The 56553-nt window shown below is 57.1% G+C and carries 57 protein-coding genes, 1 tRNA gene and 1 other RNA gene (2 of these 59 running past the window's edge); 26 read left to right on the plus strand and 33 right to left on the minus strand.

The annotated features are described in order from the left end of the window. Positions 1-662, minus strand: the 5' portion of a protein-coding gene (locus OWK27_RS14605; RefSeq protein WP_148418590.1) for an acetyl-CoA C-acetyltransferase. The gene continues 517 nt to the left of window position 1, outside the view; 662 of the gene's 1179 nt are visible here — the first part of the coding sequence; it begins with the start codon at positions 660-662; the stop codon falls past the left edge of the window. 92 nt (positions 663-754) lie between these two features. Then, a complete protein-coding gene (locus tag OWK27_RS14610; RefSeq protein ID WP_148418589.1) occupies positions 755-1621 on the minus strand; it encodes a LysR family transcriptional regulator in 867 nt (288 codons plus the stop codon). Between the two features lie 101 nt (positions 1622-1722). Here OWK27_RS14610 and OWK27_RS14615 point away from each other — a divergent pair, with 101 nt between their 5' ends. Both OWK27_RS14615 and OWK27_RS14620 read left to right on the plus strand, forming a co-directional pair. Continuing rightward, a complete protein-coding gene (locus OWK27_RS14615; protein ID WP_242170894.1) occupies positions 1723-2184 on the plus strand; it encodes a multidrug/biocide efflux PACE transporter in 462 nt (153 codons plus the stop codon). A gap of 119 nt (positions 2185-2303) precedes the next feature. After that, a complete protein-coding gene (locus OWK27_RS14620; protein WP_267590654.1) occupies positions 2304-3533 on the plus strand; it encodes an amino acid permease in 1230 nt (409 codons plus the stop codon). Positions 3534-3566: 33 nt separating this feature from the next. Here OWK27_RS14620 and OWK27_RS14625 read toward each other — a convergent pair whose 3' ends face one another. Both OWK27_RS14625 and yjdI read right to left on the minus strand, forming a co-directional pair. Further along, positions 3567-3839 (minus strand): GNAT family N-acetyltransferase, encoded by a 273-nt coding sequence (locus OWK27_RS14625; protein WP_006811846.1) that lies wholly within the window; start codon positions 3837-3839, stop codon positions 3567-3569. 10 nt (positions 3840-3849) lie between these two features. Then, positions 3850-4080 carry a 4Fe-4S mono-cluster protein YjdI gene (gene yjdI / locus OWK27_RS14630; protein ID WP_267590655.1) on the minus strand — a complete coding sequence of 77 codons (231 nt, stop codon included), beginning with the start codon at positions 4078-4080 and terminating at the stop codon, positions 3850-3852. A gap of 453 nt (positions 4081-4533) precedes the next feature. Here yjdI and OWK27_RS14635 point away from each other — a divergent pair, with 453 nt between their 5' ends. The 7 genes from OWK27_RS14635 to OWK27_RS14665 all read left to right on the plus strand — a co-directional run bounded on the left by OWK27_RS14635 (position 4534) and on the right by OWK27_RS14665 (position 10887). Then, entirely contained in the window at positions 4534-4722 is a 189-nt protein-coding gene (locus OWK27_RS14635; protein WP_022651794.1) for a general stress protein, read from the plus strand. Positions 4723-4812: 90 nt separating this feature from the next. After that, entirely contained in the window at positions 4813-5310 is a 498-nt protein-coding gene (locus OWK27_RS14640) for a ferritin-like domain-containing protein (RefSeq protein WP_063451964.1), read from the plus strand. 63 nt (positions 5311-5373) lie between these two features. Continuing rightward, complete coding sequence (locus OWK27_RS14645; protein WP_148418581.1) at positions 5374-5880, plus strand: ferritin-like domain-containing protein; 507 nt, start codon at positions 5374-5376, stop codon at positions 5878-5880. 17 nt (positions 5881-5897) lie between these two features. Then, positions 5898-6770, plus strand: a complete 873-nt coding sequence (locus OWK27_RS14650) for a manganese catalase family protein (protein ID WP_148418579.1) — start codon at positions 5898-5900, stop codon at positions 6768-6770. Between the two features lie 69 nt (positions 6771-6839). After that, on the plus strand, positions 6840-8243 hold the full coding sequence (locus OWK27_RS14655) for a cytochrome ubiquinol oxidase subunit I (protein WP_148418577.1): 1404 nt from the start codon (positions 6840-6842) through the stop codon (positions 8241-8243). Then, positions 8243-9253 (plus strand): cytochrome d ubiquinol oxidase subunit II, encoded by a 1011-nt coding sequence (cydB, locus tag OWK27_RS14660; protein WP_148418575.1) that lies wholly within the window; start codon positions 8243-8245, stop codon positions 9251-9253. The genes OWK27_RS14655 and cydB overlap by 1 nt, the downstream gene beginning before the upstream one ends. Positions 9254-9261: 8 nt before the next feature. After that, positions 9262-10887 carry an alpha-amylase family protein gene (locus OWK27_RS14665; RefSeq protein WP_193354921.1) on the plus strand — a complete coding sequence of 542 codons (1626 nt, stop codon included), beginning with the start codon at positions 9262-9264 and terminating at the stop codon, positions 10885-10887. Here the strand turns inward: OWK27_RS14665 and OWK27_RS14670 are convergent, their stop codons facing one another. From OWK27_RS14670 to OWK27_RS14685, 4 genes are read right to left on the minus strand one after another with little or no spacing between them, the layout of a single operon-like run. Further along, positions 10888-11874 carry an SDR family oxidoreductase gene (locus OWK27_RS14670; RefSeq protein ID WP_267590656.1) on the minus strand — a complete coding sequence of 329 codons (987 nt, stop codon included), beginning with the start codon at positions 11872-11874 and terminating at the stop codon, positions 10888-10890. Between the two features lie 16 nt (positions 11875-11890). Beyond that, positions 11891-12409, minus strand: coding sequence for a 2-oxo-tetronate isomerase (locus tag OWK27_RS14675; RefSeq protein ID WP_148418572.1), 519 nt, complete (start codon positions 12407-12409; stop codon positions 11891-11893). 11 nt (positions 12410-12420) lie between these two features. After that, positions 12421-12867, minus strand: a complete 447-nt coding sequence (locus tag OWK27_RS14680) for a DUF421 domain-containing protein (protein WP_267590657.1) — start codon at positions 12865-12867, stop codon at positions 12421-12423. A gap of 9 nt (positions 12868-12876) precedes the next feature. Further along, positions 12877-13380 (minus strand): hypothetical protein, encoded by a 504-nt coding sequence (locus tag OWK27_RS14685; protein WP_252004228.1) that lies wholly within the window; start codon positions 13378-13380, stop codon positions 12877-12879. Between the two features lie 139 nt (positions 13381-13519). On the opposite strand from OWK27_RS14685, the gene OWK27_RS14690 reads away from it, so the two are divergent. Beyond that, positions 13520-13909, plus strand: a complete 390-nt coding sequence (locus OWK27_RS14690) for a YdeI family stress tolerance OB fold protein (protein WP_148418569.1) — start codon at positions 13520-13522, stop codon at positions 13907-13909. Positions 13910-13970: 61 nt separating this feature from the next. Further along, the gene (locus OWK27_RS14695; RefSeq protein WP_267590658.1) at positions 13971-14855 is read left to right on the plus strand and encodes an SDR family oxidoreductase; all 885 of its coding nucleotides are present in this window, start codon (positions 13971-13973) and stop codon (positions 14853-14855) included. Between the two features lie 33 nt (positions 14856-14888). On the opposite strand, the gene OWK27_RS14700 is transcribed toward OWK27_RS14695, so the two are convergent. After that, entirely contained in the window at positions 14889-16871 is a 1983-nt protein-coding gene (locus tag OWK27_RS14700; protein WP_267590659.1) for an alkyl/aryl-sulfatase, read from the minus strand. Positions 16872-17040: 169 nt separating this feature from the next. Here OWK27_RS14700 and OWK27_RS14705 point away from each other — a divergent pair, with 169 nt between their 5' ends. Beyond that, entirely contained in the window at positions 17041-17439 is a 399-nt protein-coding gene (locus OWK27_RS14705) for a hypothetical protein (RefSeq protein ID WP_324291170.1), read from the plus strand. Between the two features lie 58 nt (positions 17440-17497). On the opposite strand, the gene OWK27_RS14710 is transcribed toward OWK27_RS14705, so the two are convergent. From OWK27_RS14710 to OWK27_RS14730, 5 genes are all read right to left on the minus strand, one after another. Beyond that, complete coding sequence (locus tag OWK27_RS14710) at positions 17498-18109, minus strand: outer membrane beta-barrel protein (RefSeq protein WP_148418566.1); 612 nt, start codon at positions 18107-18109, stop codon at positions 17498-17500. Between the two features lie 100 nt (positions 18110-18209). Next, complete coding sequence (locus tag OWK27_RS14715) at positions 18210-18839, minus strand: winged helix-turn-helix transcriptional regulator (protein ID WP_267590661.1); 630 nt, start codon at positions 18837-18839, stop codon at positions 18210-18212. 63 nt (positions 18840-18902) lie between these two features. After that, a complete protein-coding gene (locus tag OWK27_RS14720) occupies positions 18903-20078 on the minus strand; it encodes an OmpP1/FadL family transporter (RefSeq protein ID WP_267590662.1) in 1176 nt (391 codons plus the stop codon). Positions 20079-20275: 197 nt separating this feature from the next. Continuing rightward, entirely contained in the window at positions 20276-20626 is a 351-nt protein-coding gene (locus OWK27_RS14725; RefSeq protein WP_242170816.1) for a hypothetical protein, read from the minus strand. A gap of 19 nt (positions 20627-20645) precedes the next feature. Further along, a complete protein-coding gene (locus OWK27_RS14730) occupies positions 20646-21263 on the minus strand; it encodes a helix-turn-helix domain-containing protein (protein WP_242170788.1) in 618 nt (205 codons plus the stop codon). Between the two features lie 334 nt (positions 21264-21597). On the opposite strand from OWK27_RS14730, the gene OWK27_RS14735 reads away from it, so the two are divergent. Both OWK27_RS14735 and OWK27_RS14740 read left to right on the plus strand, forming a co-directional pair. Continuing rightward, positions 21598-25977, plus strand: coding sequence for an autotransporter outer membrane beta-barrel domain-containing protein (locus tag OWK27_RS14735; protein ID WP_267590663.1), 4380 nt, complete (start codon positions 21598-21600; stop codon positions 25975-25977). Between the two features lie 180 nt (positions 25978-26157). Then, entirely contained in the window at positions 26158-26802 is a 645-nt protein-coding gene (locus tag OWK27_RS14740) for a LysE family translocator (RefSeq protein ID WP_242170767.1), read from the plus strand. A gap of 162 nt (positions 26803-26964) precedes the next feature. Here the strand turns inward: OWK27_RS14740 and OWK27_RS14745 are convergent. Together OWK27_RS14745 and actS are read right to left on the minus strand one after the other, a co-directional pair. Then, positions 26965-27038 (minus strand) — tRNA-Gly (locus OWK27_RS14745). A gap of 80 nt (positions 27039-27118) precedes the next feature. Next, a complete protein-coding gene (gene actS / locus OWK27_RS14750) occupies positions 27119-27859 on the minus strand; it encodes an amidase activator ActS (protein WP_242170764.1) in 741 nt (246 codons plus the stop codon). 163 nt (positions 27860-28022) lie between these two features. Between actS and idi the strand changes: the two genes are divergently transcribed. Continuing rightward, positions 28023-28565 carry an isopentenyl-diphosphate Delta-isomerase gene (gene idi, locus OWK27_RS14755; protein WP_148418559.1) on the plus strand — a complete coding sequence of 181 codons (543 nt, stop codon included), beginning with the start codon at positions 28023-28025 and terminating at the stop codon, positions 28563-28565. Positions 28566-28612: 47 nt separating this feature from the next. On the opposite strand, the gene lysS is transcribed toward idi, so the two are convergent. The 5 genes from lysS to xerD form a co-directional block, all read right to left on the minus strand. Then, positions 28613-30130 (minus strand): lysine--tRNA ligase, encoded by a 1518-nt coding sequence (lysS, locus tag OWK27_RS14760; protein ID WP_176609543.1) that lies wholly within the window; start codon positions 30128-30130, stop codon positions 28613-28615. 9 nt (positions 30131-30139) lie between these two features. Continuing rightward, positions 30140-31238, minus strand: a protein-coding gene (gene prfB / locus OWK27_RS14765; RefSeq protein ID WP_096147815.1) for a peptide chain release factor 2 whose coding sequence is annotated in 2 segments (ribosomal slippage) — positions 30140-31162 and positions 31164-31238 — 1098 coding nt in all. Because the reading frame shifts where the segments join, the coding sequence is not laid out codon by codon here. 90 nt (positions 31239-31328) lie between these two features. Further along, entirely contained in the window at positions 31329-33062 is a 1734-nt protein-coding gene (gene recJ, locus OWK27_RS14770; RefSeq protein ID WP_267590664.1) for a single-stranded-DNA-specific exonuclease RecJ, read from the minus strand. A 5-nt stretch (positions 33063-33067) separates the two neighbouring features. Next, entirely contained in the window at positions 33068-33781 is a 714-nt protein-coding gene (dsbC, locus tag OWK27_RS14775) for a bifunctional protein-disulfide isomerase/oxidoreductase DsbC (protein ID WP_252004217.1), read from the minus strand. Between the two features lie 28 nt (positions 33782-33809). Further along, the gene (gene xerD, locus OWK27_RS14780) at positions 33810-34706 is read right to left on the minus strand and encodes a site-specific tyrosine recombinase XerD (protein WP_003863442.1); all 897 of its coding nucleotides are present in this window, start codon (positions 34704-34706) and stop codon (positions 33810-33812) included. A gap of 101 nt (positions 34707-34807) precedes the next feature. Here xerD and fldB point away from each other — a divergent pair, with 101 nt between their 5' ends. Beyond that, entirely contained in the window at positions 34808-35329 is a 522-nt protein-coding gene (gene fldB, locus OWK27_RS14785) for a flavodoxin FldB (RefSeq protein ID WP_148418555.1), read from the plus strand. 5 nt (positions 35330-35334) lie between these two features. Here fldB and OWK27_RS14790 read toward each other — a convergent pair whose 3' ends face one another. Both OWK27_RS14790 and sdhE read right to left on the minus strand, forming a co-directional pair. After that, a complete protein-coding gene (locus OWK27_RS14790) occupies positions 35335-35745 on the minus strand; it encodes a protein YgfX (protein ID WP_148418554.1) in 411 nt (136 codons plus the stop codon). Further along, positions 35726-35992, minus strand: coding sequence for an FAD assembly factor SdhE (sdhE, locus tag OWK27_RS14795; RefSeq protein ID WP_010435322.1), 267 nt, complete (start codon positions 35990-35992; stop codon positions 35726-35728). Before sdhE ends, OWK27_RS14790 begins: the two co-directional genes overlap by 20 nt. Before the next feature lie 294 nt (positions 35993-36286). On the opposite strand from sdhE, the gene ygfZ reads away from it, so the two are divergent. After that, on the plus strand, positions 36287-37267 hold the full coding sequence (ygfZ, locus tag OWK27_RS14800; RefSeq protein WP_148418553.1) for a tRNA-modifying protein YgfZ: 981 nt from the start codon (positions 36287-36289) through the stop codon (positions 37265-37267). Positions 37268-37378: 111 nt separating this feature from the next. Here the strand turns inward: ygfZ and trhA are convergent, their stop codons facing one another. After that, positions 37379-38038, minus strand: a complete 660-nt coding sequence (trhA, locus tag OWK27_RS14805) for a PAQR family membrane homeostasis protein TrhA (protein WP_148418552.1) — start codon at positions 38036-38038, stop codon at positions 37379-37381. 266 nt (positions 38039-38304) lie between these two features. Between trhA and OWK27_RS14810 the strand changes: the two genes are divergently transcribed. The 6 genes from OWK27_RS14810 (at position 38305) to OWK27_RS14835 (ending at position 44222) form a co-directional block, all read left to right on the plus strand. Next, complete coding sequence (locus OWK27_RS14810; protein WP_148418661.1) at positions 38305-39036, plus strand: MurR/RpiR family transcriptional regulator; 732 nt, start codon at positions 38305-38307, stop codon at positions 39034-39036. 116 nt (positions 39037-39152) lie between these two features. Beyond that, complete coding sequence (bglA, locus tag OWK27_RS14815; protein WP_176609540.1) at positions 39153-40586, plus strand: 6-phospho-beta-glucosidase BglA; 1434 nt, start codon at positions 39153-39155, stop codon at positions 40584-40586. 124 nt (positions 40587-40710) lie between these two features. Next, positions 40711-41070, plus strand: coding sequence for a copper resistance protein (locus OWK27_RS14820; RefSeq protein ID WP_176609539.1), 360 nt, complete (start codon positions 40711-40713; stop codon positions 41068-41070). A gap of 48 nt (positions 41071-41118) precedes the next feature. After that, on the plus strand, positions 41119-43128 hold the full coding sequence (locus tag OWK27_RS14825; protein WP_252004214.1) for a protein-disulfide reductase DsbD family protein: 2010 nt from the start codon (positions 41119-41121) through the stop codon (positions 43126-43128). Between the two features lies 1 nt (position 43129). After that, positions 43130-43732, plus strand: a complete 603-nt coding sequence (locus OWK27_RS14830) for a DsbA family protein (RefSeq protein ID WP_148418548.1) — start codon at positions 43130-43132, stop codon at positions 43730-43732. A gap of 28 nt (positions 43733-43760) precedes the next feature. Beyond that, positions 43761-44222, plus strand: coding sequence for a protein disulfide oxidoreductase (locus tag OWK27_RS14835; RefSeq protein WP_420712971.1), 462 nt, complete (start codon positions 43761-43763; stop codon positions 44220-44222). 2 nt (positions 44223-44224) lie between these two features. On the opposite strand, the gene OWK27_RS14840 is transcribed toward OWK27_RS14835, so the two are convergent. The 8 genes from OWK27_RS14840 to OWK27_RS14875 form a co-directional block, all read right to left on the minus strand. Beyond that, the gene (locus OWK27_RS14840) at positions 44225-44968 is read right to left on the minus strand and encodes an SDR family oxidoreductase (protein WP_252004213.1); all 744 of its coding nucleotides are present in this window, start codon (positions 44966-44968) and stop codon (positions 44225-44227) included. A gap of 70 nt (positions 44969-45038) precedes the next feature. Further along, on the minus strand, positions 45039-47912 hold the full coding sequence (gene gcvP / locus OWK27_RS14845) for an aminomethyl-transferring glycine dehydrogenase (protein ID WP_267590665.1): 2874 nt from the start codon (positions 47910-47912) through the stop codon (positions 45039-45041). Between the two features lie 122 nt (positions 47913-48034). Continuing rightward, complete coding sequence (gcvH, locus tag OWK27_RS14850) at positions 48035-48424, minus strand: glycine cleavage system protein GcvH (protein WP_252004209.1); 390 nt, start codon at positions 48422-48424, stop codon at positions 48035-48037. Positions 48425-48447: 23 nt separating this feature from the next. After that, positions 48448-49542 (minus strand): glycine cleavage system aminomethyltransferase GcvT, encoded by a 1095-nt coding sequence (gene gcvT, locus OWK27_RS14855; protein WP_176609535.1) that lies wholly within the window; start codon positions 49540-49542, stop codon positions 48448-48450. A gap of 397 nt (positions 49543-49939) precedes the next feature. After that, positions 49940-51142: an FAD-dependent 2-octaprenylphenol hydroxylase gene (gene ubiI / locus OWK27_RS14860; protein WP_148418544.1), complete on the minus strand. Its 1203-nt coding sequence runs from the start codon at positions 51140-51142 to the stop codon at positions 49940-49942. A gap of 12 nt (positions 51143-51154) precedes the next feature. Continuing rightward, positions 51155-52333, minus strand: a complete 1179-nt coding sequence (gene ubiH / locus OWK27_RS14865; RefSeq protein WP_267590666.1) for a 2-octaprenyl-6-methoxyphenyl hydroxylase — start codon at positions 52331-52333, stop codon at positions 51155-51157. Beyond that, positions 52330-53643 (minus strand): Xaa-Pro aminopeptidase, encoded by a 1314-nt coding sequence (gene pepP, locus OWK27_RS14870; RefSeq protein WP_267590678.1) that lies wholly within the window; start codon positions 53641-53643, stop codon positions 52330-52332. Before pepP ends, ubiH begins: the two co-directional genes overlap by 4 nt. Positions 53644-53674: 31 nt before the next feature. Then, positions 53675-54253: a YecA family protein gene (locus OWK27_RS14875; protein ID WP_148418542.1), complete on the minus strand. Its 579-nt coding sequence runs from the start codon at positions 54251-54253 to the stop codon at positions 53675-53677. A 167-nt stretch (positions 54254-54420) separates the two neighbouring features. Here OWK27_RS14875 and zapA point away from each other — a divergent pair, with 167 nt between their 5' ends. From zapA to OWK27_RS14890, 3 genes are all read left to right on the plus strand, one after another. Continuing rightward, positions 54421-54750: a cell division protein ZapA gene (gene zapA, locus OWK27_RS14880; protein WP_006811891.1), complete on the plus strand. Its 330-nt coding sequence runs from the start codon at positions 54421-54423 to the stop codon at positions 54748-54750. 41 nt (positions 54751-54791) lie between these two features. Next, positions 54792-54975, plus strand: a non-coding RNA gene (ssrS, locus tag OWK27_RS14885) — 6S RNA. A 24-nt stretch (positions 54976-54999) separates the two neighbouring features. After that, positions 55000-55599: a 5-formyltetrahydrofolate cyclo-ligase gene (locus tag OWK27_RS14890; protein WP_267590667.1), complete on the plus strand. Its 600-nt coding sequence runs from the start codon at positions 55000-55002 to the stop codon at positions 55597-55599. A gap of 90 nt (positions 55600-55689) precedes the next feature. On the opposite strand, the gene serA is transcribed toward OWK27_RS14890, so the two are convergent. Then, a protein-coding gene (serA, locus tag OWK27_RS14895) for a phosphoglycerate dehydrogenase (protein WP_148418540.1) crosses the window boundary here: on the minus strand, positions 55690-56553 show its 3' portion. Its footprint extends 369 nt past the window's final position; 864 of the gene's 1233 nt are visible here — the last part of the coding sequence; its start codon lies beyond the right edge, outside the window; its stop codon occupies positions 55690-55692.

Raw genomic sequence — 56553 nt, forward strand, 5'->3', positions numbered from 1 at the left:
CGCGGCTGTTCATCGGTATCGACGATGAACGCGTCTCCGTTCTGGCGCCGGGTACTGACCGGAACAATTTCATCGCGAAAGCGCCCGGAATCGATCGCGGCACGCGCCTTTTGCTGCGAGCTGAGGGCATACGCGTCCTGAAGCTCGCGGCTGATGCCGTATTCCCGCGCCAGGTTCTCCGCCGTCACGCCCATGTGGTAATCGTTGAAGGCGTCCCACAGCCCGTCGTGAACCAGGCTGTCGAGCAGCTGGCTGTTTCCGAGCTGCGCGCCGGTCCGGCTGTCGGTCAGCACGTGCGGGGCGCGGCTCATATTCTCCTGCCCGCCGGCAATCACGACATCCGCTTCGCCGCACTGGATAGCCTGCGTCGCCAGATGCAGCGCTTTCAGGCCTGAGCCACAGACGTCGTTGATGGTGATGGCCGAAACGGTGTTGGGCAGGCCGCCCTTCAGCGCCGCCTGGCGCGCAGGGTTTTGTCCCGCGCCAGCGGTCAGCACCTGGCCCAGGATCACCTCATCAACTTCATGTGCGGCGATCCCGCTACGCTCCACCAGCGCCTTCACCACCACGCTGCCGAGATCAACCGCAGAGTGGCGCGCAAGCGCTCCCTGAAAACAGCCGATAGCCGTACGTAACGCACCCACTATAACGACATCTTTCATCACGACCTCTGTACAAAATGACATGACGATAGTAGAGGATTGTTATCAACAATTGACGCAAATGTTTAAAATTAGTGAGTTTAGTCACAGGATTATCGCGCATCCTGAAGGTACTGTCGCAGCCAGCTTCCGGCGACGCCGGGCGGGGATCGTTTGTTCCACAGCAGATCGATAGCAATCGACCTCGGCCAGCCCGGCACGTTCAGCTGCACCAGCGATTTCGACGCGGCAAATTCGTCAACCAGCGCGCAGGGCAATGCGCACCAGCCAAAGCCCTGCACCGCCATACTCAACAGCAGCAGGTAGTTCGGCGCGGACCAGACCGGCCCGCGCGCAAGGGTGGCCTCACGTTCAAGATAGGTACTCAGCCGCAGCTCGCGCCAGCCGTGAAGCTCGTCCGCATGGGTCTCGTGCTGGCCCGCCAGCGGATGCCCGGCAGAGACGTAGATGGCCATTCGCGTCTGCATGGGCAGCCTTGTCGCGCCGATATCCGTCGGATAGCCGTCCCGCGCTTCCGTCAGGCCAATCTGCGCCCGCTCCTTTTGCAGCAGATCGATAACGTCTTCCTCTTCCCCAATCAGGCACTCAAATTCCGTGTGCGGAAAACGCTGGTCGAACTGGCTCATCATCGCTTCCAGCACGGCCGGGTTTAGCGTATCGGATAGCACGAAGGTAAAACGCGCCTCCGTTTGCGCCGTTAAGGATACCGCCAGCTCGTCCAGCCGCGCGCTGGCGGCCAGAATCGACTGCACATAGCCCAGCACCTGTTCCCCCTGCGCGGTTAACACCGGCTGGCGCGCCGAGCGGTCGAAAAGCTCAAACCCAAGGTCAGCTTCAAGGTTGGCGATGGAGGTGCTGATGGTGGACTGGCTCTTGCGCAGCCGCCGGGCGGCGGCGGAAAACGATCCGGCGGCGACGGTTTCGACAAACGCGGTCAGTGCTTCGGGAGAATAGCGCATGATGTATCTACTTTATCGATGGATACCATCTTTTATATATCACCTTAAGCGATAAGAATAGGCCGCATCGACGCCCATACTGGCGTAACCATGAGGTGAATATGCAACATCAGGATGCACTCCAGCGTAAATTACCGGAGCGAATCTTCCATGCCGTCTGCTTTGAGGGCATCGCCACGGCGATCCTCGCCCCCACCGCCGCGTGGCTAATGCAGCGCTCGGTTCTTGAAATGGGTGGCCTGACCATCATTCTGGCGACCACGGCAATGCTCTGGAACATTATCTACAACTTCGGTTTCGACCGTTTCTGGCCGGTGCAGCGGGTCAAGCGAACGGCGAAAGTACGCGCCCTGCATGCGCTGGGTTTTGAATGCGGCTTTATCGTGATTGGCGTAACCATCGTCGCCGCGGTGCTGGGCGTGACGCTGCTTCAGGCATTCACGCTGGAAATCGGCTTCTTCCTGTTCTTCCTGCCGTACACCATGCTCTACAACTGGGCGTACGATACGCTGCGCGAGAAAATTATCAGGCGCCGCCAGCAGCGACGCGCCCTGGCAGGCTAATTCCCTTCTGGCCGGAGGCCCTCTCCGGCCCCTTCCCTGCGAAGCAACTACGATCTCAACGCATAATTATGGTAAATTGCACTCCTTTTTGTTCGTTTTATAGTTGATACGTTGCTCTAATGTCGAAAATTTGGTCAAAAGAAGAGACTCTCTGGAGTTTCGCCCTCTACGGCACTGCCGTGGGCGCAGGAACCCTGTTCTTGCCCATTCAGCTCGGCTCTGCTGGCGCGATTGTCCTGCTGATCACCGCCCTTGTGGCGTATCCCTTAACCTACTGGCCGCATAAAGCGCTGGCGCAATTTATCCTGTCGTCGAAAACGAAAGGCAGCGAGGGGATCACCGGCGCCGTTTCCCATTACTACGGTAAAAAGATCGGTAACCTGATCACCACGCTCTATTTCGTGGCCTTCTTTGTGGTGGTGCTGATTTACGCGGTGGCGATTACCAACTCGCTGACTGAACAGCTGGCGAAACGGATGACGGTGGATACCGGCGTGCGGATGCTGGTGAGCTTTGGCGTGGTGCTGATCCTGAATCTGATCTTCCTGATGGGGCGGCACATTACCATTAAGGTAATGGGATTCCTGGTGTTTCCGCTGATCGCCTATTTCCTGTTTGTCTCGCTGTATCTGACGGGAAGCTGGCAGCCGTCGCTGCTGACCAGCCAGATGGCCTTCGACCAGCATACGCTGCACCAGGTGTGGATTTCGATCCCGGTGATGGTTTTCGCCTTTAGCCATACCCCTATCATCTCGACCTTCGCCGTAGACCGTCGCGAAAAATACGGCGACGAGGCCATGGGTAAATGCAAAAAAATCATGAAGGTGGCGTACCTGATCATCTGCCTCAGCGTGCTGTTCTTTGTGTTCAGCTGCCTGCTTTCGATTCCACCGTCCTATATCGTGGCGGCAAAAGAGGAAGGGGTGACAATCCTGTCCGCGCTGTCGATGATGCCCTCGTCGCCGGCATGGCTGGGTATTTCCGGCATCATCGTGGCGATTATTGCGATGTCGAAATCGTTCCTCGGCACCTATTTTGGGGTGATTGAAGGGGCAACCGAGATCATGAAGTCGTCGCTGAATCAGGTCGGGGTGAAGAAAAGCCGCGCCTTTAACCGCGCCGTTTCGATCCTTGGGGTGTCGCTGATTACCTTTGCGGTCTGCTGCATCAATCCGAATGCTATCTCAATGATTTACGCTATTAGCGGTCCGCTTATCGCCATGATCCTGTTCATCATGCCGACGCTGTCGACCTACCTGATCCCGTCACTGAAACCGTACCGCTCTGTCGGTAACCTGCTGACGCTGATTGTGGGCGTGCTGTGCGTGTCGGTGATGTTTGTCGGTTGAGTGCGCTGCCCGGCGCAATGCCGGGCATCGGCTTCACGCCCGGATATCGTCATACTCCCGCGTATTATCAAACTCATGCTTCGCAAACGGGCACAGGGGGATAATTTTACGGTTCTCACCGCGCATCTTCTCCACCACTTTTGCCACCAGCTGTTTACCCACGCCCTGGCCCTTCAGGCTCGGATCCACATCGGTGTGCTCGATAATGCTCAGATGCTCGCCGGTCGGGACAAAGACGATCTCCGCCACCTGATTACCTTCGGCATCGTTAACGTAAAACTTGTTATGGCCTTCAAGAATATCCATGGTTCCTCGCTTATTTTTGGCGGTACTTCAGCGCACCGCTCGGGCAGGTATCAATTACGCGTACGGCAGTTTCTTCATCCACTTCATCGGGTGCTATCCACGGCTTACGCTTCAGGTCGAACAGCTTTGCGCTACCGCGCACGCAGTTCCCCGAGTGTTTGCAGATCCCGGTGTTGAAGTAGACATCAATTTTCTCACCGGTGTAGGCCCGGTACCCCGCCTCCAGTAGCTCCTGATCCATGACATTGCCTCTGTAATTATTGTGGTGACGAATGCAGCATACCCTCACCCGTTCCGGCTGACCACGTCAAAAATGACGATCGGACGCGTTGTTTACGGCGCGTTATTTCGCTTCTCACTTAAGAATATTCCGAATACAAAGACGCGCGCCGGTACGATATATTTTTGCGCTACGTCAATTCATGTAATAATTTCCGCCGCGTTCATATTAAGATTATTAGCTAAGCGGAATCCTAACCGCCCGCGTTATTTATCCCTAAGCAATGGATTTACCGTAGATTTTCAAAATCCATAACGAAGCGGTATTTTCCCCTCCCCGCTGAAAATACCGTGAAACGAGCGCGGCGATAAATTTGACTCTTCTCACATAACGACTAATGTTAATTCCTGAACGACAAGTGATACGGTTTTCTTATCGTATCTCCTGACATAAACGCAACATGAGGGTTGATATATGGCAGAACAACATCGTGGTGGTTCCGGTAATTTCGCTGAAGACCGTGAAAAAGCATCAGAAGCTGGACGTAAAGGCGGCCAGCACAGCGGCGGTAATTTCAAAAACGATCCGCAACGCGCATCTGAAGCGGGTAAGAAAGGGGGACAGAACAGTCACGGCGGAGGCCGTAAATCTGATAACTCCTGATCTTATTTAAAGCTCTTATAAATATATCGAGAGCATGCTGCGGGCCTGACGGCTCGCAGTAATTCCCCCTTATTTTACCGGAGCGAATATATGAATATGAAAAGTGTTGAAGACGTATTTATTCACCTCTTATCCGACACCTACAGCGCTGAGAAACAGCTGACCCGCGCGCTAAGCAAACTGGCCCGCGCCGCCTCCAGCGAGAAGCTGAGCGCCGCGTTCACGGCTCACCTTGAGGAGACGCAGGGACAGATCGAACGTATCGATCAGATTATCGAGCAGGAGTCCGGCCTTAAGCTGAAGCGTATGAAGTGCGTGGCGATGGAAGGCTTAATTGAAGAAGCCAACGAAGTCATTGAGAGTACGGAAAAAAATGAAGTACGTGACGCTGCGTTAATTGCGGCAGCGCAGAAAGTAGAACACTACGAAATTGCCAGCTACGGTACCCTTGCCACCCTGGCTGAACAATTAGGCTATAAGAAAGCCGTTAAACTTCTTGCCGAAACTCTGGAAGAAGAAAAAGAAACCGATCTCAAATTAACCGATCTGGCTGTCGGCAATATTAATCAAAAAGCCCAGAAAGGATAAATTAAAAGTTTGATGAGCATCAGCACCAAAAATTAACCAGAATATAAATCACAGGAGTTAATTATGAATCATGTAGAACACTACCATGATTGGCTACGCGATGCCCATGCGATGGAAAAGCAAGCCGAATCAATGCTGGAATCAATGGCTGGCCGTATTGATAATTACCCGGACCTGCGTGCCCGAATTGAACAACACGTTAACGAGACTAAACGCCAAATTACATTGCTGGAGGAAATTCTTGACCGCAATGATATTTCGCGTTCAGTCATTAAAGATTCCATGAGCAAAATGGCGGCGCTCGGCCAGTCCATTGGCGGCATGTTCCCGTCTGATGAAATCGTTAAAGGCTCCATCAGCGGCTACGTATTTGAGCAGTTCGAAATTGCCTGTTACACCTCCCTGCTGGCAGCGGCCAAAAAAGCGGGCGATACCGCCTCTATTCCCGCCATCGAGACGATTCTGGCGGAAGAGCGCGAAATGGCTGACTGGCTGCTTCGTCACATCCCGCAGACAACGGAACAGTTCCTGCTGCGCTCCGACGCGGACGGCGTAGAAGCGAAAAAATAACGGAAGAGGGAGAATCTATGTTTCGACACGTAAAACAGCTGCAATACACGGTTCGCGTAGCCGAACCGAATCCGGGTCTGGCTAACCTTCTGCTTGAGCAGTTTGGCGGACCACAGGGCGAACTTGCCGCGGCATGTCGTTACTTTACGCAGGGACTGAGCGACGACGATCCCGGTCGTAAAGATATGCTGATGGATATCGCGACCGAGGAGCTAAGTCACCTGGAAATCATCGGTACCCTGGTGGGTATGCTGAACAAGGGTGCAAAAGGTGAACTGGCGGAAGGCGTTGAGAATGAAGCGGAGCTGTACCGGTCCATGACCGAGAACGGCAACGACAGCCACATCACCTCCCTGCTCTACGGTGGCGGTACCCCGCTTACCAACTCCGCGGGCGTGCCCTGGACGGCAGCCTACGTAGATACCATTGGCGAACCCACGGCCGACCTGCGCTCTAACATAGCGGCAGAGGCGCGCGCTAAGATTATCTACGAGCGGCTGATTAACGTAACGGACGATCCGGGCGTTAAGGATGCGCTGGCATTTTTAATGACGCGTGAAGCAGCGCACCAGCTCTCGTTCGAAAAGGCGCTTCAGTCGATCCGCAACAATTTCCCACCGGGTAAATTGCCGCCGATCGAAGAGTACACCAACAAGTACTACAATATGTCTGAGGGCGGAGAAGTTCGCGGAAGCTGGAACAGCGATAAGCACTTTGATTACGTGGAATCCCCTCAGCCAGCGGTTGATGGTGGTGACGGTAGCGCAAGCGTAACGCTCACGACGGAGCAGGCCACACTGGTCAAAGCAATGTCTGCGCGCACGAAATCCGATCCAACGGCCGATCCGTTAACCGGCGCCGAGCTTGGCGCGGGTAAGAAAAAACCGTAACCGGTTTTGCCAGGCAGCCTGACGCTGTCTGGCAACTCCCTTGCGCTATCAGTTCCAGAGGTACGGAGCATGTTCGAGCTTGATGCGTTTCATCTTGCCAGGATCCAGTTCGCCTTTACCGTCTCCTTTCATATTCTCTTTCCGGCGATCACCATCGGGCTCGCAAGCTATCTGGTGGTACTCGAAGGAATGTGGCTTCGCACTAAAAACGATGTCTGGCGCTCGCTATACCATTTCTGGCTGAAAATTTTCGCCGTTAACTTTGGTATGGGCGTGGTCTCCGGGCTGGTGATGGCCTACCAGTTTGGCACCAACTGGAGCGGCTTTTCCCAGTTCGCGGGCAGTATTACCGGCCCCCTGCTCACCTATGAAGTGTTAACCGCCTTCTTCCTGGAAGCCGGTTTTTTAGGCGTGATGCTGTTCGGCTGGAACAAGGTCGGCCCGGGCCTGCACTTCTTTGCTACCTGCATGGTGGCGCTGGGCACCCTAATGTCCACCTTCTGGATCCTCGCCTCCAACAGCTGGATGCACACCCCGCAGGGCTTCAGTATTCAGAACGGCCAGGTCATTCCCGAAGACTGGCTGGCTATCATCTTTAACCCCTCGTTCCCCTATCGCCTGATCCACATGTCCATCGCCGCCTTCCTGTGCAGCGCGTTGTTTGTGGGCGCGTCCGGAGCGTGGCATCTGCTGCGCGGCAACGATACGCCCGCCGTGCGCAAAATGTTCTCCATGGCGATGTGGATGGCGCTGCTGGTCGCGCCCATTCAGGCGGTGGTCGGAGATATGCACGGCCTGAATACGCTGGAGCATCAGCCTGCCAAGATTGCCGCGATTGAAGGCCACTGGGAGAACCCGCCCGGCGAGGCGACCCCGCTGCTGCTGTTTGGCGTACCGGATATGGAAGAGGAGCGCACCAAATACGGGCTTGAAATACCCGCGCTCGGCAGCCTGATCCTGACGCACAGCCTGGATAAACAGGTTCCGGCCCTGAAAGATTTTCCGAAAGAGGATCGCCCGAACTCGCTCATCGTCTTCTGGTCCTTCCGCATTATGGTCGGCATGGGGCTGCTGATGATTACGCTCGGCGTGCTCAGCGTCTGGCTGCGCTATCGCCGTCGGCTCTATCATTCGCGGCCTTTCCACTGGTTTGCCCTGTGCATGGGTCCCGCCGGACTGCTCGCGCTGCTTGCCGGCTGGGTCACTACCGAAGTGGGCCGCCAGCCGTGGGTCGTCTACGGCTATCTGCGCACGATTGACGCGGTTTCTCTGCACAGCACGCTGCAGATGAGCATCAGCCTGCTGGCCTTTATCGTGGTCTATTGTTCGGTGTTCGGCGTGGGCTACGTCTATCTCGCCCGGTTGATTAAGAAAGGGCCGCAGCCCGTCGGCACGCTAACGTCTAATACGTCGGGCACGCCTGCCCGTCCGCTGTCCGCCGCCGAGTCTGTTCCGGAAGAGGAGAAGATCTGATGGGCGTCGATATCCCGGTCATCTGGTTTGCCATTATTGTCTTCGCCACGCTGATGTACATCATCATGGACGGCTTCGATCTCGGTATCGGCATGCTGTTCAGCTTCGTGGGGGATGCCAAAGAGCGCGACGTGATGGTAAACAGCGTCGCCCCGGTGTGGGACGGAAATGAAACCTGGCTGGTTCTCGGCGGCGCGGGGCTGTTCGGCGCGTTCCCGCTGGCCTATGCGGTGATTATCGATGCGCTCACCATCCCGCTCACCGCCATGCTGATCGGCCTTATTTTCCGCGGCGTGGCGTTTGAGTTTCGCTTCAAGGCCACCCCTTCGCACCGCAAGTTCTGGGATTACGCCTTTGCCGGCGGCTCCCTGCTCGCGACCTTCAGCCAGGGGATCGTGGTCGGGGCGATGATTAACGGCTTCGACGTGGAAGGACGGCGCTTTGTCGGTTCGTCGCTGGACTGGTTTACGCCGTTTAACCTGTTCTGCGGGCTGGGGTTAATCGTCGCCTATACCCTGCTCGCCACCACGTGGCTGATCATGAAAAGCGAAGGCGCGCTGCAGCGCCGCATGCGCGAGCTGACCCGCCACGTGCTGCTGGCGCTGATCGCCGTGATTGCGGTGGTGAGCATCTGGACCCCGCTCGGCTGGCAGTTTGTCGCCGAACGCTGGTTCACCCTGCCCAACTTCTTCTGGTTCCTGCCGGTGCCGTTGCTGGTCGCGGTATTTAGCCTGTGGATCTGGCGGCTGACGCGCAATCCCGACAGCCATGCCCGCCCGTTCCTGCTCACGCTGGGCTTAATCTTCCTCGGCTTTAGCGGGCTTGGCATCAGCCTGTGGCCGCATATTATCCCGCCGCGCATTACCCTGTGGGAAGCCGCCGCGCCGCCTGCCAGCCAGCTGTTTATGCTGATCGGCACGCTGCTCATCATCCCGGTGATCCTGGTGTATACCGCCTGGAGCTACTACGTCTTCCGGGGCAAAGTATCTGATACCGAAGGTTATCACTAAGGATTGCTATGGCAGGCTGGCATACACGCGCCATTATTTATCAGATTGATACCGCCCTGTTTTACGACCTGAACGGCGATGGCTGTGGCGACATCGCCGGGATAACCGCCAAGCTGCGCTACATCCGCCGGATGGGCGCGACGGTTATCTGGATCACCCCGTTTTATCTCACGCCCTTTCTTGATGAAGGTTACGACGTGAGCGACCATTTGCAGGTCGATCCCCGCTTCGGAAAGCTCAACGATATTATCGCCTTTATTGAACACGCGCGGGAGCTGGGGATGCAGGTCATTATTGAGCTGCTGATCCAGCATACCTCGAACGCGCATCCCTGGTTTCAGCAGGCCCGCCGCAGCCCGCACTCCCCTTACCGTGACTACTACCTGTGGTCCGACACGGACGACGACGATACGCCCCCCATGTTTCCGGGCGTAGAGAAAAGCGTCTGGACGTGGGACGACGAGGCGGGGCAATACTATCGGCATATGTTTTACCACCACGAGCCGGATCTCAATCTGGCCTGCCCCGCCGTGCTGAAGGAGGTGGAGAACATCATCATCTTCTGGCTAAAGCTCGGGGTGTCCGGCTTTCGCCTGGACGCGGCGTCGCACCTGACAAAACAAGCCGGACGCGGGGATGAAAAGAGAGGGCTGTGGATCCTTGAGCACATGCGCCGCCTCATCGAACAGCATAACCCGGACGCGATCCTGCTCGGCGAAGTCGACGTGGAGGTTGAAGCCTACAAAGATTATTTTGGGAAGAACGACCGTCTGAACCTGGTGCTGAATTTCTGGCTAAACAAGTTCTTCTACGTCAGCCTTGCGGAGAAAAGCGCGCGGCCGCTGCGCAACGCGGTGAAGAAAATGATCGTGCCGCCGGACTCCTGCTGCTTCGCCAACTGGCTGCGCAATCATGACGAGCTGGATCTGGACGGGATCGGTAAAAAAGCGAAGCAGACCGTGCTGGACGCGTTCGCGCCCGACGAAGAGATGAGCGTCTACCAGCGCGGGATCCGCCGTCGTCTTGCGCCGATGCTCAACGGCGACCAAAAGCGGCTGGCCTTTTGCCATGCGGTTCTCTTTTCTCTGCCGGGCGTACCGGTCATGCGCTACGGGGATGAAATTGGCATGGGTGATGATTTAGCGCTGGAAGAGCGTTACGCCGTGCGCACGCCGATGCAGTGGGCCCCGTCGCAGGGCGGCGGCTTCTCGGATGCCGACCCGGAGACCTTTATTGCCCCGATGATTGACCACGGCCCGTTCCGCTATCAGAAAATCAACGTGGCGGATTCGCTTTTACACCGCAGCTCGCTCCTGCACCGCATTATCGACATTGCCAATACGCGCTCGGAGTTTCCTGAAATCGGCATCGCGCCGTTTCGTCTTATCACGATCGACAACGACGCGGTGCTGGGGATCTATTACGAAACCGATACGCGCAGCATTCTCACCTTCGTTAACTTCAGCGATAAGCCCGTCACGTTTACCGCCCGAGGGATACGCCATGCCACATGGACCGCCTGCCTGGCGGACAAACGCTACAGCGACGCGCTGGAGTGCGGCAAAACCGCTGAACTCAGCCTCAGCGGTTACGGCTACCGCTGGTTCTGGACCAATCGTACCGCGCTGCGCTGATCACCTTTTGCGCGAGAACAGCAGGCGGGCCACGATGGCCCCCGTCACGGCAAGGGAGCCGAGCAGCACCTTTCCCGGCACGCCCGAGCTTATGCTGGCGGCGCGATCTTTCGCTTCGTCGGTGAAGCGCCCGTGGATCCTGTGCGGCTCATTGACCGGCCGATCCAGATAATCCTGACGATCGTCCGCATTCAGCGTGGTGGTCATTTGCCCTTCCCAGGCCTTTTTGACCATCAGCCGATCCAGGAAACCGGGGAACAAAAATTGCCCGGCAATCGACTGGATAGTGCTGCTGCCCACCCACAGTTCCCGCACCGGATTTTGCGCCACCCTGAAAATAGCGCTGGCGGCCACTTCGGGCTGAAAGACGGGAGGTACCGGGCGCATCGCCCAGGCAAGCTTGTTTCTCGCCCACTCAAACTGCGGCGTATTGAGCCCCGGCATCTGTACCATCGCGAGCTGCACCCGGCTGTTTTCATGCATCAGTTCGGTGCGCACGGCGTCGGTAAAGCCGCGAATGGCGGCCTTCGCCCCGCAGTAGGCGGACTGCAGCGGAATGGAGCGATAGGCCAGCGCGGAACCAACCTGAATAATCGTCCCGCGATCGCGAGGCGTCATTAGCTCCAGCGCGGCGCGGGTGCCGTTAACATAGCCAAAATAGGTCACCTCGGTGACGCGGCGAAATTCCTCAGGCGTCATGGTGCGAAACGGCGCCAGCACCGCGCCCATCGCGTTATTCACCCATACGTCAATGGCGCCAAGGCGGGACTCAATGTCGCTGGCGGCAGCGGTGACCGCCTCGCTGTCCGCCACGTCGGCCTGAACGGCATACGCGTTGATGCCGAAACGGCGCAGCTCCTCTTCCGTGGAGCGCAGGCTCTGCTCGTCGCGGGCAATAATGCCCACGTCATAGCCCGCTTTGGCAAAGTGCAGCGCCGTGGCTTTCCCCACGCCCGCCGTACCGCCGGTGATGACGATGACAGCCATAGACTTCCCCCTTGCTTTAGCCGTTATCCCAGCCGGATAGCTTCTCGATCAGTTCAGACAGCGAATAACGCACCGCTTTTTCGACAACGTCCTGACACTCGCCGGAAAACAGCACGGTGCTGGTTTCCGTCTGCCCGCGAAAGCTCCAGCCAAAGCAGACCGTCCCGGCCGCCGTGCCGTCGTCTCCACCTTCCGGACCGGCATAGCCGCTGATGGCGACGCCGATATCCGCCCCGGCTATGTCGCAGATGTTGGCTGCCATCTCGGTAACGGTTTCTTCGCTGACGGCGGTGAAGCGCTCCAGGGTCTCGGGCCGCACGCCGAGGATCTTCTGCTTCGCCGCATCGCTGAACACCACCATGCCCACGTCATAAAATTCTGCCGTATTTTCCTCCGCGCAGAGGGCGACCGCCAGGTTACCGCCGGTACACGACTCCGCGGTGGTCAAACGCAAACCTCTGTCGGTAAGCGTGCTGGCGAGCTTTTTCGTCAGCTCGCCGATCGTGGTGTTGTTATCGTGAATAAGGTTGCTCATGCCGTTGCCCCTTAACTCTTTTCAGGAATAATGGAAATATGTCCATTACGTTCAAGAATAGCGTACTTAATATCTTTAAACTCGGTTATGCCGTGATTCTGACGTGCAGAAACCAATATATCATCGCAGGATACATCGACTTTTTTCAGCTTATCCGCAATGGGAATACCGTTCTCAACCAATATTACCGGCGTGCCATCAAGAACATTCTCAACCGAGGAGGAATATTTTTTTATCAGGCCGAAAATTATATCTACCACCACCAGAGTTGTTATTGTAATTATCGCCCCGGTGACGGAAAAATCCTCGCCAAGCAGCGCCTGCTGCGTAGCCTCGCTGATAATTAACAGCAGGATAAGATCGAAGCTGGTCATTTGCAGCAGGGCCCGTCTCCCGGCAACTTTGAACACGATAACCAGAAACAGGTAAATTGCCAGGGCACGAAAAACCATGTCCATATTCGACTCCTACGGATAAATAAACTGCCAGAAGCGAATATCTGGCTCGCTGTTTACGCGGATGCTGTTTGTCCACTTCCCAGCTTTTGTCGGCGTGATGAATAACAAAACGGTAAATTTATCGTTTTGCTGTAAGCGATCGTAAACGAGATACAGGGTATTTCCCCGGCTGTACATGCTGTCCGGCTGCGGCCAGACGCTGCCAGGCTCATACACGTCGCTGCCTTCGCTGGTCAGGCTGAGGGTGTATTTACCGGCGGACGTTACCGGGAAGGAGAGCGCCATCCGCGACTCGGTTTGCCGACGCCCGAAGCGTTCATACTCCAGCGTCAGAGATTTGGCCGCGTTTGTTTTTTCAACGTCGCTTACCGCACCGCTGGAAAACAGACCGGCAATCGCCGCCACGATAATAGCTAACAGCACAATAAAACCGACCTGACGAAATGCATACTCAAACGTCAGTAAACGATTACTTTCCTTTATCCCGGGCACTTTTTCATTTTTTGGTTCCATGGCTGTGGTCACCGTTTCGCTTAATTGCCGAAATTTATGATTTTACTGCGCAAATGCTTTTAAGACTTATCACATTTGCCACATAAAGGAATAGCAACAATACTTAATAAGTCAAGACATGCAAAATGAAGGATATCAGATGAAATTATCAGCCATTTCAGCTTTGTTAATATTAATAATCCCTTCTGCATGGGCAGATAATAACGGCGGGTTACAAAAGGGAGAAGCGCCTCCACCGCCGCACGCGCTGGACAGCGGTTATCGCGGCACCGACGACGCGCGCATTATGACCATAACGCAGGCGAAAGAGATGCACGATGGTGCTTCTATTTCACTTCGCGGTAATCTTATTGACGGAAAGGACGATAAATACGTATTCCAGGATAAAACCGGAAAAATAGACGTTATTATCCCGAAAGCGGTATTTGACGACAGAACCGTAGAGCCTGACAACATGATCAGCATTAGCGGCTCGCTCGATAAGAAATCAACACCGCCCGTTGTGCGAGTCGATCGCCTGCAAAAATAATTCAGCGAAGCGTTAACGCTGTAACTATCCATCAAATCTCACCCCTAACAAGGAGTTAGCTATGAGTGATAATGAACAACGTACGAACGCTTACCCAACGCCTCCTTTCCCGGAACAGCCGCAGACGCCACCGGGCCTGGCCTCTGAAATGGAACCTGTTCCCGATCACGGCGAAACAAGCTACAAAGGGCATGGACGGCTTAGCGGTAAAAAAGCGCTCATCACCGGGGGCGATTCCGGCATCGGACGCGCGGTGGCTATCGCCTATGCCCGCGAAGGGGCAGACGTCGCCATCAACTATTTGCCTGAAGAGGAAGAAGATGCGGCTGAAGTCATCGCCCTGATTAAAGCCGAAGGGCGCAATGCCGTCGCGCTGCCGGGCGACGTGCGGGACGAAACCTTCTGTCAGAACCTCGTGGAGCAGGCCGTCAGCAGGCTGGGCGGACTTGATATTCTGGTGAATAACGCAGGCCGCCAGCAGTACCGCGAGTCGCTGGAAGAGCTGACCACCGAAGATTTTGACGCCACGTTCAAAACCAACGTTTACGCGCCTTTCTGGATCACCAAAGCGGCGCTGCGCCACCTGAAAGCACCTGCGTCCATTATCAATACGTCTTCTGTTCAGGCGGTACAGCCGAGCGCCGTGCTGCTCGATTATGCTCAGACAAAAGCCTGTCTGGCGGTATTTACCAAGGCGTTAGCAAAACAGCTGGGTCCGAAAGGGATCCGCGTCAATGCGGTCGCGCCAGGGCCATACTGGACCGTCCTACAGCCGAGCGGCGGTCAGCCGCAGGAAAAAGTGAAGCATTTTGGCGAGAGTACGCCCCTGGGGCGTCCCGGCCAGCCGGTTGAAATCGCGCCGCTGTACGTGACGTTAGCCTCTAACGAATGTTCGTATACCTCCGGGCAGGTGTGGTGCTCGGACGGGGGCGATGGGACTATCTAAAGCAAAAGGCTGCGAAAGCAGCCTTTTTTACGTTTAAGGGGTGACGACAGGAAACCAGAAACTGAAGCTCCCCATGCAGCGCAGCATTTCATCGACCTTTGCGGCATTGCCGGCGATCGTCACCTCACCTGCCTGCTGCGCCTTTTTCAGCGTGGTCTCCCTGAGGATGATCCTGTTCAGCGTCTCGCGGCTGAGGGTTATGGTCGCGTCCGGATCTTTCGCCAGCGCGTTGGCGCTATGATTCAGCACGCCGTTCTCCAGCTCCAGCCTGTACGTTCCGCCTTCACGGCCTAAATCCACGTTAAAGATCCCTTTCGCATTCGCCGCCCTGACGCCGTTAAGGTGAACGCCGAAGTAATCAAAAATCATCTCCGTCGACATGGCGCGGACCGCATCCGGGCTGGCGGTTTTGGGCGTCGGCATTTTCTTTACGCCGTAACGCAGCTCCTGCGCGCCGGATAAATAGGCGTTACGCCACGGCCCTGACTCGGCCTGATATCCCAGCTGTTCGAGCGCGTCCGCTTCCAGCTCGCGCGCTGCCTTATTATTCGGATCGGCAAAGACGACCTTACTCATCACCTGCGCCACCCAGCGGTAATTGCCCCGGGCATAATCAATACGGGCTTTTTCAAGGATCGCGCTGGCTCCGCCCATGTAGTCGACATACTTTTTCGCCGCGTCCACCGGCGGCAGTTCATCGAGCGACGCCGGGTTGCCGTCGAACCAGCCGAGGTAGTAGACATAGGTGGCTTTGACGTTGTTGCTCACCGAACCGTAATAGCCGCGGCCTGCCCAGGATTTCGCCAGCCCGTAGGGCAGCGCAAAGTTAGCGGCGATCTCATCCCGCGTCAGCCCTTTATTTGCCAGCCTCAGCGTCTGGTCGTTGATGTAACGGTAAATATCCCGCTGGCTTTTCATCAGCTTCACCACGTTTTTATTACCCCACGTGGGCCAGTGGTGCTGCGCCATGATGATTTCCGCTTTATCTCCCCACCGGTCAATGGCGCTATTGATGTACTTCGACCACGCCAGCGGATCGTGAATTTTGGCTCCGCGCAGGGAGTAGGTATTGTGCAGCGTGTGGGTAACGTTCTCTGCGGCTTCAATGAGCTTTTTCTCTTCCAGATACCAGAGCATTTCTGACGGCGCTTCCGAACCCGGCGCCAGCATAAAGTCATAGGTCAGGCCGTCGATAACCGCTTTCTGGCCGTCTTCGGTAATATAGTCGGTGGGGGCGATTAGCGTCACCGTACCGGCAGAGGTGGTGGTTCCAAGACCGGCCCCCACCTGGCCTTTCGCGTCGGGCTGCAGCAGGTTGCCGTGGATATAGCTGGCGCGGCGGCTCATCGCATTCCCGGCCATGATATTTTCCGATACCGCTTCTTCCATAAAACCAGCGGGGGCGTAGACCTTCACTTTGCCAGAGGCGACGTCGGCTTCATCGACTACGCCACGCACGCCGCCATAATGATCGACGTGGCTATGGGTGTAGATCACCGCCACCACCGGACGTTTACCCCGGTATTTAGCGTAAAGTGCCATGCCGGCTTTGGCCGTTTGAGCAGAGACCAGCGGATCGACTACGGCGATCCCTTCTTTCCCCTCGATGATGGTCATGTTCGACAGATCGAGGTTACGGATCTGGTACACGCCCTCCGTTACCTCAAACAGGCCGCCGATATTGTTCAGCTGGGCCTGACGCCAGAGGCTCGGGTTGACGGTACCCGGAGCTTTTTGCCCTTCTTTGATAAAAGCGTATTGCCGTGGATCCCAGATAACGGTGCCTTTTTCGCCCTTAATCACCGCCTGTGGCAGCGGGGCAACGAAGCCTTTATGTGCATTCCGGAAATCGGTTTTATCAAAGAAGGGCAGCTGGCCATACAGCGCATCGTTGTTTGCTTTCGTATAGGCAGTGGCTTCCTTCGCCTCCTTTTTTGCCAGAACAGGCAAGGTGGCCAGCGAGGCCGATAGCAGACCAGCAACGACCATTCCACTAACGAGAGTTTTAAGCTTCATATATCCTCGAGATGTCATATTCACACTGGTGCCGTATGGGGGAAAGGAGGCTATCACCTGGCTTTTTTTTTGCCTAAAGAAAGAACGTTTATAAATAAACAACATTATTCTTCAGCTGCTACCGCCGTCAGGGATAATAATGCGTCATTTTATTCCCCGGAGTTATTCGATGAAGAGCCTGCCTCTCTTTTTGGCTATATTTAGCCTGAGCACATTATCAGGATGTAGTTCTCCCCCGCCGGACAAGGTGGAACAGATTAACCATCTGCAAATCCCGCTGGTGCTGCCGGGAGAAAAACCGGCTGCGACAGATATTTCTCATATTGCGTCGCTGTATCAGGATAATAAGCAGCAGATTGATACATTAACGCACGCGCTGAAATCAGAATATCTTCAGAACACGAGCGCAAAAGAAATTTTTCTTTCGGACAGTGCCGTTCAGCGCGTTTATGCCTCGCTGACCAAACTGGAACAATTAGATATGGTTAATCAGCAGTACCTGAAGGATAAAAACATAACGGGGCTGCAGAATATTCATATCGTACTTAAGCCGCTTATGGCCGGCTGAACGTAAAAAACCCGGCATTCTGGCAGCCGGGTTTTTATTCGGGGACCTGTCACGCGCTTCAGTCGTACTGACCGAAGCGATAGCTTAGCCCTGCGGTGACGGAGCTCAGGTCGCTGCTTACGCCAATCTGGTTAGCGTTACCCACATTGCTGACCCACTGGTACTCGAGACGGCCAGCCCAGCTCTTGTTGAAGGCGTATTCAGTACCGACGGCGGCAAGCGGGCGCACGCCTGTTTCAAAACGATTGTGACCACTTACATCGGATTCGGCACGATAGCCCATCGCACCGGCACGACCGTAGATATCCCAGTCGCTGGTCAGCGCGTAGCTGGCCTTCAGGGACATTTGCAGGCCCTGCGCCTTCATCTGCGCTCCCGCACCGTGCTGGCCTTTTATCTGCATATTGCCTAAATAATCATAACCGCCTTCTACCGCAAGCCACGGGGTAATCTGGTAACCCGTATAAACACCGCCACCAACATTATCATGGTCAAAATCAAAGTGGTCGGAATGAGTATTATCCTGCGCTTTTGAACCCGTACTGGTATCAAAATAGTGGGACCAGCCGAATTTCGCTCCGCCATACCATGTGCCCGCATCTGCGGCGGCAAACGCGGAAGTAGCGGAGCATGCGCTAACCATAACCAAAGCGATAACTGTCTTTTTCATAAATATACCGTTTACTTGATAAAGATAAACTTCAGGAAGCAAACGATATAGAAAAATAACGGCAGCGTTAATTCGATTTCTGTTTAATTTTAAATTCCCGCTAGAATGACTCGGGCAAATGCCGGACTTCAAGCAGATATCCACCGCGCTTAAAGGCGATATACTCTCCCTGCTTAAGAGCGGACAATACGTTGAGAATACTGCTGCGTGAAAGCAAAGTACGATCCTGAATGTATTCCAGAATAGTGGTGCGCATACGCGCCTCTTCAGGGAGCAAAATCATCTCCTGAAGATGGTTACGAATAACGGAATAGGTACGCTGCTGGAGTACCTGGGCATCGCGGAATATTAAATATGCCGTGTGGTATGAAAGCAGCGCCGCGACATCTTCCCAGACGCCCCTGGCGCGAAACAGCGCTGCCGCCTCGTCCGCGTCGATACGCAAAATGGTCGACTCCCTCTCCGCACGCAAAAAATGCCCCTGCGTGGGCTGGATCATCTCCGCAATGCCAAACAGATGCGGCTCGTAGACGGTTACCACCACCAGCCCATCGGAGGCGCGCAGCAGCGACAGCTCCCCTTCGAGAAAGAGATACATCTGCTGCTTCCCTTTCCGTAACCAGGTGAGGCGCTTGCGGGGGACCACTTTCACCTTCTCCGCTATCAGCTCAAGGATAGCGGTCAGTCTTTCGATAGAGCGTTCTGGCCGAACGGGCGGTAAAATATGCATGGCGCAACCTTCCGACATTAAGTACCTGCCATTATAGACCATATATTTTAAGCGGTTAGCAGATCAAAACTGATAGCTATAGTTAACGCTGGCAAACCAAAGATAAGGATGGTCGTAGCTTCCGGCAAAGATATCCGGCGATTTTACGCGCGATGACTGCATGTGAAGATACGAGACGGCAACACCAATATTGCTGGCCGGGGTGATCTGATACTGCGCCCCCGCACCGAACCGCCACTCATCGCCGGTAGGTAAGGTTAAGGCCACATCGCTTTGGGTTTCATACGGCGAGCTGTCAAACGCCACGCCGGCGTTGAGTCGCCACTGGGCGGTTGGGCGATACTGTACGCCCGCCGCGCCGTGCCAGGTATCCTTCATCCGGCTGACATTATTCAGCCGCTGGTCACCCACGACGATTTGCGGTGCACCGAACTGGCTCCAGTCCTGCCAGCCAAGATCGCCCATCATCGACCACTGAGCGTTTATATCGTGAACGAGGCTGAGCATAATTTGCTGCGGCGCTCGGACCTGTGCCGATACCGGCAGATCGTATGCACCTCCTTGCAGCCGAGCTTTACCGTCAATATTGAAGCGATAGTCCGTCTCGCTGTTCCATGTAATACCGGCCCGCGTCTGGTCAGTCAGCTGCATCAGCAGCCCGAGCCGATAGCTCATGGCCCAGTCTTCGTCATGCTGCCGGTAGTCGTTATCGTTGACGTTGCGGGTCAGCGAGAAGTATCCGTAATTGACGTTGGCAGAAGCCCCCAGCGAGAGACGGTCGTTGAGCTTATAGGCCAGGGACGGGCTGAGCGTCATCGCCACCATGGTGCTCTTTTTGATCAGCCTGTCGCCCGCCCAGCTGCCGTAGTCGATCCCCAGGCCATAGTTGCCGTAAAGCCCGATCCCGGCATACAGCCTATCGGTCATTTTCTGGCTATAGAAGGCGCTGGCATTCGGAATGGTTTTCATCACGTCGCCGGGGCTTTGATGGGCATAGTTATCAAGCTGGTTATCGATGGACCCATCCATCACCTGCAAGCCACCGGTCACCATATGCTCCGGTAACCGCGTCATGCCGGCAGGGTTGGTCATGATGGTGGAGGCATCCTGCGCGCGAGCCGCCTGCCCCGCGCCGGCAAGCGCGGTATCTTCGGTGCCAGCTTCATAAAAATAAAGAGCGCTGGCATGAGCACTGGAGGAGGCTAACAGGCCAGCGCACAGGAGGAGTCGTGTTTTCATCTGCGATCCGGGAAATAAAGAATTTGCCGACAGATATAACAGGGGGAAAAGCGTCCGTAAAAAGAAAGGGGGTTTAATTTTAAATTATCGGAGACAGAAGCCGGGCGGATTCAAAACCTCGCAGCCCAGCGCGCGACGAAAGCCATTCTCAAGAAGAGCATTGAGAAACGAGGTGAATAGCCCGTAAATTCTGGTAATTAGCTCAGAACGTGCTGCTGGCTGCGAAGATAGGCTTCAATCGCCATCCACTCCGTCAGTCGCTTATAGAGCAGCAACAGCCTGCCCGGCAGGACAGTGACCAGCTGCTGTTCCGCATCACCCTGCATCGCGCCGTGAGAGTGCCTGTGGCCGATTTCGCGACAGAGCATGTTGGTTAAAGACAGGAGCTGATAATAATCCCTGCGCAACACCCGTGGCATATCATGCAGGGTTATGTGGCACAAGCACTCGCTATAAATACGCTCCTGTCGCGCTTTAATCTCCGCATCCTCTGCAAGAATCAAGAGCGCGGCCTCCAGCCTTTTTTGTACGGCAATCATTTTATCCATTTAATGAGCCCCTTGCGGCTTATACGCTGTGGTCGAATTTTTTATAAAGCCCGGTCAAATTAGTGACCGCGAATTTTCGATAAATATTGCGCCGATGGTGGCTGACGGTTTTGCCCGTCAGATCCAGGTAGCGCGTAATCTCTTTATTCTTTTTCCCTGACACAATATAAGGCAGCAGCATCGTTTCCATTCGCGTCAGGCGTTTTTCTTTTTCAAGGTGGTGCCAGCGGCTATTTTTGACAATCGTCACCTGCTGATCCTCAAGCGCAAAATGGGCAAGACAGGCGCTAATTTTACGTACGGCGATTTTACAGTCGATGGTGCAATCCGCAATGGTATTAATAAGAATATTTTCTATCGTGCTGTCATAGCAGACGTCGCGGGTAACAAGAATAAAATAGCTGTTCTCGTAGCGATTTTTAATTTCCAGCAAACTGTTCAGCACGCTGATATCCGACTGGCCATAATCCACCAGGACAGCTTTAGCGCGCAAAAGCTCCTCTTTTTTTACATGTTTAATATCATCTATATACAGCACCTTTTTGAATGAAGGTGCCTCAATCCTCATGCTTTCTGCCAGCGCGGCAAAGCCCTGCCTGAAATATCTACAGGATGTCACAACTATAATCATCGCCATTACCCTATCATCACTGTGGATATAAATATAATCAGTGAGAATCTATTTAATTTCAATTACTACTTTTCGCGAGATTATAAGAATATTCCTAAGCAATAAGAGGCAATTCGTGCGCTTCCTCGCAAATTACCGCAATTAGTTAAATTATTCACATGCAATTACAGCGGGATATATTTGCTGATGAGACTTTTCCAATAATGAGTAGACCAATCTGACCTTAAGCCATATTCCCGTGTGTTATGCTGCAAAATGTAACGAAGGATTAATTCGTGTATACGTTTTTATATTTGCGTAAGCGAAATAAACGGCGTAGCGCTATATAGAGGGAATTAAAATGACGGAATCATTTCAACTGACGAAAGTCGCCGCAAGTATGAGCATGATATTAGGTGGCAGCCTGATGCTGGCACCATCGTTTGCCAACACCTGCACTACCTTTTCAGCCGCCGGAACCTGCGGATTGACCGAATACCAGATGACCTCGAAGGAGTATCCCGTGCCGACGGCCTGGTATTTTACCCAGCCAACCCAGGATGCAGCGATTAACGGTCAGGCCAAAAAACAGAATATCTATTTCGCCAGCGGCAGCTCTTCCCGTCAGGCAAGCGACGTGCAGCAGCTTAGGGTGGACGGCGCGGATCTCAGCGGGTATTACATCAACGCCAGTAAAAACGGCTCGGCCGCGATAACCCTGGCCAACAACGCTAAGGTAGACTGGCTTGAAGCCGGGGGCGCAACGACCCACACCAAAATCATTATCGATGACTCTACCCTGAACGGCGCCAGCGCCCAGGTGGATTACGATAAGACCGCCAGAACGCCAACCTACTCAAAAAATTATGCTAAAGGCTACGCCATTTACCTCTCCGCCGGCGACAATGGCAACACCGATATTGATATCCAGAACGGCAGCGTTATTAACGGCAAGATCCTGGCCGGCGGGGCGGGAACACACGATATTACCCTGCGCGACAGCCGCATTCAGGGCGGCAGCATTCTGCTGAGCTCAACCAAAAACGACAACACTATCTCCGTTATAAACAGCAGCATCGACACCACCGGTGCCGTGACCGCCACGGACAACGCCATCAATATCACCAACGGCTCAACCCCTGATAAAACGCACGCGGTGACGATTGATAACAGCCGCATCACAGGGTCGGTCAATATTGCCAGCACCGGCAGCACCAACGCGCTGAGCGTTAAAGACTCCACCATTAGCAAAACAATCCAGGCCGACGGTAACGCCGTGACGATGAAGAACGGCGCGACCACCCTGCTGACCCTGGACAACAGCGAGGTGAGCGGCCATGCCCTGCTGTCCGGTACAGGAAGCATCACCGCCTCGCTGGCCCAGGCGCGACTTCACGGCAATCTTACCGCCAGCAAGGCGGCACAGGTTGCGCTGGAGATAACCGCCTCGACGCTGGACGGCATCCTCGACGCCAGCGCGGGCAGCGACGCCGCCCTTAACGTCACCGACTCCACCCTCGGCAATTCCGACCAGGCCGACGGCACTGCCCTGAGCCTGAAGGGGGAGAAAACCACCGTTCTGACGCTGAACAACAGCGGCGTGAACGGCCATACCCTATTGGAGGGCAGCGAAAGCGTCTCTGCCACGCTGGATAACGCGCAAATCAGCGGCAACCTTGTCGCCAGCGGCGCGGCCAGGACGACGCTGGATATCACCCGTTCGACCGTGAAGGGCAATATCGAAGCAGGCCAGGGCAGCGTGGATCTGCATCTGACCAACAGCACCCTCGGCGGCGACGTTAACCTCGCCAGCGACGACCAGACGGCAAGCGACGTCTGGCTGGACAATAGCCGCGTGGCGGGCCACCTGTACGGCGGCGGCGCGGCCAGCACCCTGCATCTGGCCGCTATGCCTACCTTTGATGGAGCCCAGTTCAGCCGCTTCGGTACCCTGGAGGTGACCGGCGATACCGTTCTGAAAGGCGGCTTTACCAATAATAACGTCGGATCGGCCCTGACCGTAAAAGGGAACACCGTCACCGCTCCGGTGCGGCTGAGCAGCGGCAAGCTCACCTTCAGCCACACCCGGCTGGTTGCCGATACGCTGGCGCTCAGCAGCGGAGCCTCGCTGAACCTGACCAACCACAGCCAGCTGCAAACCCGCGCCGACCAGCTGTTCAACGCCGCGGCCAGCTCCACCGAACCGGTGAAATACAACGATACCGGAGCGCGCACCCACCTTACCGACAGCACCCTGATCCTGACCGATGCCGCCTATCAGCTGGATTACGTAAAAGGGGTAAACGGCCTGCTGGGCCAGAGCCAGGGGAACGCGCTGGTGATGCTCGGTACCCTGCAAAACCCCGAGAACGCCAGCGGTACCGCCAGCGTGATCGACGCCGCCATCACCGGCGCGGTGCTGGCCAATACCCAGGTCACCTCTGCTAAAAACCAGCTCTACATCGGCGCGGAGAGTGCCCCGTCCGACCAGGCCATCGCCGTGCCCGCGGGCTTTGGTGCCTCGCAGCTGCGCTTTGAAGGAGAAGGCAAACCGTCTGTGACCATCGGCAACGCTCAGTCGCTAACCCTGACCGGCGCGGCGGGCGCCCTGATCGAGGTCGCCGGCGCGCCGCAAACTCCGGTTGCCGTAGCGGTTAATAACGGCACGCTGAATCTCGGCGTGGCGGCCATGCAGGACGTAACCGCGCACCTGACCGGCACCGTCACCATCGCTCCGCAGGGCACCATGAACGTCGTTGCGGGCGACCATACCCTCACCTCCGGCGGCGCGGCAGCGGGGATCGTCAGCAGCGGCCTGCTCAACGTGGCCCATCAGGCCACCCTGCACGCCGACGTGGCGCTACAGGATCAGGGGCAGCTGACCGTAACCGGCGCGCTGCTTGCAGGCCAGCTTACCGCCGCCGAAGCGTCGCAGATCGCGGTTGGTGACAGCACCGCCGCCGGGTCGCTGATGGCAGAGCGTCTTGATCTTCAGGGTGCCCGGCTGTTTATCGACCCGGCCTGGACATCGGGCGGCACCCTGGCGGATGCCTCCCGGGTGGCAAGCGGCGGCAGCGAGGTTAACGGCCGCGTAACCGTGGGGCAAAACGCCCTGCTGGTGATGGGGGATACCTCCACCGCCGTGGCCGAAGCACGCTTTGCGGACAGCGGGCTACGCTGGGGTGAAAACGCCATCACGGCGGCGGTCTCCATACAGGCGCCGCAGTATCTCAACGCCGCCCAGGGCGGGCTGCGGGTTGACGGCGCTCTGACCGGCAGTTCAGCCGACCGTGACGCCGCCTTTAACCGCGTCGATTTTGCCGATCGCTCTCTCCTGATGCTCAGCACCAAAGAGATGACCAACGGCCAGGCCGCGCTGAATGCCACCGACGGCAGCCTGAGCGTGGCGGACAGCGCCGCGCTTTATGTCGCAGATGCGAAGGCCAACCAGACGTATGCGGTTGCCAGAGGCTTTAGCGACGTCAGCATCGCCGGAAACGGCTGGCAGAATGAGAACCTTCTGCTGAATAAACTGCTGACGGCCACGACGCAGGAGCGTGATGGCGAGGTGCTGGTCACCACCCGGGCTCGCGCCGCACAGGACGTCCTGCCGGGGGTGGTCACCGCACACGCGCTGGATCGGCTTATCGCCAGCGGGGAAAACTCACGCACGGCCACCCAGGCGGGCGCGCGTTATCTGTCCGTTGCCATCGATATCCCGCAGGCGAGCGTGGAGGACGTGGTGAGTACCGTTAACAGCGCGGCGCAAATCGCGACGGCGGGAGGCGTGCAGCATAATACCTGGGCGGCGGGCAGCGCGGCGGTGGATGCCGTGATGGAGCGTAACTCCGTTGCTAACGCGGCGCTGCAGCCTGCTGACACCGACGCCAGCGTCTGGGTTCACGCTCTGTACGGCAACCCGCGCAGCAGCGACCTGCGCGCCGGGAACCTGAGCTACGGGCAGGACAGCAGCTTCTACGGCTTAATGATGGGGGGAGACAAGGCCTGGCAGACCGATCGCGGTACGCTGCGCAGCGGCGCGGCGTTTCATGCCGGTAACGGCGACAGCGATTCACGCGGTGACGTCAGCGCTACCCATAATGATTTCAGCTTCTGGGGCATAACCCTGTACCAGAACTGGAGTCAGGATCGCTGGAACCTGACGGGCGACGTCAGCCTGACCCAGACCAGCAGCAACGTTGATCAGAAACAGCCGGGCTGGATGGAGGCAGGCGGCAAGCTGAAGGCAAACGTGGACGGAATGCTGTTCAGCGCGGGCGTTCGGGGCGAGTACCTGATCGAAACCAACGTGATGGATATCATCCCCCATGCAGGCGTGCGCTATAACCAGCTCACAACCGATGCCTTTGATACCAAAAACAGCCAGGATGAACGCGTCTTCCATACCGATAAAGGCACGCAGACAATCTGGCAGTTCCCGGTAGGTGTGAAAGTGGCGAAAGCCTTCTCGCTGGATTCAGGCTGGACGCTGAGCCCGCAGGCCGATGCTACGGTGGTCGCCGTCAGCGGCGACAGGGAGAGTCAGAACACCCTGCATACCGTTGGCATCAGCGCCAGCGATACCATTCGCGCTGAGATTATGGACGACACCGCCTTTAACGGCCAGCTGGGAATAAAAATGCAGAAACGCAATATGACGTTCGGCGTGGGATATAACGTTAATGCCTCCCAGCACGACACCAGTCAGACCGTGAGCGCTACCTGGTCGCTCGCCTTCTAAACATAAAAAGCCACATACTCAGGTATGTGGCTTTTTAAAGTATCTCTTATAGAACGCTGATGTTGAGTCCTGTTATGGCGCTGGCATACGTACACGCATAAGAATACAAACCCACATTTACCGCATAAAAATTCAGTGCTAGCATGAGAGATCTTACACTTGTGTTATCTGGAGCTGGCTATGCTGGACATAACTCATTTCGGGCTTTTTGCCCTGTCTGTACTCCTGCTTTCCGTTACCCCTGGGCCTGATATAGCCTACGTGGTCGGTCAAAGCGTGGCGAATGGTAGACGGGCGGGAATTATCTCTGCCGCCGGGGTTGCATTAGGTAGCTGTACGCATGCGGTTGCAAGCGCCGTAGGGTTAACCGCACTGATCGCAGCGTCGCCGATGATGTTTACCGTTATTAAGTATCTCGGTGCAGCTTATCTGGTGTATCTCGGCAGTAAGATGATTTTGGGAACCCTGACGAAGCAAACCTCGGATCGCAGCGAAGCAGACGCCGTTAAAACAAAAGCGACCCATGCGAGTCTGCTGACTAAAGGTTTCATAACCACCTTAACCAACCCGAAGGTGCTGCTGTTCTTCATCTCTTTTTTCCCTCAATTCGTTTCACCCGGTGGCGAGCACAATGCGGCTTCTTTTCTGGTCCTGGGGATGACCTACGCGCTGATCGCTTTTATGACTGATTTAACGTTCGCCGTGCTTGCTGGTAGTGCAGCTGGCGCCGTTTCACGAAACAGAAAGCTGCAGAAATTGCTGGATCGAATTGTTGGCGTAACATTTATTGGGTTAGGTCTACGATTGGCGATGACTCGCCGTTGAGAATAAGGGCGAACAGCCCTTTATTCCTGGGGCTATAAAAATTATGCCACAAACCAACCCCGCAGCTGATGCGGGCGTAGAACAACAGATCGTTTCAGCAGTACTTGTTAAAGCAGGGCGACATTACTCACTGATGAATGAAAAGTGGATATACCTGGAGAATGGAGCGGGCGAAGGGAATCGAACCCTCGTATAGAGCTTGGGAAGCTCTCGTTCTACCATTGAACTACGCCCGCTTTGAGGTGCGTAAGGCATTATAGACCTTACGCTTCTTCATACAAGCCTCTGCGTCACTAAGTGGCGATTAAATAATCACTTAGCACTTCGGTTTACTGCCCTGCGCAGGAAGATAACGTTGCGGATCGATGGCCGTCGCCTTGTAGCGGATCTGGAAGTGCAGCTTCACCGTATCTGTGCCGGTGCTGCCCATGGTCGCAATCTTCTGCCCTGCCTTCACGTTCTGGCCGTTGTTGACCAGCATCGTGTCGTTATGCGCATAGGCCGTAATATAGTCCTCACCATGCTTAATCATGATCAGGTTGCCGTACCCGCGCAGCTGGTTGCCGACATAAACCACCTTCCCGGCGCCGGAGGCATAAACCGGTGTACCGCGTGCGGCAGCGATATCAATGCCTTTATTGCCACCTTCAGAGAGTGAGTACGGGGCCACGACTTTTCCGCTCGCAGGCCAGATCCAGCAGCGCTGTCCGACCGGCGGCCACGATGATTTTGGAACCTGGTAGGATGGCGTTACCTTAGCCGTTTTGCGCGTTGAGGACTTTTTACCTGAGGATGAACCGCCGTTAACCTTGAGTTTCTGCCCTATCTCAATGGTATACGGTGGGGAGATGTTATTCAGGCGTGCCAGCTCCTTCACGCTGGTTCCCGTAGCGCGTGAGATGCGGTAGAGCGTATCCCCGCGCTTAACGGTATACACTGCACCAGAATAACTGCCCATATCCGAAGATTTACTCCCCGAGCATCCCGCCAGAAATAGCGTCAGCGTCAGGCAGAAAACGGCAATGATGGGATTTCTCGTCAGGCTTCCTGCAAACAAAACAGCTCCTCGGTCAGCGTGAATGGCGCACTATGATAGCAGCCCAAACTGATGCGGGTCATGCCCTTTTCCGCTCTGCGGGTCAAACCGTTCGCATAAGAATGCAGTATAATAAACCCGCTGATGGTGCTAAACCATTTGGCATTTTGGCACTGGAGCATCAATGAGTATTCAAGAACACGTTATATTGGTAAATGACCAGGGAAAGGTGATTGGCACTCAGGAGAAATACGCCGCGCATACGTCACACACCCCGCTACACCTGGCCTTCTCTTCATGGCTGTTTAACGCTAACGGGCAATGCCTGATTACTAGGCGCGCCTTAAGTAAAAAAGCGTGGCCCGGCGTGTGGACCAACTCTGTCTGCGGCCATCCGCAGTCGGAAGAACAGACAGAGCAGGCGATTATCCGCCGCTGCCGCTTCGAAGTCGGCGCCGAAATCACGGACATCACCCCCATCGCACCGGAGTTCCGCTACCGGGAAACCGACCCGTCCGGGATCGTTGAAAACGAGCTTTGCCCGGTCTATGCGGCACGCGTCACCGGTCCCCTCACCATCAACAGCGACGAAGTGATGGAGTACCAGTGGGTAGATCTGGACGCGCTGTTCCTCGCCCTGGACGCCACGCCGTGGGCGTTCAGCCCGTGGATGGTACAGGAAGCGAACACCGCGCGCGAAAAGCTCAGGGCCTTCGCGGCGCAATAAAAAAGCCCCGGCGGGAACGCGCGGGGCTTTTTTTACGTCTTAACGGCTTATTTCACCGGACGCATCGCCGGGAACAGGATCACGTCGCGGATGGTGTGGCTGTTGGTAAACAGCATAACCATACGGTCGATACCAATACCCAGGCCAGCCGTCGGCGGCAGGCCGTGTTCCAGCGCGGTTACGTAGTCCTCGTCGAAGAACATCGCTTCGTCGTCGCCCGCCGCCTTCGCGTTAACCTGATCCTGGAAGCGCTGCGCCTGATCTTCTGCATCGTTCAGCTCGCTAAAGCCGTTGCCGATTTCGCGGCCACCGATGAAGAATTCGAAGCGATCGGTGATTTCCGGGTTCTCGTCATTGCGACGCGCCAGCGGAGACACTTCAGCCGGATACTCGGTAATGAAGGTCGGCTGAATCAGGTGCGCTTCGGCCACTTCTTCGAAGATCTCGGTTACGATACGGCCCAAGCCCCAGCTCTTCTCTACCTTGATACCGATGCTTTCGGCAATGGCTTTTGCAGAGTCGAAGTTATCCAGATCCGCCATGTTGGTTTCCGGACGGTATTTCTTGATCGCTTCGCGCATTGTCAGCTTTTCGAACGGCTTGCCGAAGTCGAACACTTCTTCGCCGTAAGGCACTTTGGTCGTGCCCAGAATGTCCTGTGCCAGCGTACGGAACAGGGATTCGGTCAGCTCGATCAGATCTTTGTAATCCGCATACGCCATATAGAGTTCCATCATGGTGAACTCTGGGTTATGACGCACGGAGATGCCTTCGTTACGGAAGTTACGGTTGATTTCAAACACGCGGTCGAAACCACCGACCACCAGACGCTTCAGGTACAGTTCCGGCGCGATACGCAGGTACATGTCCAGGTCCAGGGCGTTGTGATGGGTGATGAACGGACGCGCAGATGCGCCGCCAGGGATCACCTGCATCATCGGGGTTTCAACTTCCATAAAGTCGCGTTTAACCATGAACTGGCGGATACCGGCCATGATCTGGGAGCGAATCTTGAAGGTCTTGCGGGATTCATCGTTAGAGATGAGATCCAGGTAGCGCTGACGATAGCGCGCTTCCTGATCCTGCAGGCCGTGGAACTTGTCCGGCAGCGGGCGCAGGGCTTTGGTCAGCAGACGCAGCTCGGTGCAGTGGATAGACAGTTCACCGGTTTTGGTTTTGAACAGCTTGCCTTTCGCGCCCAGGATATCGCCCAGGTCCCACTTCTTGAACTGCTCGTTGTAGATGCCTTCCGGCAGATCGTCACGGGAGACGTACAGCTGAATACGGCCGCCAACGTCCTGTAAGGTCACAAAGGACGCTTTCCCCATGATACGACGGGTCATCATACGGCCAGCCACGGACACTTCAACGTTCAGCGCTTCCAGCTCTTCGTTCTCTTTACCGTCGAAGTCTGCGTGCAGTTGGTCTGAGGTGTGGTCACGACGAAAATCGTTCGGGAACGGCACGCCCTGCTCGCGCAGCGCTGCCAGCTTCTCGCGGCGGGTTTTCAGTTCGTTGTTAAGATCGACTACCGCGTCAGCGCCCTGTGCTTGTTGTTCAGACATGTTGGTTCCTCATAACCCTGCTTTCAAACTTGCTTCGATAAATTGGTCCAGGCTGCCGTCCAGCACCGCCTGCGTGTTGCGGGTTTCAACCCCGGTACGCAGGTCTTTGATGCGGGAGTCATCAAGGACGTAAGAACGGATCTGGCTGCCCCAGCCGATGTCGGACTTGTTGTCTTCCATCGCCTGTTTCTCAGCATTTTTCTTCTGCATTTCCAGCTCATAAAGCTTCGCTTTCATCTGCTTCATGGCCTGGTCTTTGTTCTTATGCTGGGAACGGTCGTTCTGGCACTGTGTTACCAGCCCGGTTGGAATGTGGGTAATACGCACCGCGGATTCCGTACGGTTAACGTGCTGACCGCCCGCGCCGGATGCGCGGTACACGTCGATGCGCAGATCCGCCGGATTGATGTCGATATCGATATCTTCATCCACTTCCGGGTAGACAAACGCGGAGCTGAAGGAGGTGTGGCGACGGCCGCCGGAGTCGAACGGGCTCTTACGCACCAGGCGGTGAACGCCGGTTTCAGTACGCAGCCAGCCGTAGGCGTAATCGCCAATAATCTTGATGGTGACGGACTTGATGCCTGCCACTTCACCTTCAGACTCTTCGATAATTTCGGTTTTAAAACCGCGCGCTTCTGCCCAGCGCAGATACATACGCATCAGCATGCTGGCCCAGTCCTGCGCTTCGGTACCGCCAGAACCTGCCTGAATATCGAGATAGCAGTCAGCGCTGTCGTATTCGCCGGAGAACATGCGACGGAATTCCAGCTGCGCCAGCTTCTCTTCCAGCACGTCGAGCTCTGCCACGGCTTCGTTAAAGGTTTCTTCGTCGTCAGCTTCGACGGCCAGCTCCAGCAGCCCAGAAACATCTTCCAGACCCTGCGCCATTTGATCCAGCGTATCTACGATGGCTTCGAGGGAGGAACGCTCTTTACCCAGCGCCTGCGCGCGTTCAGGTTCGTTCCAGACGTCCGGCTGTTCCAGCTCGGCGTTTACTTCTTCGAGACGCTCTTTCTTGGCATCGTAGTCAAAGATACCCCCTAAGAACGTCGGAGCGCTCCGTGAGGTCCTGGATGCGGTTTTTTACCGGATTAATTTCAAACATGGTCTGTTTTCTTTTATGAGCTTGTCAAAATGCGGTGATAAGAGCGGGATTGTACCGAATCCACGCCCTTTTTTATAGAGATTACTGACGCTAAATTGGCCAGATATTGTTGATGATGATCTGAAGGGAGCGGTTACCGCGAAACTCATTAATATCCAGCTTGTAGGCCAGCTCAACCTCACGCACGCCGTTGTCCGGCCAGATGGAGGTGTCAACGTTGAAGGCTATACCGTCGAGCAGCGGACCGCCGCCGACCGGTTCCACCATCACCTTGAGGTGGCGTTCGCCCACGATGCGCTGTTGCAGCAGGCGGAAGCGTCCATCGAAAAGCGGCTCCGGGAACATCTGCCCCCACGGGCCCGCATCGCGCAACATCTGCGCCACTTCCATGGTCATGTCTGCCGGGGAAAGCGCACCGTCTGAAACCACTTCACCCTGCAACAGCGCCGGATCGATCCACTCGGTGACCAGCTCGCCAAACAGGCGCTGGAAGTCCTCGAACTTCGCCTCTTCCAGCGACAGGCCCGCGGCCATCGCGTGGCCGCCGAACTTAATCATCAGGTTCGGGTGCAGCGTGTCGAGACGCTCCAGCGCATCGCGCATGTGCAGCCCCTGAATCGAACGGCCAGAGCCTTTCAGCGTGCCGTCTCCAGCAGGCGCAAACGCAATCACCGGACGGTGGAAACGCTCTTTAATGCGCGATGCCAGAATGCCCACCACGCCCTGGTGCCACTCGGGGTGATACATCGCCAGCCCGCCCGGCAGGGTATCGCCGCTGCGCTCCAGCTTTTCGCACAGGGTCAATGCTTCGGCCTGCATCCCCTGCTCAATCTCTTTACGCGTCTGGTTTAGCGCGTCCAGCTCGCTGGCCAGCACGCGGGCCTCGCCGATGTTGTCGCACAGCAGCAGCGCCACGCCGACGGACATATCGTCCAGCCTTCCGGCAGCGTTCAGCCGCGGCCCGAGGGCAAAGCCCAAATCGCTTGCCGCAAGCTTCAGCGGATCGCGGTTGGAGATTTCCAGCAGCGCCTTGATCCCCGGACGGCACTTGCCCGCCCGAATGCGGCTCAAGCCCTGCCAGGTGAGAATACGGTTATTGGCATCCAGCGGCACAACGTCCGCTACCGTTCCCAGCGCCACCAGATCGAGATACTCCGCGAGGTTCGGAACGGCAATCCCGCGCGATTCAAACCAGCCCTTGTCGCGCAGCAGCGTGCGTAACGCCAGCATCAGATAAAACGCCACCCCTACCCCGGCAAGCGATTTCGACGGGAAATCGCAGTCGCGCAGGTTCGGGTTAATAATCGCTTCGGCGGCAGGCAGGGTGTCCCCCGGCAGATGGTGATCGGTGACCAGTACCGGGATCCCCAACCGATGGGCATGATCGACCCCGGCATGAGACGAGATCCCGTTATCCACGGTCATGATCATCTGCGCGCCACGGGCGTGGGCCTGATCGACCACTTCCGGGCTGAGGCCGTAGCCATCTTCGAAGCGGTTCGGTACCAGATAGGTCACGTTATCGCAGCCCAGCGCGCGCAGGCTGAGCACGCTCAGCGCGGTGCTGGTTGCGCCGTCCGCATCAAAATCGCCCACCACCACAATGCGCGTCCCTTCACGGAACGCGTTGTAGAGCATTTCGGCGGCGTTTTCGATGCCGGACAGCTGCTGCCAGGGCAGCATGCCTTTGACGCTGCGCTCAAGATCGCTTGCCGTACGCACGCCGCGGCTGGCATACAGCCGCTTTAACAGCAGCGGAAGATCGTCAGGTAAATCAGCGGTGTCACCCGCATCACGGCGGCGCAGTTTTATCGGGGCTTTCACGCGAATTATTTACCACCCATCTGTTTCTGGTGCTCGTCGAGGAACGCTTTCATCTCTTTTGGCCCCTGATAGCCCGGCACCACGTAGCCGTTGCTCAGTACGATTGCAGGGGTACCGGTTACGCCAAACTGCACGCCCAGCGCGTAGTGGTTAGCGATGTCGATGTCGCAGGACGCAGGCTTCACGCCTTTGCCGTTCATCGCATCATCAAAGGCCTTGTTGCGGTCTTTCGCACACCAGATCGCCTTCATATCCTGCTCCGGCTGGCTCTGCACGCCGGCGCGCGGGAAGGCCAGGTAACGCACGGTAATGCCCAGCGCGTTGTAGTCTTTCATCTCTTCATGCAGCTTGTGGCAGTAGCCGCAGGTGATGTCGGTGAAGACGGTAATAACGTGCTTTTCCTGCGCCGCTTTGTAGACGATCATCTCTTTTTCGAGCGCGTTCAGGTTTTTCATCAGCAGCTGGTTGGTGACGTTCACCGGCTGCGCGCCGCTCACGTCGTACATCGGCCCCTGAATGATGTGCTTACCGTCTTCGGTCACGTACAGCACGCCGCTGTTGGTCAGAACGGTTTTCATACCGGCCACCGGTGCAGGCTGAATATCGCTGCTGGTAACGCCGAGCTTGGCCAGCGACTGTTTGATGGCGGCATCATCCGCATGGGCAAAGCCGGTAACCGAAGCTGCCAGCAGGGTGAACAGCGCAAAAGTTTTTTTCATATATGATCCTGTAACAATTCGTCGGCACTCACGCGCGAGGGTGGTGCTGTTGGTGTAGCTGCCGCAGGCGTTCCGTCGCGACATGGGTGTAAATCTGCGTCGTTGAAAGATCGCTGTGTCCAAGGAGCATCTGCACCACGCGTAAATCAGCGCCGTGGTTTAGTAGATGCGTCGCGAAGGCGTGACGCAAAACGTGCGGCGACAGCTTCTCGCTGTCTATACCCGCCAGTGTGGCGTAATGTTTTATACGATGCCAGAAGGTTTGTCGCGTCATCTGCTGCGCGCGCTGGCTCGGGAATAATACATCGATGGAGACGCCGTTCAACAGCCACGGACGCCCGTGCTCCAGATACGTCTCCAGCCAGTAGACCGCCTCTTCGCCGAGCGGCACCAGCCGTTCTTTATTTCCTTTACCGATGACGCGCACCACGCCCTGACGCAGGCTGATATCGCTCATCGTCAGGCCCACCAGCTCAGAAACGCGCAAGCCCGTGGCATACAATAGTTCAAGCATGGCTTTATCGCGTAACTCCAGCGGAAGGTCAACCGCGGGCGACTGTAATAATCTCTCAACTTGTGCTTCGCTGAGATCTTTTGGCAACCGCTGCGGCAGCTTGGGCGAGGCCAGCAGCGCGCTCGGGTCGTCCGCGCGGATTTTCTCGCGGTAAAGGTGCTGGAAAAGGCGGCGCATGGCGCTCAGCAGACGCGCGGAGCTGGTGGCTTTATAGCCCCCTTCCATGCGCTCGGCCAGTAACCCTTGCAGGTCATCGCTTTGCGCGCTTTCAAGCGTCAGCCCCCGATGCGCCAGCCACTCCACCAGCAGGGTAAGATCCCGCCGATAGGCGCTGAGCGTATTTTCAGCGAGGTTTTTCTCCAGCCACAGCGCGTCGAGAAACTGTTCGATGAGTGCGAGATCCTTTTCCACATCAGCCCCTTTGAGTCTGCAATCCGGCCATTATGCCTGATTGCCATCGGTTTCTGGTACACTACGCGCAAAGTCATAGCAAGAATTGAGATTGTTACGCGATGAATATTGGTCTGTTCTATGGTTCCAGCACCTGCTACACCGAAATGGCGGCGGAGAAAATTCGCGACATCATTGGCCCGGAACTGGTGACGTTGCATAACCTGAAAGATGACGCGGTCGCGCTGATGGAACAGTACGATGTGCTGATCCTTGGCATCCCCACCTGGGACTTCGGAGAGATACAGGAAGACTGGGAAGCTATCTGGGATCGGCTCGATTCCGTCAATTTTGACGGCAAAATCATCGCGATGTACGGCATGGGCGACCAGCTGGGCTACGGTGAATGGTTCCTCGACGCGCTCGGCATGCTGCATGACAAGCTGGCGCCCAAAGGCGCGACGTTTATCGGCTACTGGCCAACAGAAGGCTACGAGTTCACCAGTAAAAAGCCGATAATTGCCGACGGCCAGCTGTTTGTCGGGCTCGCGCTGGATGAGACCAACCAGTACGACCTCAGCGACGAACGCCTGCAAGCCTGGTGCGAACAGATTCTGGGCGAGATGGCCGAGCAGTTCAGCTAACGCGCTTACTCCTGCGTCGGCTGCTGCATCATCAGCCGGCGCAGATCGCGCCACTCCGCGGCATCCATACTGTCTGCCGCCAGCCACAGGTGCTGACGACGACCGCCCTCAACCCGGCGCAACCGCAGCATCATCCCGGCGTTAAGCATCCATGGTGCACCGATAATCTCCCACTCTTTTCCCTGCCAGCGCAGGCGAGAATCCATCAGCAGCTTAATTTCACCCTGGCGGGCATTAATCCGACGCTGGCTGCGCACGCTGTCAAACACCACAAACGACAGCAACAGCAACCACAAAGGGGTGTAGCTAAGCGGCCACGGCATTAATAACACCAGCGCCGCGACCAGACCGTGGAGCAGTAACGACATCCACTGTGAGCGCCACGAGACGCGAAGATCAGATTGCCACAGGACCACGTTCCCGATTCCGTGTTTGAATTAATTGCACCATCCGTTGCAACTCGGTGTCGGCGGGCTTGCCGTGATTCATAAGCCAGTTGAATAAATCCGGATCGTCAGACTCAAGCAGGCGGACAAACAGGCGCTTATCGTCATCGCTTAAGCTGTCATACTCATACTCGAAGAAGGGCATGATGGAGATATCAAGTTCACGCATGCCGCGACGGCACGCCCAGTGAATACGGGCCTTGTTGTTAATATCCATGTTCTGTTTCCTGCATTACGTTTGGCACAGTTGGTATCCCGTTCGGTATTCATTATTGCTCTTCGGGAACACCTGCTAGTGTAACGCGTTTTTGACCGTTTCTTTACTGGAATATTGGTAACCTCGTACTGGCTTCCAGAATAATCCCTCTAAAGACAGCGGATTACACTATTTTGCGTAGCGCCACGCATAACCAGGTAATGGCACGAATGGCCTGCTGAAAGCGCTTGCAATGAATACAGTCTCTTTTACCATTAGGTATTATCAAAGCGTTAAGCAATTCAGGACAACACTATGGCATTTACACCATTTTCTCCTCGCCAGCCCGCCGCCTCTGCGCGTCTGCCGCTGACGCTGATTACTCTTGATGACTGGGCACTGGCAACGCTGAGCGGTGCGGACGGTGAAAAATACCTGCAAGGCCAGGTCACGGCAGACGTGGCGCAGCTGACTGAACACCAGCACCTGCTTGCCGCACACTGCGATCCAAAAGGCAAAATGTGGAGCAACCTCCGTCTGTTCCGCCGCCAGGACGGGTTCGCCTTTATTGAGCGCCGCAGCCTGCGTGACGCTCAGCTTAAGGAGCTGAAAAAATACGCCGTCTTTTCTAAGGTCAGCATCGAGCCGGACGATGAACACGTTCTGCTGGGCGTCGCGGGCTTCCAGGCGCGCGCAGCGCTGAAAAACCTGTTTGCCGAGCTGCCGGATGCGCAAAAACAGCTGGTTAGCGAAGGGGCAACCTCCATTTTGTGGTTCGAACACCCGGCGGAGCGCTTCCTGCTGGTAACGGACGTGGCTACCGCAGAACGCATCACCGACGCCCTGCGCGGCGAAGCACAGCTCAACAACAGCCAGCAGTGGCTGGCGCTGAACATCGAAGCGGGTCTGCCGGTGATTGACGCGGCAAACAGCGCACAGTTTATTCCGCAGGCAACCAACATTCAGGCGCTGGGCGGCATCAGCTTTAAGAAAGGCTGCTACACCGGTCAGGAAATGGTGGCGCGTGCGAAATTCCGCGGAGCGAACAAACGCGCCCTGTGGACCCTGGCGGGGCACGCCAGCCGCGTGCCGGAAGCGGGCGAAGATCTCGAAATGAAAATGGGCGAAAACTGGCGCCGTACCGGCACCGTGCTAGCCGCCGTGCAGCTGGACGACGGGCGCCTGCTGGTTCAGGTTGTTATGAATAATGATATGGAGCCCGACACCGTGTTCCGCGTGCGGGATGATGCGAACACGCTCAGCATCCAGCCGCTGCCGTATTCACTGGAAGATTAAGCATTTTTGCCGGGTAGCGGCTTCGCCCTACCCGGCCTGCGGTTCTGGAATACCACCTCTCCCACCGGGAGAGGGCCGGGTTCAGGGCATCAGACCGCACCTTACTAAAAACTACACCTGCCCCACATACAGATAAATGGCCAGGAAGTGGCACACGCTGCCCCCCAGCACAAAGCCGTGCCAGATGGCATGATTGTAAGGGATGCGCTTGCAGACGTAGAAAATGACGCCCAGCGAGTAGACCACGCCGCCCACCGCCAGAAGGGTTACCCCTCCCACCGCAAGCTTAATAGCCAACTGATACACCACAATCAGCGACAGCCAGCCCATCGTCAGATAGGTGACCAGCGACAGCACCTTAAACCGGTGGGCGATGGTCAGCTTAAACAGGATCCCCAGCAGCGCCAGGCTCCAGATCACAATCATCAGGCCACGCGACAGCGGTGAGTTTAACCCCACCAGCAAAAACGGCGTGTAGGTCCCTGCAATAAGAAGATAGATAGCGCAGTGGTCAAATTTTTTGAGCCATGTCTTCGCCCGTTGATGCGGAATAGCGTGATACAGCGTCGAGGCCAGGAAAAGCAGGATCATACTCCCGCCATACAGGCTGTAGCTGGCGATCGCCATCGCGCTGGCGTTGGTGTCCGCTGCCTGTACCAGCAGCAGCACCAGGCCGACAATCCCAAAAACCAGGCCAATGCCGTGGCTAATACTGTTGGCTACTTCCTCAGCCAGTGAATATCCCTGTGCGATTAATGGTTTGCTCACCATACTTAACTCCGGGAAAACTAAAGATGATTATTCATCGCCAGTCTATGCTAACTGAGAATGATTCCAGTGAACACCTGTTAGCTAAAATAAATACGCGTTAATAATTTAACGCTATAAATCATAGACATAAAAAAATAATCCGCCGCACAGATGTATATGTTTTTATTAATATCAGCGTAATCAAGGAGATAAAACCATCTTCCCGCTTCAGGGGGCATGGTATGATTGATCAATAGTGTCCGACAGCGAGTGTAGCCATTGTGAGCATCTTCTCCCATTCCGCCATTGCCAGCCTCAATAACCTGGAAATGCTGGTCTACAACTACGTCATTAAGAACCGCGACAAGGTGATGTACATGACCATCCGTGAGCTGGCGGATGCGGCTGGCGTCTCCACCACCACCGTCCTGCGCTTCTGTCGTAAGCTCAACTGCGAAGGCTATTCGGAATTTCGGGTGCGCTTTAAGCTCTATCTGGAGCAGAACGAGCCGCAGCAGGCAAATTTTGGCGCCAGCGAAATTATCAGTTTCTTTAAAAGCGTGAATAACGAAGAGTTCGATGCCCTGCTAGATGAGGCTGTTGATATTATCTTATCATCTGAGCGAATTATCTTTGTCGGCGCGGGCACATCCGGCTCGCTGGCAAAATATGGCGCACGTTTCTTTTCTAATATCGGGAAATTCAGCAACCATATCGACGATCCTTATTTCCCGGTCACCAACGACATGGCTAAAAATGCGCTGGCGATTGTGCTCTCCGTCTCCGGCGAAACCGAGGAGATCCTGCGCTTTGCCAGCCAGTTCAGCCTTCACCGCTGCAAGGTGCTCTCCATTACCAGCCACGAACATTCCCGTCTCGCGAAGCTGGCAGACTTTAATCTCTCCTGGCACGTGCCGCAAACGCGAATTGGCGGCGTCTACGATATCACCACGCAAATTCCCGTCATCTATATTCTGGAATCATTAGGGCGGAAACTGGCGAAGAAATTAACGGAATAAAACACCCTGTTTTTTTGATGTGACAAATTACAATTTGCGCGAATTGTTATATCGTGACATTTAATTCCGCTTTGCTAGACTCGAAATCAATAAGTCCTTAATTGAGAATAGCAAAAATGAAAAAACTGACCTTACCAAAAGATTTTTTATGGGGCGGCGCGGTGGCGGCGCACCAGGTTGAAGGCGGCTGGAATAAAGGCGGCAAAGGGCCAAGCATCTGCGACGTGCTCACCGGCGGGGCCCACGGCGTCCCGCGTGAAATCACTCAGGACGTGATTGAAGGCAAATATTACCCGAACCACGAGGCCGTGGACTTTTACGGCCATTACAAAGAAGACATTAAGCTGTTTGCCGAGATGGGCTTCAAATGCTTCCGTACCTCCATTGCCTGGACGCGCATCTTCCCGAAAGGAGATGAAGCTCAGCCAAACGAAGAGGGGCTGAAGTTTTACGACGACATGTTCGATGAACTGCTGAAGTACAACATCGAGCCGGTGATCACCCTCTCCCATTTTGAAATGCCGCTGCATCTCGTTCAGGAATACGGCGGATGGACCAACCGTAAGGTGGTCGATTTCTTCGTGCGCTTCTCGGAAGTGGTGTTTGAGCGCTACAAAAATAAGGTCAAATACTGGATGACCTTCAACGAAATCAATAACCAGCGCAACTGGCGCGCGCCGCTGTTCGGCTACTGCTGCTCCGGCGTGGTGTATACCGAACACGACAACCCCGAAGAGACCATGTACCAGGTGCTGCACCACCAGTTCGTGGCCAGCGCGCTGGCGGTGAAGGCCGCACGCCGCATCAACCCGGAGATGAAGGTTGGCTGCATGCTGGCGATGGTGGCGCTCTATCCTTACTCCTGCAAGCCAGAAGACGTCATGTTTGCTCAGGAATCCATGCGCGAGCGCTACGTCTTTACCGACGTGCAGCTGCGCGGCTACTACCCGTCTTACGTGCTGAACGAGTGGGAGCGCCGTGGGTTCTCCATCAAAATGGAAGCGGGGGATGAACAGATCCTGCGTGAAGGCACCTGCGACTACTTAGGTTTCAGCTACTACATGACCAACGCGGTGAAAGCGGAAGGCGGCACCGGTGACGCCATTTCCGGCTTCGAAGGCAGCGTGCCGAATCCGCACGTGAAGGCATCCGACTGGGGCTGGCAGATTGACCCGGTGGGCCTGCGCTATTCGCTGTGCGAACTGTACGAGCGTTACCAGAAGCCGCTGTTTATCGTCGAAAATGGTTTCGGTGCCTACGACAACGTGGAAGAGGACGGCAGCATCAACGATGACTACCGCATCGACTACCTGCGCGCCCACGTGGAAGAGATGATGAAGGCCGTGACCTGGGACGGCGTGGATCTGATGGGCTATACCCCGTGGGGCTGCATTGACTGCGTCTCCTTCACCACCGGCCAGTACAGCAAGCGCTACGGCTTTATCTACGTGAACAAGCACGACGACGGCACCGGCGACATGTCCCGCTCCCGTAAGAAAAGCTTTGAGTGGTACAAAACCGTGATTGCCAGCAACGGCGAAACGCTGTAACGGCTCGCCCTCTCTGCCAGCGGAGAGGGCAAACCGCTTATCATCCAGACACTTCTTTACAGCTTTAGCGTTGCCAAAATATGTTCGCCCGATAATATAGGCGTCCTGAATATTAGAGGCGAACATGATCAAGCGACAACGCAACGCTATCCTGCTGGTAGCCCTGGCCTGTCTGGTAGTGCTGATATGCACCGCCCAGCGGATGGCCGGGATGCACGCGCTCGTCATGAATGTCACCGCCTCAGCTCAGACTGTTCAGCAGGGCCAGGAGAGCGTCGACGCGCCGGTTACGCCGTGTGAGCTCAGCGCCAAGTCGCTGATGGCGGTCCCGCCAATCTTGTTTGAAGGTGCCCTGTTTGCCGTTACCCTGCTGCTGGCGTTGCTGGCAGCGAACCCGCCGCGCCGCGAGCGGCTGTGGCCTCCCCGCGTTATTTCCCCGCCCCGATTACGGGTGCATCTGCGATTATGCGTCTTCCGTGAGTGAGGATCGGCCTGTCATTTCAGGTTAATTCATCATTTACGGAGATAATTTATGTTTACTGTATTCAGGCGACTGCTGGTCTGCCTGCTCTGGCTATGGCTGCCCCTCAGCCAGGCCGCCGACAGCGGCTGGCTGCGCGCCGCCGATAATCAGCACGCCAGCGTCAGGCTGCGTGCGCAATCCGAAAGCGCTGGCGAAACCCGCCTGCTGCTGGACGTCGCCCTGCAAAAAGGCTGGAAGACCTACTGGCGCTCGCCGGGAGAAGGCGGCGTCGCACCCGCGATCGCCTGGCATCAGCCTGTGGACGCAGCCTGGCGCTGGCCCACCCCGCAGCGTTTCGACGTAGCGGGTATAACCACGCAGGGCTATCACGGCGACGTGAGCTTTCCCATCACCCTGCGCGGCGAGATCCCCCAAACCTTAAGCGGCGTGCTGACGCTATCTACCTGTAGCAATGTCTGCATTCTGACTGACTACCCGTTTTCGCTGGACATGACCGCGCCCGCAGGAGCCGGTTTTGATTACGACTTCAGCCGGGCAATGGGCACCCTTCCGCTCAGCGGCGGGTTGACCTCAGCGCTCAGCGCCAGCTACGCCCCCGGCAAACTGACCGTAACGGCACAACGTGACGCAGGCTGGCAGGAGCCGTCGCTGTTTATCGACGGCATGGACGATGTGGATTTCGGCAAGCCGACCCTCACCGTGCGCGGTCATTCGCTGGTGGCCACCGTGCCCGTGACGGATAGCTGGGGCGAGGACGCGCCCAACCTCAGCGGTAAAACCCTGTCGCTGGTTCTCGCCGATAGCGGGCAGGCGCAGGAGTCCAGCCTGAGCATTCAGCCGGGCAACGCCGCGCCGGCGTTCTCGCTGGGCTGGGTGCTGCTGATGGCGCTGGCCGGCGGTCTGATCCTCAACGTCATGCCCTGCGTATTGCCCGTGCTGGCCATGAAGCTGGGCACGCTGATGCAAACCGAGCAGCGGGCCCGCGTTCAGGTGCGCCGCCAGTTTCTTGCCTCAGTCGCCGGGATCGTTATCTCGTTCCTCGCGCTGGCGCTGATGATGACGGTATTACGGCTGGGCAATCAGGCGCTTGGCTGGGGGATCCAGTTCCAGAACCCGTGGTTTATTGCCGCAATGGCGCTGGTGATGGTGCTGTTCAGCGCCAGCCTGCTGGGATTATTTGAAATTCGTCTCCCTTCCGGCACCAGCACGTTCCTCGCCACGCGCGGCGGGAACGGTCTGGCAGGCCATTTCTGGCAAGGCGCGTTCGCTACGCTGCTGGCGACGCCCTGCACCGCGCCGTTCCTCGGCACTGCGGTATCGGTCGCGCTGGCGGCGCCGCTTCCCCTGCTGTGGGGGATCTTCCTGGCAATGGGGATCGGCATGAGCCTGCCGTGGCTGCTGGTTGCCGCCTGGCCGGGGCTGGCCCGGAAGCTGCCGCGACCGGGACGCTGGATGAACGTCGTGCGAGTGGCGCTCGGCCTGATGATGCTTGGCTCATCGCTGTGGCTGCTGAGCCTGCTGACGGTGCACATTGGCACCGTGCCCGTTATCACGCTGGGGGTACTCCTGATCCTCGCTCTGCTGCTGGTCACCGCCTGGCGCTACCGCTGGCAAACGGCCCTGCGCGCCGGGGCATTCGCCATCGCGGTGGCTGGAGCGGTCGCGTTTGTTTCCGGCTCCGGCAGCGAGGGTTCCCGCCGCGATCGTATTAACTGGCAGCCGCTCAGCGAGCAGGCCATAGCCCGCGCGCTGGCGGAGAATAAGCGGGTATTTATTGACGTCACCGCCGACTGGTGCGTGACCTGTAAAGCCAATAAATACAACGTGCTGCTGCGCGACGACGTGCAGGATGCGCTATCCGCCCCGGACGTTGTCGCCCTGCGCGGCGACTGGAGCCGCCCCTCCGACACCATCAGCCAGTTCTTAACCACGCGCGGCAGCGCCGCCGTGCCGTTTAATCAGATTTACGGACCAGGGCTGCCGCAGGGCCACGTGCTGCCTCCGCTGTTAAGCCGCGAAGCGGTGCTTACCACCCTGTCCGATGCGAAAGGAAAATAACATGCGCACATTTATCGCCTTACTGCTGCTCTCTTTATCGACGTTCAGTTTTGCCGCGCCGACTGAGGGTTCTTCCGATGACCAGCTGGCGGCGCTGCTGTTCAGCGATCCGGCCAGCCCGCGAACGGGTGCAACATCGCCGAAGCTCACCATCGTCTCCTTCACGGACTACAACTGCCCTTACTGCAAGCAGTTCGACCCGATGCTGGAGAAAATCGTGCACGAGAATCCCGACGTGCAGCTCATCATCAAACTGCTGCCGTTCAAGGGGCAAAGCTCGGTGAATGCCGCTAAAGCGGCGCTTTCGACGTGGCAGCAGGCGCCGGATAAATTCTGGGCGCTGCACCAGCGGCTGATGATGAAAAAAGGTTACCACGATGACGCCAGCATCGCCGCCGCGCGGGCTAAAACCGGAACGGACGGCATTAAAACGGATGATAAAACCATGGACAGCTTAAAGATGAACCTGATCCTGTCTCAGGTGCTGAATATTCAGGGCACCCCGGCAACCATCATCGGTGACCAGATGGTCGCGGGCGCCATTCCTTATGACGATCTGGAGGGGCTGGTCAAAGAACAGCTGGCAAAAGCCCGTGGCGGGTAAATTCCCGCGCCTGGTGCGCGAGCTGGCGATGTGGTTGCTGATTGGCGTAGCCGTGAGCCTGGCGGTGGACTATTTCCGCCAGCCCGCGCTGCCGCAGAATTTCGCGTCAACCACGCTGCAAACCCTCGACGGTCAGCCTGTCGATCTTAACGCCATGAGCGAAGAGCGCCCGCTGCTGGTTTACGTCTGGGCGACGTGGTGCGGCGTCTGCCGCTACACCACGCCGTCGGTAGCGGCGCTTGCCGCAGACGGGGGCAACGTGATGTCGGTTGCACTGCGCTCGGGCGATAACGCTACGCTCGAACGGTGGCTGAGGAAGAAGAAGCTGGCGATGCCCACGGTTAACGACGCCAGCGGGGAACTGGCGCGCCAGTGGGACGTTCAGGTAACGCCCACGCTGGTGACGATCTCTCACGGGGAGGTGACGTCGATCACCACCGGCTGGACCAGCGGCTGGGGAATGCGCCTGCGGCTGTGGCTGGCGTCGTAGCCTTATTTGCCGCCAGCCAGCTCGAGGAAGCTGCCGGTGACATAGGAGGCGCTGTCGCTCAGCAGCCAGACGATGGCCTGGGCGACCTCCTCCGGCTGACCGCCGCGCTGCATGGGCAGCAGTGACTTCACCCGATCCACACGCCCCGGCTCGCCGCCGGAGGCGTGAATATCGGTGTAAATCAGGCCAGGCCGCACGCAGTTAACGCGAATGCCCTGCGCCGCCACCTCCAGCGCCAGGCCGGTCGTCAGGGAGTCTACCGCCCCCTTGGAGGCGGCATAATCCACATATTCACCCGGCGCGCCCAGCCTGGACGCCGCCGACGAGACGTTCACAATCGCCCCTCCCTGGCCGCCGTGCTTATGCGACATGCGCTTTACCGCCTCGCGACAGCAGAGAAAATAGCCGGTGACGTTAGTGGCCAGCACGCGGTTAATACGTTCAGCGGTGAGGTTTTCAACGGTGGACTGTTCAAACAAAATCCCGGCGTTATTCACCAGCGCGGCAAGCGGCTCACCTTCGCGGTCGATGCTGTCGAACATCGCCATCACCTGCGCTTCGTCGCTGATGTCCGCGCGCACGGAAAAGGCCTTTCCGCCCGCCTCCACGATGTGATTAATCACCTCATTCGCGGCCCTGATGTTGTGGTGAAAATTCACCGCGACGGTGTAGCCTTCGCGCGCCAGCTGTAGCGCGGTGGCTTTACCAATGCCCCGGCTGGCGCCGGTGACCAGTGCAATTGCCATTCTCTTCTCCCAATAAAAAAGCCGGGCGGCGGCATCGCCTTGCCCGGCCTGGAGTACTACACCATTCCGGTTACTGGTATTCGCTCATCGGCACGCAGGAGCAGAACAGGTTACGGTCGCCGTACACGTCATCAAGACGCTTCACGGTCGGCCAGTATTTGTTTGCCACGCCCGCCGGGAAGACGGCCAGCTCGCGGGTATAGCCGTGGCTCCACTCTGCCACCAGTTCGTTCTGGGTATGCGGCGCGTTAACCAGCGGGTTATCTTCCAGCGTCCACTCCCCGCCCTTCACGCGGTCGATTTCGCTGCGGATCGCCAGCATCGCGTCGATGAAGCGGTCCAGCTCCACCTTGCTTTCAGACTCGGTCGGCTCAACCATCAGCGTACCCGCAACCGGGAAGGACATGGTTGGCGCGTGGAAGCCGTAGTCGATGAGACGCTTGGCAATATCCAGCTCGCTGATGCCCGTCTCTTCTTTCAGAGGACGAATATCAAGGATGCATTCGTGCGCCACGCGACCGTCGCGGCCGGTGTAGAGCACCGGATAAGCGTCCTTCAGACGCGTTGCGATGTAGTTGGCGTTGAGGATCGCCACCTGGCTGGCCTGCTTCAGCCCTTCCGCGCCCATCATGCGGATGTACATCCAGCTGATTGGCAGAATAGAGGCGCTGCCGAACGGTGCCGCAGAGACCGCGCCCTGACGAGTCAGCATGCCTTCGATCTGCACCACGCTGTGGCCCGGCACAAACGGAGCCAGGTGCGCTTTCACGCCGATTGGCCCCATACCCGGGCCGCCGCCGCCGTGCGGAATACAGAACGTTTTATGCAGGTTCAGGTGCGACACGTCCGCGCCGATAAAGCCCGGCGAGGTGATGCCCACCTGGGCGTTCATGTTCGCGCCGTCGAGGTAAACCTGTCCGCCGAACTGATGCACTACTTCGCACACTTCACGGATGGTCTCTTCGTATACACCGTGGGTGGACGGATAGGTGACCATGATGCAGGAGAGCTTCTCACCCGCCTGCTCCGCTTTCGCGCGCAGGTCGGCGAGATCGATGTTGCCGTTTTTATCGCAGGCCACGACCACCACTTCCATTCCCGCCATCTGCGCAGATGCCGGGTTGGTGCCGTGGGCGGAGCTTGGGATCAGGCAGATATCGCGGTGGCCTTCGTTGCGGCTTTCGTGATAGTGACGGATCGCCAGCAGGCCCGCATATTCACCCTGCGCGCCGGAGTTCGGCTGCATGCAGAGGGCGTCGTAACCGGTCAGCTTCACCAGCCAGTCGGACAGCTGGTTGATCATCATGTGATAACCTTCCGCCTGCTCGGCCGGGCAGAACGGGTGCAGCTCGGAGAATTCAGGCCAGGTAATGGGGATCATCTCCGCCGCGGCGTTCAGCTTCATTGTGCAGGATCCCAGCGGGATCATCGCCTGGTTCAGCGCCAGATCCTTGCGCTCCAGAGAGTGCATATAGCGCATCATCTCGGTTTCGCTGTGGTAGCGGTTGAACACCGGGTGGGTCAGGATCTCGTCAACACGCAGCATGCTCTCCTGAATGGAGCGGCTGTCGAGCGCCACCTCTTTGTCCAGCGCGTCAACGTCCAGACCGTGCGCATCACCCAGCAGTACGTCAAACAGCGTCGCGATATCGTCGCGAGTCGTGGATTCATCAAGGGTGATCCCCACCGCATGATGGATGTCGCTGCGCAGGTTGATTCGCGCTGCATCAGCGCGCCCCAGCACGGCCGCCTTGTCCGCCACGTCAACGCACAGGGTGTCGAAGTAGTGCTCATGACGCAGCTTAAGGCCTTTCTGCTTCAGGCCGCAGGCCAGAATATCGGCCAGACGGTGGATGCGGCCGGCAATGCGTTTCAGCCCGGCCGGACCGTGGAACACCGCGTACAGGCTGGCGATGTTTGCCAGCAGCACCTGCGAGGTACAGATATTGGAGTTCGCTTTCTCGCGGCGGATATGCTGCTCGCGGGTCTGCATCGCCATGCGCAGCGCGGTGTTGCCGGCGGCATCTTTCGATACGCCGATAATGCGCCCCGGCATGGAGCGTTTAAATTCATCTTTTGCGCCAAAGAAGGCCGCGTGCGGGCCGCCGTATCCCATCGGCACGCCGAAGCGCTGCGCAGAGCCGAAAACAATATCCGCCCCCTGCTTGCCCGGTGCCGTCAGCAGCACCAGCGCCATAAAGTCAGCGGCGACGCTCACAATCACCTTGCGGGTTTTCAGCTCGGCAATCAGCGCGCTGTAGTCATGCACTTCACCGGTCGTGCCCACCTGCTGTAACAGCACGCCGAAGACGTCCTGGTGATCCAGCACTTTGTCAGCGTCGTCGACGATCACGTCAAAACCGAAGGTTTCCGCACGGGTACGCACCACGTCCAGCGTTTGCGGATGCACGTCCGCCGCCACGAAGAAGCGGTTGGCGTTTTTCAGCTTGCTCACGCGCTTCGCCATCGCCATCGCTTCGGCGGCGGCGGTCGCTTCATCCAGCAGAGAGGCAGAGGCGATATCCATACCGGTCAGATCCAGCGTCACCTGCTGGAAGTTCAGCAGCGCCTCCAGGCGGCCCTGGGACACTTCTGGCTGATACGGGGTATAAGCGGTGTACCAGCCCGGATTTTCCAGCATGTTACGCAGGATCACCGGCGGTAACTGCACGTTGGTGTAGCCCATGCCAATGTAAGACTTATAGCGCTTGTTGAGGCCGGCAATGGCCTTCAGCTCCGCCAGCGCGGCGAACTCCGTGGTGGACTCGCCCACCTGCGGCGGCGTGGCAAGCTGGATGTCTTTTGGCACGATCTGGCCGATCAGTGCGTTTAATGAATCCGCGCCAACTGTCTTCAGCATCTCCTGCTGTTGCTGAGCATCCGGCCCAATGTGACGTTCAATGAAGGCGCCACGGTTTTCAAGCTGGCTTAAAGTCTGTGTCATGAGCGATGGTTCCTGAAACGTGCAGTGAATTTAAGTTCCCTCTCCCTTTGGGAGAGGGTTAGGGTGAGAGGAAGATGGGCACCCTCACCCCTGCCCTCTCCCAAAGGGAGAGGGATAATGGCTTACTCGTCTTCTAACAGGGCTTCGTACGCGGTCGCATCCAGCAGCGCGGCAACCTGCGCTTCGTCGCTGGCTTTGATCTTAAAGATCCAGCCGCCTTCATACGGCTCGCTGTTCACCAGCTCCGGGGAGTCGCTCAGCGCGTCGTTTACGGCAACAATTTCACCGCTGACGGGAGCATAGATGTCAGAGGCCGCTTTAACGGACTCAGCCACCGCGCAGTCGTCGCCTGCGCTCACGGTTGCGCCCACTTCCGGCAGGTCAACAAACACCATATCGCCCAGCAGCTCCTGCGCGTGCTCGGTGATCCCAACGGTGTAGATGCCGTCCGCCTCTTTGCGCAGCCACTCGTGTTCTTTGCTGTATTTCAGTTCTGCTGGCACATTGCTCATTGAAGTTCTCCTGATAAAAATAGTTAGGCGACCGGCTTACCGGCGCGAACAAAAATCGGTTTGGTCACGTTGACCGGCATTTCACGGTTGCGGATCTGCACCACAGCCGTTTCACCAATACCCGCCGGCACGCGTGCCAGGGCAATACTGTAGCCGAGCGTCGGGGAGAAGGTTCCGCTGGTGATCGTGCCTTCGCGATGGTTACCGTCGGCATCGGTGAAGCGCACCGGCAGTTCGCCGCGCAGCACGCCTTTTTCCTTCATCACCAGGCCAACCAGCTGTTCAGTGCCCTTTTCACGCTGCATCTCCAGCGCTTCCCGGCCAATAAAGTCACGGTCAGCCGGCTCCCACGCGATGGTCCAGCCCATGTTGGCCGCCAGCGGAGAGACGCCCTCGTCCATCTCCTGACCGTAGAGGTTCATACCCGCTTCCAGACGCAGCGTATCGCGCGCCCCCAGGCCCGCAGGCTTCACGCCCGCCTCCACCAGCGCGCGCCAGAAATCAGCGGCTTTTTCATTTGGCATGGCAATTTCATAGCCCGCTTCACCGGTGTAGCCGGTGGTGGCAATAAACAGATCGCCCGCCTGCACGCCGAAGAACGGCTTCATGCCTTCGGTGGCCTTACGCTGCTCGTCGTTAAACAGGGAGGCGGCTTTCGCCTGGGCGTTCGGGCCCTGCACGGCAATCAGCGACAGGTCATCACGTACGGTGATGTCGATGGCGTAAGGTTCAGCGTGTTGGGCGATCCAGGAGAGGTCTTTTTCGCGGGTGGCGGAGTTGACAACGAGGCGGAAGAAATCTTCTGTGAAGTAATAGACGATGAGGTCATCAATCACGCCGCCCGAGGCATTGAGCATGCCGGTATAAAGCGCTTTGCCCGGCGTCTTCAGTTTGGCGACGTCGTTTGCCAGCAGATAACGCAAAAACTCCCGGGTGCGGCTTCCGCGCAGGTCGACAATCGTCATGTGGGACACGTCGAACATACCGGCATCGGTGCGCACCGCGTGATGCTCATCAATTTGCGAGCCGTAGTGCAGCGGCATCATCCAGCCGTGGAAGTCCACCATGCGGGCGCCGCATAACACGTGCTGTTCGTACAAAGGAGTCTGTTGAGCCATCTTTTCCTCGTTGAAAAATTCACCGTGAAACCCGGTGTCGGCCTCGCCATCCGGAGCCGACGCAAACGTTCTCTTTTACCTGAACTTACCACCGAAACCGGCGGTTAACCATAAGGTAAAGCGGGTCATCACATTAGCTTATGACCAAAAAACGCAGGAAAGCCTACAGAGTTATCGACTGGCAAAATGCGACTAAACCCGCATAAAATTAACATTCTTCTTACAGGATTTAGCAGATGGTGATATTTCGTGCGGAAAAACGGCCAGAATTTCCGTAACATAAAAATAGTAAGATTAGATTTTCTAATGCGAAAAATGAGGTGAAATTAGATTATTTCAAACGAGGCTATTCACCCGGCGCGGAGGCCGGGAAAATAAAGTGTGACGAGGGTCAATACTATCGTAGCCAGTCGGGCAGATCGTTAAGGCCCATTGCCTGACGAAGAAGCTGTGGCTTGACGCCCGGAAGGGTATCAGCAAGTTTCAGACCGATATCGCGCAGCAGTTTTTTCGCCGGGTTCGCGCCGGCAAACAGCTCGCGGAAGCCCTGCATGCCCGCCAGCATCATCGCCGCGCTGTGCTTGCGGCTGCGCTCGTAGCGGCGCAGATAAAGATGCTGACCAATGTCTTTACCTTCACGATGCAGACGACGCAGCTCGTCAACCAGCTCAGCCGCGTCCATGAAGCCGAGGTTAACCCCCTGCCCGGCAAGCGGGTGAATGGTATGCGCCGCATCGCCCACCAGGGCCAGACGGTGCGCCGCAAACTGACGCGCGTAGCGGCCGGTTAACGGGAACACCTGACGCTCGCTTTCAAGCGTGCACAGGCCCAGACGGTTATCAAAGGCCATGCACAGCGCCTGGCTGAACGCCTCCGGCGTCGCCTCCTGCATCTGCTGCGCTTTTTCCGGCACCAGAGACCAGACGATGGAGCACAGATGCGGATCGGCAAGCGGCAGGAAGGCCAGAATACCGTCGTTGTGGAAAATCTGGCGCGCGATGCCGCCGTGCGGCTCTTCGGTGCGGATCGTGGCAACCATCGCATGATGGCGGTAATCCCAGAAGGTCAGCGGAATGTCCGCTTTGTTACGCAGCCAGGAATTTGCGCCGTCGGCCCCCACCACCAGACGCGCGGTCAGCATGTCGCCGCTTTCCAGCGTCAGAAACGCGTCGTTTTCGCCCCAGGCCACCTGCTGAAGCGTGGCGGGAGCGATAAGGGTGACGTCGCTGCACTGCTGCGCTTTGCGCCACAGCGCGTGGTGGATCACCGCGTTCTCAACGATGTGCCCAAGGTGGCTATAGCCCATGCTTTCATCGTCAAACGCGATGCGGCCAAAGCTGTCTTTGTCCCACACTTCCATGCCGTGATAGCAGCTGGCGCGCTGCGCCACGATCTCAGACCAGACGCCGAGGTGCGTCAGTAACTTTTCGCTGGCCGCATTGATCGCCGAGACGCGCAGCTCCGGCGGTGCATCCTGCGCCACGGGCTGCGGCGCTTTTTGCTCAAGAACGGCCACGCGCAGGCCGCTGCCCTGTAAGCCACAGGCCAGCGCCAGTCCTACCATTCCGCCGCCAACAATGGCGACATCAACATTTTGCACGGTGATTACTCCTTAACGCGCGACCCAACCCAGGGTCCGCTGCGCCAGCACGTCACGTGCCGGAATGAACAGTTCCATCGCCATCAGCCCGAGGTTGCGACCCGCAACTAACGGCGCCCAGCGATTGGCAAACAGGTGGACCAGGCCGTCGGTGACGCCAACGGTCGCCGCTCTGTCCCCCTCACGTCGTTTCTGGTAATGGCTCAGCACTGAGTATGCGCCACAATCCCGCTGTTCGCCCCACGCCTGCGCCAGCAGTTCAGCCAGGCTCATTACGTCGCGCAGGCCAAGGTTGAAGCCTTGCCCGGCGATAGGGTGCAGCGTCTGCGCGGCATTGCCGACCAGGGCGACGCGATGGGAAACCGTCTGCGATGCGGTCGTCAGCGAAAGCGGATAAACCACCCGCTTGCCCGCGTGGGTGATACGCCCAAGCCGCCAGCCAAAGGCTTTTTGCAGCTCGGCACAAAAACGTTCGTCGGACCAGGAGAGCACCTCATCGGCCTTATCCTGCGCATGGCACCACACCAGCGAACAGCGTCCGTTCGACATCGGCAGCATGGCCAGCGGGCCGTGCTGCGTAAAGCGCTCAAAGGCCCTGCCGTTATGCGCGCCCGCCGTAGAGACGTTAGCGATGACCGCCACCTGGCCATAAGGCTGAGTGTGCCATTCAACGCCGCACTGCGTGGCGAGCGCAGAGCGTGAGCCATCCGCCGCCACCAGCAGTTGCCCCTCAAGCGTGGTACCGTTGTCCAGCGTCACGCTGACGGCCTCGTCACGGCGGCTAAATCCGGCAACGCGCGCCGGACAGTGCAGCGTAACGCCCGGCGCGTCCTGTAACAGACGGAACAGCCTCAGCCCCACGTCATGCAGCTCCACGACCTGCCCCAGCGCCGCTATCCGGTAGTCGTGCGCGTCCAGCGTCACGAACCCGGCATGACCGCGATCGCTGACGTGAACGGTGCGGATCGCCGTTGCGCAATCCGCTATCGCCTGCCAGATCCCGATGTGCGACAGCTGCTGGCAGGTTCCCTGCGCCAGCGCGATGGCGCGAGCATCGAAACCAGGATGGTCGCTCGCCTGCGGCGCAACCGCCTCGACGAGATGCACCGGAAGCTGGCCTTTGGTTAAGTGCGAAATGGCCAGCGCCAGGGTAGCGCCGGTCATGCCTCCGCCAACGATGATCACGCTCATACGCGTGCCGCCGCCATCAGCGCCTCGATCTCCTCGGCTTTTTTTACAACGGTCGCGGTAAGGTTTTCGTTACCGGTTTCGGTGATGACGATGTCGTCTTCGATACGAATGCCAATCCCGCGATACGGTTCCGGCACGTCGGCATCCGGCGCGATGTACAGCCCCGGCTCGACGGTCAGCACCATGCCAGGCTCCAGCACGCGCGAACGGTCCTGACCGTATGCACCCACGTCATGCACGTCCAGCCCCAGCCAGTGGCTCAGGCCGTGCATAAAGTACGGGCGATGGGCGTTTTCAGCGATGAGGGCATCCACATCGCCTTGCAGAATGCCGAGCTTAACCAGCCCGGTAATCATGATGCGCACCACCTCACCCGTGACGTCCTGGATAGAGGTGCCCGGACGGAACAGCGTCAGCGCGGTCTCCAGAGACGCCAGCACGATGTCATAGATTTCGCGCTGCGCGGGGGTGAATTTGCCGTTTACCGGGAAGGTGCGGGTGATGTCCCCTGCATAACCCTGATATTCGCAGCCGGCGTCAATCAGCACCAGATCGCCGTCGCGCAGCTCACTTTCGTTTTCGGTGTAGTGCAGGATGCAGCCGTTTTCCCCGCCGCCAACGATGGTGTTGTAGGACGGGAAGCGCGCGCCGTGGCGGTTAAATTCATGGTGAATTTCGCCTTCAAGCTGGTACTCGAACATGCCGGGATGGCACTTTTCCATGGCGCGAGTATGCGCCAGCGCGCTGATTTCGCCCGCGCGGCGCAGCACGTTAAGTTCTTCTTCTGACTTGAACAGGCGCATCTCGTGCACCACTGGCCGCCAGTCGATGAGCGTAGCGGGCGCCGAGAGATTCTGCCTCGAGCCTTTACGCAGCTTGTCCAGCGCGGTGAAAACAATCTCATCCGCATAGGCATATTCGCCCTGCGCGTGGTAGAGCACGTCGAGTCCGTTGAGCAGCTGATAGAGCTGCTGGTTGATTTCACTGAAGGCCAGCGCGCGGTCAACGCCCAGCTTTTCCGGTGCCGCCTCTTGCCCCAGGCGACGGCCAAACCAGATTTCAGCCGTTAAATCGCGGACACGGTTAAAAATCACGCTGTGGTTATGGGTGTCATTGCTCTTAATCAGCACCAGTACCGCTTCCGGCTCGTTGAAACCCGTGAAGTACCAGAAATCGCTGCTCTGGCGATAGGGGTATTCGCTGTCGGCGCTTCGCGTCACTTCCGGCGCGGCAAAAATCAGGGCAGCGCTTCCCGGCTGCATTGTGGCCAGCAGCGCCTGACGACGGCGAGAATATTCTTGACTGGAGATAACCATGACACCCTCCTGTGCGTTATTGTTCTTAATGTAATGTTGGCTTGCGAACTTCCGGCGCGGTCGGCTGCGAGCGCGTAAAGTTGTCGTGGCACAGCAGAGACGCCACGCGAACATACTCGATGATCTCTTCGAGAGACATCTCCAGCTCTTCCTGATCTTCGTCCTCGTCGTAGCCGAGCTGGGCGATATTACGCAGATCGTCAATCGCCTCACCCGCTTCGCCGGTCACTTTATCAAGTTTAGGCTGGGTTACGCCGAGGCCAAGCAGATAGTGGTTTACCCAGCCCGCGAGCGCATCGGCGCGATCGAACACGCTGACGTCATCGCCTTCAGGCAGATAAAGCTGAAAAAGAAAGCCATCGTCTTCCAGGGAGTCGCTGGTTGCGGCGTGCATTTTACGCAGCGCTTCCGCCAGTTCGTGGCCAAACGCCAGCCCTTCGTTCGTGAGGTCGTGGATCAGCGGCTGCCATGAGCTGTCGCTGTTTCCGCCGCACAGTATGCCGCTGATCAGACCGTGCATTTCGGCAGGGGTTAAACCGACTCCCTGCTGGTTCAGTAACTGGCTTAAATCCTTGTAACCAGGCATTTCGTTCTGTATAGACATACGCATTCGTCATCAAAGGGAGGATATTCATGATATGCTACCACTTTGGACCCTGGTGATACCAGAAAAGGGCTTGTATCTTCACATCAGGGTAGCTATAGTGTCGCCCCTTCGCAGCCCACGGGGCAGTAAGCGAAGGCAGCGCAGTCAATCAGCAGGAAGGTGGCATGTCTGCACAACCCGTCGATCTCCAGATTTTTGGCCGTTCACTGCGAGTGAATTGTCCGCCTGAACAAAGGGATGCTTTGAATCAGGCTGCGGACGATTTGAATCAGCGGTTGCAAGATCTAAAAGAACGCACTAGAGTCACAAATACTGAGCAGCTGGTTTTCATCGCCGCGTTGAACATCAGCTATGAACTGACTCAGGAAAAAGCGAAGACCCGCGACTACGCGGCCAGCATGGAGCAGCGCATTAAAATGCTCCAGCAGACCATAGAACAGGCATTGCTTGATCAAGGTCGCAATCCCGAAAGACCGGGACCAAAGTTTGAATAACACTTCGCAGTTGACTATGGTAGAGTAACTGTGAAGACAAAATTTCTCTGAGATGTTCGCAAGCGGGCCAGTCCCCTGAGCCGATATTTCATACCACAAGAATGTGGCGCTCCATGGTTGGTGAGCATGCTCGGTTCGTCCGAGAAGCCTTAAAACTATGACGACACATTCACCTTGAACCAAGGGTTCAAGGGTTACAGCCTGCGGCGGCATCTCGGAGATTCCCTCTCTTTTCTTCTACCGACTACCATGACTCAATTCCCTGAAGTTGCTGCTTCACGCCAGGACATTCGTCAGCTTATTCGCCAACGCCGCCGCGCGTTAACTCCCGATCGGCAAGCGCATTTTGCCCAGCAGGCAGCCGCCCGTATGATGGCCTATCCGCCTGTGGTGATGGCAAACACGGTCGCGCTGTTTCTCTCGTTTGACGGCGAGCTGGATACCCAACCGCTTATCGACCAGCTCTGGCGCGCCGGAAAGCGGGTGTACTTGCCGGTGCTGCATCCGTTCAGCAAAGGCCATCTCCTGTTTTTGCACTACCATCCGCACAGCGAGCTGGTGGTAAATCGTCTGAAAATTACCGAACCCAGACTCGACGTGCGCGACGTGCTGCCGCTGGCTGAGCTGGACGTGCTGGTCGTGCCGCTGGTGGCGTTTGATGAGCAGGGTCAGCGATTAGGCATGGGCGGCGGGTTCTATGACAGAACGCTGCAAAACTGGCAGCAGTATGGCCTGCAGCCGGTGGGTTATGCGCACGACTGCCAGGCTGTAGAAGCCTTGCCCGTTGAGAAGTGGGATATTCCGCTCCCGGCGGTGGTGACGCCGTCGAAGCTGTGGGAGTGGAGGTAAAAGCAAAACGGTAACGCCAGTTACCGTTTTTGATATTTTCGCCCTCTCCCTGTGGGAGAGGGATGGGGTGAGGGCATCAAACCTCACATATCAATAAAGCAGACGCGCGCGAATCGTTCCCGGAATGGTCTTCATGCTCTGCAGCGCTTTTTCCGCGATGTCTTCATCCGCTTCAATATCAATTACCACATAGCCCATCTGCGAGTTGGTTTGCAGATACTGTGCGGCAATGTTTACGCCCTGCTCGGCAAAGATCTGGTTGATGGCGGTCAGCACGCCCGGACGGTTCTCGTGGATATGCAGCAGGCGGCGACCGCCGTGCAGCGGCAGAGACACCTCCGGGAAGTTCACCGCAGAGAGCGTTGAACCGTTATCGGAGTATTTGCTCAGCTTACCCGCCACTTCCAGGCCGATATTCTCCTGCGCTTCCTGAGTTGACCCACCGATGTGCGGCGTCAGGATCACGTTGTCAAACTCGCACAGCGGAGAGGTGAACGGATCGCTGTTGGTGGCAGGCTCCGTCGGGAACACGTCGATAGCCGCCCCCGCCAGATGCTTACGCTTCAGCGCATCGCACAGCGCAGGAATATCGACCACCGTGCCGCGCGCGGCGTTGATCAGCAGCGAGCCCGGCTTCATCAGCGCCAGCTCTTCCGCGCCCATCATGTTTTTGGTGGAGGCATTTTCCGGCACGTGCAGGCTGACCACGTCGCTCATGTTCAGCAGGTCAGACAGATGCTGCACCTGCGTCGCATTACCCAGCGGCAGCTTGCTTTCGATATCGTAGAAAAACACGTGCATACCGAGAGATTCCGCCAGAATACCGAGCTGCGTACCAATGTGGCCGTAACCGATAATTCCCAGCTTTTTACCACGCGCTTCGTAGGAGCCGGACGCCAGCTTGTTCCACACGCCGCGGTGTGCCTTGGCGTTAGCTTCCGGTATGCCGCGCAG

Origin of the sequence: Enterobacter cloacae complex sp. 2022EL-00788, from assembly GCF_026627565.1 — a bacterium.
Taxonomy (GTDB): domain Bacteria; phylum Pseudomonadota; class Gammaproteobacteria; order Enterobacterales; family Enterobacteriaceae; genus Enterobacter; species Enterobacter pasteurii.

What these genes read in the sequence shown, in the direction of transcription:
- bglA (WP_176609540.1), top strand. Translation starts at nt 39,153, where the DNA reads ATGAAAAAACTGACCTTACCAAAAGATTTTTTATGGGGCGGCGCGGTG.
- OWK27_RS14725 (WP_242170816.1), bottom strand. Translation starts at nt 20,626, where the DNA reads ATGGATAAAATGATTGCCGTACAAAAAAGGCTGGAGGCCGCGCTCTTG.
- yjdI (WP_267590655.1), bottom strand. Translation starts at nt 4,080, where the DNA reads ATGGATCAGGAGCTACTGGAGGCGGGGTACCGGGCCTACACCGGTGAG.
- gcvT (WP_176609535.1), bottom strand. Translation starts at nt 49,542, where the DNA reads ATGGCTCAACAGACTCCTTTGTACGAACAGCACGTGTTATGCGGCGCC.
- ubiH (WP_267590666.1), bottom strand. Translation starts at nt 52,333, where the DNA reads ATGAGCGTGATCATCGTTGGCGGAGGCATGACCGGCGCTACCCTGGCG.
- OWK27_RS14720 (WP_267590662.1), bottom strand. Translation starts at nt 20,078, where the DNA reads ATGAAAACACGACTCCTCCTGTGCGCTGGCCTGTTAGCCTCCTCCAGT.
- OWK27_RS14875 (WP_148418542.1), bottom strand. Translation starts at nt 54,253, where the DNA reads ATGTCTATACAGAACGAAATGCCTGGTTACAAGGATTTAAGCCAGTTA.
- gcvP (WP_267590665.1), bottom strand. Translation starts at nt 47,912, where the DNA reads ATGACACAGACTTTAAGCCAGCTTGAAAACCGTGGCGCCTTCATTGAA.
- OWK27_RS14645 (WP_148418581.1), top strand. Translation starts at nt 5,374, where the DNA reads ATGAATCATGTAGAACACTACCATGATTGGCTACGCGATGCCCATGCG.
- OWK27_RS14680 (WP_267590657.1), bottom strand. Translation starts at nt 12,867, where the DNA reads ATGGACATGGTTTTTCGTGCCCTGGCAATTTACCTGTTTCTGGTTATC.
- OWK27_RS14620 (WP_267590654.1), top strand. Translation starts at nt 2,304, where the DNA reads ATGTCGAAAATTTGGTCAAAAGAAGAGACTCTCTGGAGTTTCGCCCTC.
- OWK27_RS14740 (WP_242170767.1), top strand. Translation starts at nt 26,158, where the DNA reads ATGCTGGACATAACTCATTTCGGGCTTTTTGCCCTGTCTGTACTCCTG.
- gcvH (WP_252004209.1), bottom strand. Translation starts at nt 48,424, where the DNA reads ATGAGCAATGTGCCAGCAGAACTGAAATACAGCAAAGAACACGAGTGG.
- OWK27_RS14695 (WP_267590658.1), top strand. Translation starts at nt 13,971, where the DNA reads ATGAGTGATAATGAACAACGTACGAACGCTTACCCAACGCCTCCTTTC.
- fldB (WP_148418555.1), top strand. Translation starts at nt 34,808, where the DNA reads ATGAATATTGGTCTGTTCTATGGTTCCAGCACCTGCTACACCGAAATG.
- dsbC (WP_252004217.1), bottom strand. Translation starts at nt 33,781, where the DNA reads ATGAAAAAAACTTTTGCGCTGTTCACCCTGCTGGCAGCTTCGGTTACC.
- OWK27_RS14665 (WP_193354921.1), top strand. Translation starts at nt 9,262, where the DNA reads ATGGCAGGCTGGCATACACGCGCCATTATTTATCAGATTGATACCGCC.
- OWK27_RS14640 (WP_063451964.1), top strand. Translation starts at nt 4,813, where the DNA reads ATGAATATGAAAAGTGTTGAAGACGTATTTATTCACCTCTTATCCGAC.
- OWK27_RS14615 (WP_242170894.1), top strand. Translation starts at nt 1,723, where the DNA reads ATGCAACATCAGGATGCACTCCAGCGTAAATTACCGGAGCGAATCTTC.
- OWK27_RS14830 (WP_148418548.1), top strand. Translation starts at nt 43,130, where the DNA reads ATGCGCACATTTATCGCCTTACTGCTGCTCTCTTTATCGACGTTCAGT.
- OWK27_RS14820 (WP_176609539.1), top strand. Translation starts at nt 40,711, where the DNA reads ATGATCAAGCGACAACGCAACGCTATCCTGCTGGTAGCCCTGGCCTGT.
- idi (WP_148418559.1), top strand. Translation starts at nt 28,023, where the DNA reads ATGAGTATTCAAGAACACGTTATATTGGTAAATGACCAGGGAAAGGTG.
- OWK27_RS14835 (WP_420712971.1), top strand. Translation starts at nt 43,761, where the DNA reads ATGTGGTTGCTGATTGGCGTAGCCGTGAGCCTGGCGGTGGACTATTTC.
- sdhE (WP_010435322.1), bottom strand. Translation starts at nt 35,992, where the DNA reads ATGGATATTAACAACAAGGCCCGTATTCACTGGGCGTGCCGTCGCGGC.
- lysS (WP_176609543.1), bottom strand. Translation starts at nt 30,130, where the DNA reads ATGTCTGAACAACAAGCACAGGGCGCTGACGCGGTAGTCGATCTTAAC.
- OWK27_RS14650 (WP_148418579.1), top strand. Translation starts at nt 5,898, where the DNA reads ATGTTTCGACACGTAAAACAGCTGCAATACACGGTTCGCGTAGCCGAA.
- OWK27_RS14685 (WP_252004228.1), bottom strand. Translation starts at nt 13,380, where the DNA reads ATGGAACCAAAAAATGAAAAAGTGCCCGGGATAAAGGAAAGTAATCGT.
- OWK27_RS14625 (WP_006811846.1), bottom strand. Translation starts at nt 3,839, where the DNA reads ATGGATATTCTTGAAGGCCATAACAAGTTTTACGTTAACGATGCCGAA.
- OWK27_RS14700 (WP_267590659.1), bottom strand. Translation starts at nt 16,871, where the DNA reads ATGAAGCTTAAAACTCTCGTTAGTGGAATGGTCGTTGCTGGTCTGCTA.
- OWK27_RS14610 (WP_148418589.1), bottom strand. Translation starts at nt 1,621, where the DNA reads ATGCGCTATTCTCCCGAAGCACTGACCGCGTTTGTCGAAACCGTCGCC.
- zapA (WP_006811891.1), top strand. Translation starts at nt 54,421, where the DNA reads ATGTCTGCACAACCCGTCGATCTCCAGATTTTTGGCCGTTCACTGCGA.
- OWK27_RS14710 (WP_148418566.1), bottom strand. Translation starts at nt 18,109, where the DNA reads ATGAAAAAGACAGTTATCGCTTTGGTTATGGTTAGCGCATGCTCCGCT.
- OWK27_RS14690 (WP_148418569.1), top strand. Translation starts at nt 13,520, where the DNA reads ATGAAATTATCAGCCATTTCAGCTTTGTTAATATTAATAATCCCTTCT.
- OWK27_RS14735 (WP_267590663.1), top strand. Translation starts at nt 21,598, where the DNA reads ATGACGGAATCATTTCAACTGACGAAAGTCGCCGCAAGTATGAGCATG.
- OWK27_RS14715 (WP_267590661.1), bottom strand. Translation starts at nt 18,839, where the DNA reads ATGCATATTTTACCGCCCGTTCGGCCAGAACGCTCTATCGAAAGACTG.
- OWK27_RS14655 (WP_148418577.1), top strand. Translation starts at nt 6,840, where the DNA reads ATGTTCGAGCTTGATGCGTTTCATCTTGCCAGGATCCAGTTCGCCTTT.
- ygfZ (WP_148418553.1), top strand. Translation starts at nt 36,287, where the DNA reads ATGGCATTTACACCATTTTCTCCTCGCCAGCCCGCCGCCTCTGCGCGT.
- OWK27_RS14705 (WP_324291170.1), top strand. Translation starts at nt 17,041, where the DNA reads ATGAAGAGCCTGCCTCTCTTTTTGGCTATATTTAGCCTGAGCACATTA.
- OWK27_RS14670 (WP_267590656.1), bottom strand. Translation starts at nt 11,874, where the DNA reads ATGGCTGTCATCGTCATCACCGGCGGTACGGCGGGCGTGGGGAAAGCC.
- OWK27_RS14840 (WP_252004213.1), bottom strand. Translation starts at nt 44,968, where the DNA reads ATGGCAATTGCACTGGTCACCGGCGCCAGCCGGGGCATTGGTAAAGCC.
- OWK27_RS14635 (WP_022651794.1), top strand. Translation starts at nt 4,534, where the DNA reads ATGGCAGAACAACATCGTGGTGGTTCCGGTAATTTCGCTGAAGACCGT.
- cydB (WP_148418575.1), top strand. Translation starts at nt 8,243, where the DNA reads ATGGGCGTCGATATCCCGGTCATCTGGTTTGCCATTATTGTCTTCGCC.
- OWK27_RS14730 (WP_242170788.1), bottom strand. Translation starts at nt 21,263, where the DNA reads ATGGCGATGATTATAGTTGTGACATCCTGTAGATATTTCAGGCAGGGC.
- OWK27_RS14825 (WP_252004214.1), top strand. Translation starts at nt 41,119, where the DNA reads ATGTTTACTGTATTCAGGCGACTGCTGGTCTGCCTGCTCTGGCTATGG.
- trhA (WP_148418552.1), bottom strand. Translation starts at nt 38,038, where the DNA reads ATGGTGAGCAAACCATTAATCGCACAGGGATATTCACTGGCTGAGGAA.
- OWK27_RS14675 (WP_148418572.1), bottom strand. Translation starts at nt 12,409, where the DNA reads ATGAGCAACCTTATTCACGATAACAACACCACGATCGGCGAGCTGACG.
- OWK27_RS14890 (WP_267590667.1), top strand. Translation starts at nt 55,000, where the DNA reads ATGACTCAATTCCCTGAAGTTGCTGCTTCACGCCAGGACATTCGTCAG.